This is a genomic window from Nocardia neocaledoniensis (assembly GCF_003182135.1).
Taxonomy (GTDB): domain Bacteria; phylum Actinomycetota; class Actinomycetes; order Mycobacteriales; family Mycobacteriaceae; genus Nocardia; species Nocardia neocaledoniensis.
In genome coordinates this window covers 169712-225556 of the sequence record NZ_QGTL01000002.1, presented here as the reverse complement: position 1 = coordinate 225556, position 55845 = coordinate 169712, and the positions used below count along the sequence as shown (strand labels likewise).

At 69.6% G+C, this 55845-nt stretch carries 57 protein-coding genes, 1 tRNA gene and 1 other RNA gene (2 of these 59 only partly in view); 36 read left to right on the top strand and 23 right to left on the bottom strand.

Annotated elements, in window-relative coordinates:
* From recQ to DFR69_RS05360, 6 genes are all read left to right on the top strand, one after another.
* Positions 1–1478 carry the 3' portion of a DNA helicase RecQ gene (recQ, locus tag DFR69_RS05385; RefSeq protein ID WP_222596500.1) on the top strand. Its footprint begins 514 nt before the window's first position, so only the last 1478 of its 1992 coding nucleotides appear in the window; its start codon lies off the left edge, out of view; it ends in the stop codon at positions 1476–1478.
* Positions 1479–1541: 63 nt separating this feature from the next.
* Positions 1542–1769: a WLR motif membrane protein gene (locus tag DFR69_RS05380; protein WP_110036324.1), complete on the top strand. Its 228-nt coding sequence runs from the start codon at positions 1542–1544 to the stop codon at positions 1767–1769.
* A 198-nt stretch (positions 1770–1967) separates the two neighbouring features.
* Positions 1968–2585, top strand: coding sequence for a YdcF family protein (locus tag DFR69_RS05375; protein ID WP_110036323.1), 618 nt, complete (start codon positions 1968–1970; stop codon positions 2583–2585).
* 117 nt (positions 2586–2702) lie between these two features.
* Positions 2703–3647 (top strand): acyl-ACP desaturase, encoded by a 945-nt coding sequence (locus DFR69_RS05370; RefSeq protein ID WP_110036322.1) that lies wholly within the window; start codon positions 2703–2705, stop codon positions 3645–3647.
* Between the two features lie 55 nt (positions 3648–3702).
* Entirely contained in the window at positions 3703–4176 is a 474-nt protein-coding gene (gene smpB / locus DFR69_RS05365) for an SsrA-binding protein SmpB (protein ID WP_110036321.1), read from the top strand.
* Positions 4173–5036 (top strand): DMT family transporter, encoded by an 864-nt coding sequence (locus DFR69_RS05360; RefSeq protein WP_186817451.1) that lies wholly within the window; start codon positions 4173–4175, stop codon positions 5034–5036. The genes smpB and DFR69_RS05360 overlap by 4 nt, the downstream gene beginning before the upstream one ends.
* A 1-nt stretch (position 5037) precedes the next feature.
* On the opposite strand, the gene DFR69_RS05355 is transcribed toward DFR69_RS05360, so the two are convergent.
* Entirely contained in the window at positions 5038–6330 is a 1293-nt protein-coding gene (locus DFR69_RS05355; protein WP_244198103.1) for an ABC transporter substrate-binding protein, read from the bottom strand.
* 228 nt (positions 6331–6558) lie between these two features.
* Between DFR69_RS05355 and ssrA the strand changes: the two genes are divergently transcribed.
* Positions 6559–6930: a transfer-messenger RNA gene (gene ssrA, locus DFR69_RS05350) on the top strand.
* A 57-nt stretch (positions 6931–6987) separates the two neighbouring features.
* Here ssrA and DFR69_RS05345 read toward each other — a convergent pair.
* The 3 genes from DFR69_RS05345 to DFR69_RS34335 are packed head-to-tail and all read right to left on the bottom strand — an operon-like array spanning position 6988 to position 9826.
* Positions 6988–7626 carry an LppA family lipoprotein gene (locus DFR69_RS05345; protein WP_110036320.1) on the bottom strand — a complete coding sequence of 213 codons (639 nt, stop codon included), beginning with the start codon at positions 7624–7626 and terminating at the stop codon, positions 6988–6990.
* A gap of 5 nt (positions 7627–7631) precedes the next feature.
* Positions 7632–9509: an alpha/beta hydrolase gene (locus tag DFR69_RS05340; RefSeq protein ID WP_167456159.1), complete on the bottom strand. Its 1878-nt coding sequence runs from the start codon at positions 9507–9509 to the stop codon at positions 7632–7634.
* Complete coding sequence (locus DFR69_RS34335) at positions 9506–9826, bottom strand: WXG100 family type VII secretion target (protein WP_167456158.1); 321 nt, start codon at positions 9824–9826, stop codon at positions 9506–9508. The genes DFR69_RS05340 and DFR69_RS34335 overlap by 4 nt, the downstream gene beginning before the upstream one ends.
* Before the next feature lie 111 nt (positions 9827–9937).
* Here DFR69_RS34335 and DFR69_RS33825 point away from each other — a divergent pair, with 111 nt between their 5' ends.
* Positions 9938–10477 (top strand): hypothetical protein, encoded by a 540-nt coding sequence (locus tag DFR69_RS33825; RefSeq protein WP_146229197.1) that lies wholly within the window; start codon positions 9938–9940, stop codon positions 10475–10477.
* A gap of 149 nt (positions 10478–10626) precedes the next feature.
* Here DFR69_RS33825 and DFR69_RS05335 read toward each other — a convergent pair whose 3' ends face one another.
* From DFR69_RS05335 to DFR69_RS05325, 3 genes are read right to left on the bottom strand one after another with little or no spacing between them, the layout of a single operon-like run.
* Complete coding sequence (locus tag DFR69_RS05335) at positions 10627–10824, bottom strand: hypothetical protein (protein ID WP_110036318.1); 198 nt, start codon at positions 10822–10824, stop codon at positions 10627–10629.
* Positions 10825–10876: 52 nt separating this feature from the next.
* Positions 10877–11080, bottom strand: a complete 204-nt coding sequence (locus tag DFR69_RS05330; RefSeq protein WP_110036317.1) for a DUF5302 domain-containing protein — start codon at positions 11078–11080, stop codon at positions 10877–10879.
* Between the two features lie 36 nt (positions 11081–11116).
* A complete protein-coding gene (locus DFR69_RS05325; protein WP_110036316.1) occupies positions 11117–12253 on the bottom strand; it encodes a serine hydrolase domain-containing protein in 1137 nt (378 codons plus the stop codon).
* Between the two features lie 147 nt (positions 12254–12400).
* Here DFR69_RS05325 and DFR69_RS05320 point away from each other — a divergent pair, with 147 nt between their 5' ends.
* Entirely contained in the window at positions 12401–13282 is an 882-nt protein-coding gene (locus DFR69_RS05320; RefSeq protein WP_146229196.1) for a hypothetical protein, read from the top strand.
* Here the strand turns inward: DFR69_RS05320 and DFR69_RS05315 are convergent.
* From DFR69_RS05315 to DFR69_RS05305, 3 genes are read right to left on the bottom strand one after another with little or no spacing between them, the layout of a single operon-like run.
* Positions 13260–14117: a DUF1266 domain-containing protein gene (locus DFR69_RS05315; protein WP_110036314.1), complete on the bottom strand. Its 858-nt coding sequence runs from the start codon at positions 14115–14117 to the stop codon at positions 13260–13262. The two genes, DFR69_RS05320 and DFR69_RS05315, sit on opposite strands and share 23 nt — an antisense overlap.
* 55 nt (positions 14118–14172) lie before the next feature.
* Positions 14173–14511 carry a YnfA family protein gene (locus DFR69_RS05310; RefSeq protein WP_110036313.1) on the bottom strand — a complete coding sequence of 113 codons (339 nt, stop codon included), beginning with the start codon at positions 14509–14511 and terminating at the stop codon, positions 14173–14175.
* A gap of 17 nt (positions 14512–14528) precedes the next feature.
* Positions 14529–14990 carry a YiiD C-terminal domain-containing protein gene (locus DFR69_RS05305; RefSeq protein WP_110036312.1) on the bottom strand — a complete coding sequence of 154 codons (462 nt, stop codon included), beginning with the start codon at positions 14988–14990 and terminating at the stop codon, positions 14529–14531.
* A gap of 116 nt (positions 14991–15106) precedes the next feature.
* On the opposite strand from DFR69_RS05305, the gene DFR69_RS05300 reads away from it, so the two are divergent.
* Together DFR69_RS05300 and DFR69_RS05295 are read left to right on the top strand one after the other, a co-directional pair.
* A complete protein-coding gene (locus DFR69_RS05300) occupies positions 15107–15802 on the top strand; it encodes a helix-turn-helix domain-containing protein (protein WP_110036311.1) in 696 nt (231 codons plus the stop codon).
* A gap of 118 nt (positions 15803–15920) precedes the next feature.
* Positions 15921–16409 (top strand): NUDIX hydrolase, encoded by a 489-nt coding sequence (locus DFR69_RS05295; RefSeq protein ID WP_110036310.1) that lies wholly within the window; start codon positions 15921–15923, stop codon positions 16407–16409.
* Here the strand turns inward: DFR69_RS05295 and DFR69_RS05290 are convergent.
* The 4 genes from DFR69_RS05290 to DFR69_RS05275 form a co-directional block, all read right to left on the bottom strand.
* Positions 16385–16783, bottom strand: a complete 399-nt coding sequence (locus DFR69_RS05290) for a VOC family protein (RefSeq protein ID WP_186817421.1) — start codon at positions 16781–16783, stop codon at positions 16385–16387. The genes DFR69_RS05295 and DFR69_RS05290 overlap by 25 nt on opposite strands.
* Positions 16784–16833: 50 nt before the next feature.
* Positions 16834–17247: an arsenate reductase ArsC gene (locus DFR69_RS05285; protein ID WP_110036309.1), complete on the bottom strand. Its 414-nt coding sequence runs from the start codon at positions 17245–17247 to the stop codon at positions 16834–16836.
* A 165-nt stretch (positions 17248–17412) separates the two neighbouring features.
* Positions 17413–18714 carry a D-arabinono-1,4-lactone oxidase gene (locus DFR69_RS05280; protein ID WP_110036308.1) on the bottom strand — a complete coding sequence of 434 codons (1302 nt, stop codon included), beginning with the start codon at positions 18712–18714 and terminating at the stop codon, positions 17413–17415.
* Between the two features lie 60 nt (positions 18715–18774).
* Entirely contained in the window at positions 18775–19452 is a 678-nt protein-coding gene (locus tag DFR69_RS05275; RefSeq protein WP_110036307.1) for a TetR/AcrR family transcriptional regulator, read from the bottom strand.
* A gap of 131 nt (positions 19453–19583) precedes the next feature.
* On the opposite strand from DFR69_RS05275, the gene DFR69_RS05270 reads away from it, so the two are divergent.
* The 13 genes from DFR69_RS05270 (at position 19584) to DFR69_RS05215 (ending at position 32685) form a co-directional block, all read left to right on the top strand.
* Positions 19584–21086: an MFS transporter gene (locus DFR69_RS05270; protein WP_110036306.1), complete on the top strand. Its 1503-nt coding sequence runs from the start codon at positions 19584–19586 to the stop codon at positions 21084–21086.
* Positions 21087–21253: 167 nt separating this feature from the next.
* Entirely contained in the window at positions 21254–21676 is a 423-nt protein-coding gene (crcB, locus tag DFR69_RS05265) for a fluoride efflux transporter CrcB (protein WP_110036305.1), read from the top strand.
* Positions 21677–21725: 49 nt separating this feature from the next.
* The gene (locus DFR69_RS05260; RefSeq protein ID WP_110036304.1) at positions 21726–22088 is read left to right on the top strand and encodes a fluoride efflux transporter FluC; all 363 of its coding nucleotides are present in this window, start codon (positions 21726–21728) and stop codon (positions 22086–22088) included.
* Positions 22089–22135: 47 nt separating this feature from the next.
* Positions 22136–23773, top strand: coding sequence for a phosphoglucomutase (alpha-D-glucose-1,6-bisphosphate-dependent) (pgm, locus tag DFR69_RS05255; protein WP_110036303.1), 1638 nt, complete (start codon positions 22136–22138; stop codon positions 23771–23773).
* Positions 23770–25098 carry an MFS transporter gene (locus DFR69_RS05250; RefSeq protein WP_110036302.1) on the top strand — a complete coding sequence of 443 codons (1329 nt, stop codon included), beginning with the start codon at positions 23770–23772 and terminating at the stop codon, positions 25096–25098. Before pgm ends, DFR69_RS05250 begins: the two co-directional genes overlap by 4 nt.
* Positions 25099–25168: 70 nt before the next feature.
* On the top strand, positions 25169–25909 hold the full coding sequence (locus DFR69_RS05245; protein ID WP_110036301.1) for a DsbA family protein: 741 nt from the start codon (positions 25169–25171) through the stop codon (positions 25907–25909).
* Positions 25910–26077: 168 nt separating this feature from the next.
* Positions 26078–26150 (top strand) — tRNA-Ala (locus DFR69_RS05240).
* Between the two features lie 139 nt (positions 26151–26289).
* Complete coding sequence (locus DFR69_RS05235) at positions 26290–26856, top strand: Uma2 family endonuclease (protein WP_244198102.1); 567 nt, start codon at positions 26290–26292, stop codon at positions 26854–26856.
* A gap of 45 nt (positions 26857–26901) precedes the next feature.
* Positions 26902–27033, top strand: coding sequence for a hypothetical protein (locus DFR69_RS35490; RefSeq protein ID WP_261774590.1), 132 nt, complete (start codon positions 26902–26904; stop codon positions 27031–27033).
* A 107-nt stretch (positions 27034–27140) separates the two neighbouring features.
* A complete protein-coding gene (locus tag DFR69_RS05230; RefSeq protein WP_110036299.1) occupies positions 27141–27881 on the top strand; it encodes an SDR family oxidoreductase in 741 nt (246 codons plus the stop codon).
* Between the two features lie 62 nt (positions 27882–27943).
* Positions 27944–29677, top strand: a complete 1734-nt coding sequence (locus DFR69_RS05225; protein ID WP_110036298.1) for an L-aspartate oxidase — start codon at positions 27944–27946, stop codon at positions 29675–29677.
* Positions 29674–30765, top strand: a complete 1092-nt coding sequence (locus DFR69_RS05220; protein ID WP_244198101.1) for a sigma-70 family RNA polymerase sigma factor — start codon at positions 29674–29676, stop codon at positions 30763–30765. Before DFR69_RS05225 ends, DFR69_RS05220 begins: the two co-directional genes overlap by 4 nt.
* A 1203-nt stretch (positions 30766–31968) precedes the next feature.
* Positions 31969–32685, top strand: a complete 717-nt coding sequence (locus tag DFR69_RS05215; RefSeq protein WP_110036296.1) for a histidine phosphatase family protein — start codon at positions 31969–31971, stop codon at positions 32683–32685.
* A gap of 116 nt (positions 32686–32801) precedes the next feature.
* On the opposite strand, the gene DFR69_RS05210 is transcribed toward DFR69_RS05215, so the two are convergent.
* Positions 32802–33776 (bottom strand): GlxA family transcriptional regulator, encoded by a 975-nt coding sequence (locus DFR69_RS05210; RefSeq protein WP_110036295.1) that lies wholly within the window; start codon positions 33774–33776, stop codon positions 32802–32804.
* A gap of 395 nt (positions 33777–34171) precedes the next feature.
* On the opposite strand from DFR69_RS05210, the gene DFR69_RS05205 reads away from it, so the two are divergent.
* Positions 34172–34849 (top strand): class I SAM-dependent methyltransferase, encoded by a 678-nt coding sequence (locus DFR69_RS05205; RefSeq protein WP_244198100.1) that lies wholly within the window; start codon positions 34172–34174, stop codon positions 34847–34849.
* Between the two features lie 22 nt (positions 34850–34871).
* Here DFR69_RS05205 and DFR69_RS05200 read toward each other — a convergent pair whose 3' ends face one another.
* Complete coding sequence (locus tag DFR69_RS05200; RefSeq protein WP_110036294.1) at positions 34872–35606, bottom strand: SDR family NAD(P)-dependent oxidoreductase; 735 nt, start codon at positions 35604–35606, stop codon at positions 34872–34874.
* 187 nt (positions 35607–35793) lie between these two features.
* On the opposite strand from DFR69_RS05200, the gene DFR69_RS05195 reads away from it, so the two are divergent.
* The 3 genes from DFR69_RS05195 (at position 35794) to DFR69_RS05185 (ending at position 38869) form a co-directional block, all read left to right on the top strand.
* The gene (locus tag DFR69_RS05195; protein ID WP_244198154.1) at positions 35794–37338 is read left to right on the top strand and encodes an MFS transporter; all 1545 of its coding nucleotides are present in this window, start codon (positions 35794–35796) and stop codon (positions 37336–37338) included.
* Positions 37339–37396: 58 nt separating this feature from the next.
* The gene (locus tag DFR69_RS05190) at positions 37397–38416 is read left to right on the top strand and encodes a fatty acid desaturase family protein (protein WP_167456157.1); all 1020 of its coding nucleotides are present in this window, start codon (positions 37397–37399) and stop codon (positions 38414–38416) included.
* A 69-nt stretch (positions 38417–38485) separates the two neighbouring features.
* Complete coding sequence (locus DFR69_RS05185; RefSeq protein ID WP_110036292.1) at positions 38486–38869, top strand: DUF1304 domain-containing protein; 384 nt, start codon at positions 38486–38488, stop codon at positions 38867–38869.
* Here the strand turns inward: DFR69_RS05185 and DFR69_RS05180 are convergent, their stop codons facing one another.
* The gene (locus tag DFR69_RS05180) at positions 38870–40216 is read right to left on the bottom strand and encodes a permease prefix domain 1-containing protein (protein WP_110036825.1); all 1347 of its coding nucleotides are present in this window, start codon (positions 40214–40216) and stop codon (positions 38870–38872) included.
* Positions 40216–40578: a PadR family transcriptional regulator gene (locus DFR69_RS05175; protein ID WP_110036291.1), complete on the bottom strand. Its 363-nt coding sequence runs from the start codon at positions 40576–40578 to the stop codon at positions 40216–40218. The genes DFR69_RS05180 and DFR69_RS05175 overlap by 1 nt, the downstream gene beginning before the upstream one ends.
* 142 nt (positions 40579–40720) lie before the next feature.
* Between DFR69_RS05175 and DFR69_RS05170 the strand changes: the two genes are divergently transcribed.
* From DFR69_RS05170 to DFR69_RS05160, 4 genes are all read left to right on the top strand, one after another.
* Complete coding sequence (locus DFR69_RS05170; RefSeq protein WP_146229195.1) at positions 40721–41191, top strand: hypothetical protein; 471 nt, start codon at positions 40721–40723, stop codon at positions 41189–41191.
* A gap of 225 nt (positions 41192–41416) precedes the next feature.
* On the top strand, positions 41417–42139 hold the full coding sequence (locus DFR69_RS05165; RefSeq protein WP_146229194.1) for an LppP/LprE family lipoprotein: 723 nt from the start codon (positions 41417–41419) through the stop codon (positions 42137–42139).
* A 24-nt stretch (positions 42140–42163) separates the two neighbouring features.
* Positions 42164–42307, top strand: coding sequence for a hypothetical protein (locus DFR69_RS34330; protein WP_167456156.1), 144 nt, complete (start codon positions 42164–42166; stop codon positions 42305–42307).
* On the top strand, positions 42304–43173 hold the full coding sequence (locus tag DFR69_RS05160) for a hypothetical protein (RefSeq protein WP_110036288.1): 870 nt from the start codon (positions 42304–42306) through the stop codon (positions 43171–43173). Before DFR69_RS34330 ends, DFR69_RS05160 begins: the two co-directional genes overlap by 4 nt.
* 9 nt (positions 43174–43182) lie before the next feature.
* On the opposite strand, the gene DFR69_RS05155 is transcribed toward DFR69_RS05160, so the two are convergent.
* Positions 43183–44292 (bottom strand): metallophosphoesterase, encoded by a 1110-nt coding sequence (locus DFR69_RS05155; protein WP_373867066.1) that lies wholly within the window; start codon positions 44290–44292, stop codon positions 43183–43185.
* Between the two features lie 225 nt (positions 44293–44517).
* Between DFR69_RS05155 and DFR69_RS05150 the strand changes: the two genes are divergently transcribed.
* Entirely contained in the window at positions 44518–46149 is a 1632-nt protein-coding gene (locus tag DFR69_RS05150) for a serine/threonine-protein kinase (protein WP_110036286.1), read from the top strand.
* A 169-nt stretch (positions 46150–46318) separates the two neighbouring features.
* Positions 46319–47458 carry an alpha/beta hydrolase gene (locus DFR69_RS05145; protein ID WP_110036285.1) on the top strand — a complete coding sequence of 380 codons (1140 nt, stop codon included), beginning with the start codon at positions 46319–46321 and terminating at the stop codon, positions 47456–47458.
* Between the two features lie 235 nt (positions 47459–47693).
* Here DFR69_RS05145 and DFR69_RS05140 read toward each other — a convergent pair whose 3' ends face one another.
* From DFR69_RS05140 to DFR69_RS05130, 3 genes are read right to left on the bottom strand one after another with little or no spacing between them, the layout of a single operon-like run.
* On the bottom strand, positions 47694–51920 hold the full coding sequence (locus DFR69_RS05140; protein ID WP_146229193.1) for an arabinosyltransferase domain-containing protein: 4227 nt from the start codon (positions 51918–51920) through the stop codon (positions 47694–47696).
* 39 nt (positions 51921–51959) lie between these two features.
* A complete protein-coding gene (locus DFR69_RS05135) occupies positions 51960–52850 on the bottom strand; it encodes a serine hydrolase (protein ID WP_110036283.1) in 891 nt (296 codons plus the stop codon).
* Positions 52847–53722, bottom strand: coding sequence for a LysR family transcriptional regulator (locus tag DFR69_RS05130; RefSeq protein ID WP_208643912.1), 876 nt, complete (start codon positions 53720–53722; stop codon positions 52847–52849). Before DFR69_RS05130 ends, DFR69_RS05135 begins: the two co-directional genes overlap by 4 nt.
* A 157-nt stretch (positions 53723–53879) precedes the next feature.
* Here DFR69_RS05130 and bla point away from each other — a divergent pair, with 157 nt between their 5' ends.
* On the top strand, positions 53880–54791 hold the full coding sequence (bla, locus tag DFR69_RS05125) for a class A beta-lactamase (protein ID WP_110036282.1): 912 nt from the start codon (positions 53880–53882) through the stop codon (positions 54789–54791).
* On the opposite strand, the gene DFR69_RS05120 is transcribed toward bla, so the two are convergent.
* Positions 54784–55392, bottom strand: a complete 609-nt coding sequence (locus tag DFR69_RS05120) for a TetR/AcrR family transcriptional regulator (protein ID WP_110036281.1) — start codon at positions 55390–55392, stop codon at positions 54784–54786. The two genes, bla and DFR69_RS05120, sit on opposite strands and share 8 nt — an antisense overlap.
* A gap of 62 nt (positions 55393–55454) precedes the next feature.
* Between DFR69_RS05120 and DFR69_RS05115 the strand changes: the two genes are divergently transcribed.
* Positions 55455–55845, top strand: partial view of a RidA family protein gene (locus DFR69_RS05115; protein ID WP_110036280.1) — the 5' portion only. 17 nt of this gene lie beyond the right edge of the window; the window shows 391 of its 408 coding nt (coding positions 1–391); its start codon is at positions 55455–55457; its stop codon lies beyond the right edge, outside the window.

The window sequence follows — 55845 nt, the reverse complement described above, 5'->3', positions numbered from 1 at the left end:
ACCTCGCGCCGGAACGCCTGCGCCTGGAATCGACGCTGCGCCTGCTCGACCGCGGCACGGTGGCGCTGTTCGCGATCGACGAGGCGCACTGTGTGTCGCAGTGGGGCCACGACTTCCGGCCCGACTACCTCGCGCTGTCGCTGCTGCACGAGCGCTGGCCCGAGGTCCCGCGCATCGCGCTCACCGCCACCGCCACCGAGAAGACGCGCGCGGAGATCGTCGAACGGCTCGATCTGGGTACGGCGAAGCAGTTCGTGTCCAGCTTCGACCGCCCGAACATCCAGTACCGCATCGAATCCAAGAACCGGGCCGACCGCCAGCTGCTCGACTTCATCCGCGCCGAACACCCGGGCGACGCGGGCATCGTCTACTGCCTGTCGCGCAATTCGGTGGAGAAGACCGCCGCGATGCTCAACGAGAACGGCGTGCGCGCGGTGCCGTATCACGCGGGCCTGGACAACCGGACCCGCGCGGAGAACCAGGCCAGGTTCCTGCGCGAGGACGGCCTGATCGTGGTGGCCACCATCGCCTTCGGCATGGGCATCGACAAGCCCGATGTACGTTTCGTCGCCCACCTCGACCTGCCCAAGTCGGTGGAGGGCTATTACCAGGAGACCGGTCGCGCCGGTCGCGACGGCCTGCCGTCGACGGCGTGGATGGTCTACGGCCTCAACGACGTTGTCCAGCAGCGGAAGATGATCGACTCGAGCGAAGGCGACGCCGCGCACCGCCGCCAGCTCCAGCTGCACCTGGACGCGATGCTCGCCCTCTGCGAGACGGTCGGCTGCCGCCGCGTCCAGCTGCTGAACTACTTCGGTCAGCCCGGGCAGGCGTGCGGCAACTGCGATGTGTGCCTGAACCCCCCGCAGACCTGGGACGGCACCGTGCCCGCGCAGAAGCTCCTCTCGGCCGTCCTGCGGCTCAAACGGGAACGGGGACAAGCCTTCGGCGCGGGTCACGTCGTCGACATCCTGCTCGGCAAGTCCAACCCGAAGATCACCCAGCACCGGCACAACGAACTGTCGGTGTTCGGGATCGGCACCGATCTGCGCGACACCGAATGGCGCGGCGTGGTCCGCCAACTGCTCGCCGGCGGACTGCTCGCGGTACAGGGCGAATACGGCGTGCTCGCGCTGACCGAGGCAGGCAACGAGGTGTTGTTCGAGGGCAGGAAGGTGCCGATGCGCCGCGAACCCGAGCGCGCGACGCGCCCGGCCCGCGGCGCCAAGACCGCCAAGGCGGCCGTCGACCTGCCCGCCACCGACCTGCCGCTGTTCGAGCGGTTGCGGGCGTGGCGCGCGGCCACGGCGAAGGAACAGGGCGTGCCGGCCTACGTGGTGTTCCACGACGCGACCCTGCGGGAAATCGTTGCGCGCAAACCCGGTTCGCTGGCCGAACTCGGCTCCGTCGGCGGCGTGGGAGAGAACAAACTCGCCAAGTACGGCGAGGGGGTGCTGGCCGCCCTGGCCGAGGAGTAGCGGCGGGCGTGGGCGAAAAGGAACCCGCGACGGATCGAGGGGTCGCGCGTTAGTGTCGGTCCCATGGCGAACGGTGAAGGCTCTGACAGTGAACCGTCGGGCGGCGCGAGTTCGGGCGGCGCCGATGCTCCGCTGCCTCCGATGCCGCATCGGCACGCCGATCCCTCCGTCGCCCCTTCCCTGCTCGGCAGCCACCAGGCGGTGACCCATCGCGGCCGTCCCCGCTGGTCGACGATCGCGCTGGTCCTCATCTTCGCCTCGGCCCTCGTGCTGTACCTGGCGCTGCGCTAGGTACGACACGAGCGTCGTGATCCGGTACCTGCGCGGTTCCGGAATGTTTGCGATGCCGCGCCCCAGCATCTGACGGCCGTCCCATGTGACCTGTGGTAACCGCAGGTCGAAGCCCTTCCCGCACTGTGTTTCCCGGCGCACTCTTGGCCTCCTCCGACCGATCGAGCCGATCGGTCCCGGTCCGAGGAGGCGACGGGAATGGTGTGGGTGAACTGGGTGACGCGTGGGGTGTGCGCGGTCTTGACGGCGGCCGGATTCGTCTGTGCCGCACCACAAACCGGCATCGCGGACCCCTCGGTGCCGACCGCGGTCCGCGATCTGCAGCGGGTGCTCACACCCGGCCTGCCCGCCACCTACGGTGGGGAGACCGCGGTGGTGATCCTCGGCTACGGGCTGACCCCGGAGGGCACGATGCGCGCTGAACTGGTCCGCCGGCTCCGCGCCGGGTTCGTGCAGGCGATGTTCGCGCCGTGGTCGCCGATCATCGTCACCGGCGGCAATCCCCGGGCCGGCCTCAGTGAGGCCGACGCGATGGCCGACTGGCTGGTCTCGGCGGGCATCGACCCGGCCCGCATTCTGCGCGAGCCGCACGCCGAGTCGACGGTGGCCAACGCGCGCAACACGGCCGTGCTGATGGCCGAGCACGACCTGCGCTCGGCGGTGCTGGTCACCTCGAGCGATCACGTCGACCGGGCCAGGGCGGCCTTCGACGCCGCCGGCGTCAGCGTTGTCGGCCAGCTGACCCCGGACCTGACGCCGTGGCCGAGCCTGCCGTTGCGGATCGATCAGTTCGGTCCCGCACTCCCGCCTGCCTAGCCGGAACGGTGCGGTCCTGTGACCGCACACAAGGTTTCGTCATGTGCGGTCCCGAAGCCGCGACCAGCGCCCATGGTTGGCACAGGGGACCCGTCCGCAACACCGAGGTGACAATTCATGACGCTGCAGCTGACCGACCGCGACATCCTGGCCGAGCTCGAACCGACCGCCGAAGCCAACCTCAACGACCACCTGGCCAAGGCCAAGGACTGGCACCCGCACGACTACGTGCCGTGGGACGAGGGCCGCAACTTCGCCGCGATGGGCGGGATCGACTGGGATCCCGAGCAGTCCCGGCTCAGCGACGTCGCCAAGGCGGCGATGATCACCAATCTGCTCACCGAGGACAACCTGCCCTCCTACCACCGCGAACTGGCCGACACCTTCGGCTTCGACAACGCGTGGGGCACCTGGGTCGGCCGTTGGACCGCCGAGGAGAACCGGCACGGCATCGTCATGCGCGACTACCTCGTCGTCACCCGCGCGGTCGACCCGGTCGCGCTGGAGGAAGCCAGGATGGCCCACATGACCGCGGGCATCGCCAAGCCGGAGAAGGGTTCGCAGTTCCTCAAGGGCGTCGCCTACGTCACCTTCCAGGAACTGGCCACCCGGATCAGTCACCGCAACACCGGACGCGTGTGCGACGACCCGATCGCCGACCGCATGCTCGCCCGCATCGCGACCGACGAGAACCTGCACATGATCTTCTATCGCAAGCTCTGCGCCGCCGCGCTCGACCTCACCCCCGACGCGAGCATGCGCGCGATCACCGACGTGGTCTTGCAGTTCCAGATGCCCGGGCTCAATCAGCCCAATTTCCGCCGCAACGCCGTGCTGCTGGCCAAGCACGGCATCTACGACCTGCGCCAGCACCTCGATGTGGTGCTCGCGCCCGTGCTGCGCACCTGGCGGGTCTTCGAACGCTCCGACTTCGGCGCCGAGGGCGAACGTGCCCGCGACGAACTGCACACCTACCTGCTCGACTTGGAGATCAAGGCAGCCCGCTTCGAGGAACAGCGCGACCGCGCACTGGCCCGCGCCGCCGAACGCGCGGCGAGCTGAGGGTGCGCCGGTCCTCGGAATAAACGAGTGGCGCGGTCACTTAGAGTTGACCGTTATGAAGGAAAAGGGCAGGAAGGTCATCGCGACCAACCGCCGCGCGCGGCACAACTACACGATCCTCGACACCTATGAGGCGGGGATCGCGCTGGTCGGCACCGAGGTGAAGAGCCTGCGCGAGGGCAAGGCGTCGCTGGTCGACGCCTTCGCGACCGTCGACAACGGCGAGGTGTGGCTGCGCGGCCTGCACATTCCGGAGTTCAGCCACGGCACCTGGACCAACCACTCGCCGCGGCGCACCCGCAAGCTGCTGCTGCACAAGCGCGAGATCGAGCACCTGGTCGGCAAGTCCAGGGAGGGCAACCAGACGCTGGTGCCGCTGTCGATGTACTTCTCCGACGGCAAGGTGAAGGTGGAACTCGCCCTCGCCAAGGGCAAGCAGGACTACGACAAGCGCCAGGACCTCGCCCGCAGGCAGGCCGAGCGTGAGGTCACGCGCGAGATCGGTCGGCGGGTCAAAGGCATGCGTTGATCTCGGTCCTGCTCGCCCTGGTGGCGGCGACGGGATACGGGGTCAGCGATTTCTTCGGCGGGATCGCCGCGCGACGGGTCACCGCGTTGCGGGTGGTCGTCGTCTCGTATCCGTTCTCGGTGCTGCTTGTCCTGCTGATCGCGCCGCTGGTCGGCGGCCACGCCGACCCGGCGTCGATGCTGTGGGGTCTGGCCGCCGGCGTGGCGAGCGGGCTGGCGGTGTGGTGGTTCTACGCCGCGCTCGCCGACGGGCCGATGGCGGTGGTGTCGCCGGTGACGGCGGTGCTGGTCGCCGGGATTCCGGTGATCGCGGGGTTCTTCCTCGGCGAGCGGCCGGGCCCGCTGGCCGTCATCGGGATCGCGTTGGCGCTGGTCGCGGTCGTGCTGGTCAGCCGGGAGGCGCCCGACGAGACGACCGAGGAGATCATCGGCGGCCGTGAGCTGCGCTTCAGCCGCCGGGTCGCGCTGCTCACCATCGGTTCCGGTGCGGCCTTCGGTTTCGCGTTCTACTTCCTGCACGAGACCAGCCCCGACGCCGGCCTGTGGCCGCTGGTCGGCCAGCGCGCCGCGGCCACCGCGGTGGTGTGGACCTCGGCGCTGGCCGCCGGCCAGTTCCGCGGCCTGCACGGGGAACCGCTGCGGCTCGCGCTGGCCATCGGCGTGCTCGACGTGATCGCCAACGCGGCCCTGCTCTACGCCTTCCACGGCTCGATGCTGTCGGTGGTCAGTGTGATCGGCTCGCTGTATCCGGCGGCGACCGTGCTGCTGGCGATGGTGCTGCTCGGCGAGCGGATCGGGCCCACCCAGAAGGTGGGCATGGTGCTCGCGCTCGCGGCGGTCGGCATGATCGCCGCGAACTGAGCTACAGCCGCGTGCAGGGCTCGTGCAGGCTGAGCTTGCCCAGCGTGGCGCCCTGATAGCCGACCTCGACCGCCCGCGCGCCCATCGGCGCCTGCTTGTCCGGTTCGAACACCGAGGACCACTCCAGATCCAGATCGGGCCCGGCCGCGCCCGCGGGATGGATCGCGACCATGCCCTCGCCGTCGGGACGCAGGTCCGTGATCGTGCGCCGCAGCCCGGCGCGGGTCAGCTCGCCCTCGTTCGCGGCGGCTTTGAGCAGGGCTTTCAGCGGATAGGAGATGGCCCACCCGAGCGAGTAGCCGAAGTTCGACGGTTCGTTCTCGACCGCCGCGCGCGCGTGCTGGGCGCCGAGACTGGTGCCGCTCCAGCTGTCGACCGGGGTCGTGTAGTTGTAGAGCGCGGTCAGCGCGGGCGCCGCCGGCGTCTGCAGCAGGGCAGCGTTCCAGGTGGGCAGCGAACCGAGGAAGCGGCCGGTGTAGCCGGACTTCACCAGCTTGCCCACGATCTCGGCGGTCTCGGCCGGACCGGTCGCGAGCATCACCAGATCCGGTGCGGCGGCCAGGATCTCCTCGACCGGACCGTCCTGGTTGCCGACCTCGCCGTTGGGTCCGGTGTCGATTCGGTCAGCGATGGTCGCGCCGTTGGCGATGGCCCACTTCAGCGCGCCGCTGGCGTAGTCGCCGCCGTAGTTGCCGCGGTAGGCGACGACGGCGATGTTGCGCGGCGCGTAGTGGGCCCGGGTGAACCAGTCCAGTCCGGTCACCGCTTCGGTGCAATAGGAGTAGCCGGCGCTGAGCACCAGGTTGCGGTCGGCGCTGCGGTAGTTCCAGCCCGACCACTGGGTGGCGGCCACGCTGACCATGTCGTCGGCGTCCATCTGGTTGAGCATCGCGATGGTCTGGCCGGTGCCGAAGCTCATCGCCAGCGCCAGCACATGCGGCTCGATCTCGGTGTAGGCGGTGCGGTGGGTGCGCGGGTCGAGCGAGGTGTTGCGGGTGTAGGTGGTGATGTCGATGTCGTAGCCGCCGATGCCGCCCGCCTCGTTCACCGTGTTCCAGAACGCCAGCTGGCCCTCGTTCATCGACGCGCCCAGCGCCGTGAACGGCCCGTTCGCCAGGTCGGAGAGGACGCCGAGATAGATACAGCCCCGGTCCTTGTGCACCGAGCCGGGGCAGGGGGCGCTGGTCACGCCGGGTTCGGTGCCCGAGTCGCCCGAGGAGCAGGCCGCGGTGAGAACCAAGCCGGCCGCGACGGGAATCGCCGCGGCGCGCCGCAACCGACTGCTGAATGCCATGAGGTAACTCCTTGTTCCAGCCGCCCACGGGATCACGCTCGTCCCGAACCGGCCGATCGAGAACAGTACCCCTCCGCACCGGCGCGTCTGCCGTGATCTCACAACTCCGCGCGGTGTGGTTCGCTGCGGTGTCACAACGCGGACACCGCCCACTGGCACGAAAATAACGGGAAGAATCCGGCCAGGGGGAGTGTTATCATGACTAGCCCGCAGGGTGCGGGCACGTACGGGGCTGAACGGTTTCGACTGCGTACGTTGATTCAGGGGAAGCGTGTCGGTGCAGGCAAGAGACCACCGTAAGCGTCGTTGCAACCAATTAAGCGCCGATTCCAATCAGCGCGAGTACGCCCTCGCTGCCTAAGTAGCAGGTCGTCTCTGTCAGACCGGGTTCGTCCCTCGACCCGGACCCTGGCATCAGCTAGAGGGAATCACCGTCCGGCTCGGTCACGGAGTCGGATGGGACATCAAACAGTGACTGGGATCGTCATCCGAGCTTGTTCGCGAGACCCGGAGATCCGAGCAGAGACATAGCGAACTGCACACGGAGAAGCCCTGAAGACGCGGCGGAGGACCCGGGTTCGATTCCCGGCAGCTCCACTCGAGGCCCTCTACCTGTCACGACAGGTAGAGGGCTTTTTCATGCCTCGTCCGACTCGGTCAGCGCGTTGGCTCGACCGATGGATCCAGCTTGTCGGCGGGCAGGTGGCAGGTGATTTCCATCGCGATGACCACTTTCCCACCGTCCGGATCATCGACGGGCGTGTTGAAGACGGTGAAAGTAGCACCGTCGCTCGGTATTCCGAGAACGACCTGATTCGAGGCCGGGCCCAGTGTGGATCCGCGATCGACCAGCTCGATGCCGATCTCCCGGGCAGCGGCTATGGCCTGATCGCGAAAGGCGGGCCATCGCTGCGCCAGCCGGTGATTGCCGTCGTAGGAGCGATACTTCAGTTCCCGTCCGCCGGCCGCGCCGTCTGCCCCACCACAGTCCTCGATCCGGGCACTCTGGGAAGGCAGAAATCGCATGCTGGGGTCGAGCGTGCTCATCACGGTCTGTAGCTGGGCGACAACGGTCTCGCCCTTGGCTTGCGCTTCCTCCAGTGAACCGCGGGTACGCAGCTCGGCGTCGGCTCGAGCGACGGCCTCAGGGCTGGGCGCTGACGGGCTTTCACCACTGTCGCGCGCCGCCCAGCCCCACACCAGCACTACCGCGATCCACATCGCAACCACGGTCCCCAGCCCGATCACAACCGTCAGGACCAGAACTTTCGCAGCTGACGCTCCCTTCCTACCCATCTACGTCACCTGACCGTTTTGGGATCGGTTGCATTTTCGGGCAATCCAGCGACGATCGCGGCGAGGTTGTATCCGGAGCGATGCAGTTGGCCGGTTGTGCCGTCGGTGCGGCCGTACTCCGAGTGACCCGTGGCTCCGGAGAAGGTCATTGGCTTGCCGGTAGCGGGGTCCGTGACCGTGATCGGGTCGGTGCTGAGGTGGGTGACCCACGGCATGGAATTCGGGCTTCTCCCGAAGGCGTCAAGATTCGCGACGGGATCCCGGTCCTCGCTCATCTCGTACACGTGGCCGTTGCGCAAGCCCAGGTCACCGGCATTCTCCACCGCGTCGTTCCACCCGAGGTTCGTGATCGGCGACCCGGCCCCGCTGATTCCGGGCAGCCCGGGCACCTCCGCGCCCAGACCAGGGGAACCATAGAACACCACGTCGTCTACAACACCGGACTGCTCTTGCAGGGCAAGGCTGGTCGCCAAGGAGCCGTAGGAGTGCCCGAGCGCGGTGATATGCGGGTCGTTCTTCTCACTGGCGACGTCGAGGCCGTCGTAGAACGACGACAACGGCGCGGCGGCTTCCTGTGCGCGTCCCTCATTGGTCACGTTGATCATGTCCGGTTCGACAGCCTCGAGGCTCATACCACCCTGCGGCGGGTCGTAGCCGAACCAGGCGATCGCGGCGACATTTTCATCGCCCCGTCCGGCGTTGCCCAGCTGCGTCTCCGATGTTCTGATGAGTTGCTCGGCTTCGCCGATCATTCCGCCGTGCAGGTTGCCGGTTCCGCCCCCGAGCAGGGTTTCGTCGAGGTCCGAACCGAGACCAGGTGTTGTCACCGAGATGTGGTCAGCAGTGTCGGGGTTGCCGACAGCGACTGCGGCTCGACCTTGCCGACCGGATTGCATGTCCAGCGCCATCAGATAGCGTGGCGGGTTCGTCGCGGCAGCACTGTCCCCGACTGCGGCACGTACCGCTTCGAGATCTTTGATCTTCTGATTGGTCCTGTCCAAGCCCGTCTGCGCTTCGGCGACTCCCGCCATGTCGCCGGTGGCGCCAGCGGTCACCACGGCGTCCTCGAACCGGGCTTTGTCCGCGACGAGACGGTCGTATTCGGGCTGGATCATCGCGCGGTTCGCTTTGTCTCGGACCTCAGCGGGTAACCCATCGAGGTTGCCGACAGAGCCCGGCGAGCTGGACAGAATCTCGTTCTTCTGTGTTGTGGTCAGCGAGTCCCACCACTTGCGATTGTCCTCCGCTGTGCCGTTGACGGGCGGCTGCGGCGCCGCAGCCGCCGGTGTCGTCGCGTTGCCGAACGACTCCGGCGTCGGGAGGTTCTCGAACGCCGCTTCGATAGCGGTCTTCGCTGCTGTGTCGGCATTCATCGCACCGGTCAGCGCTGCCTTCACCGCGGCGGTGTGGGTGTTCGCGTCGACCTGTAAAGCGGCCATGCCTGTCGTGTACTTCTCCGCGACAACGGTCGGATCGGTGGATTGACTCGCGATCGACGAGTACAGACGCTGCTTGGCGGTCTCGGTGATCACACAGGTGCCATCGTCGCGCACCTCGAAGCTCTTCGCGACGGCGTCAGCCTTCTTCGCCGCAAGAAACCCTTGCGCGGATCCAACCGTCCACTGTGCCGATGTGGCGGCGTCCTTGCCGCGGTCGAGAGCATCGGCGATGAGCAACGCCTTCGTCCGCACCTGGTCGAACCTCGCGCGCATGGCGTCGCCGGTTTTCCGGCGGAATGTCTCGCGCGACCCGTCGACCGCGCGATATTGCGTGTCGATGGCGTTGCGCAGCTCAGCGGCTTGGCGGGTGAACTCGGCGGCCTGCGCACCGAACGCGGCGGGTTTCCACGACTCCACCTGTGGGACGGTCAGATGCTGGCTCATCGCGGTGCCACCCCGCCGAGCGCACCGGCGAACGCTTCGTCCTGCTGCTCGAAGGTGATCACCGCGCCGACTGTCTGGCCGCTGAGCTCCGTGAGTGCGGTCCCCACCGCTCCCATGGCCTTGTCCGCACGACGGGCGGCGAGCTGATACGCCTGCGGGGCATCGCCGTTCGGCATGCATTCGAAGACCCCATCGGCCAACGCCCCGCCCTTGCCGATGACCTGGACTGCTTGACCCGCCGTCCCCATCCCGGCCGCGAGCGCGCGTACCGCGTCGGGATCGAGATCGAACTGTTCGGCACTCGGCGTCGGACTCATCGGTTTCCCTCCCCACAGGGCACGTCAACGACGTGCTCCCCACCGCGATCGACTCCGGCCCACTATAGACTCCCTGAGCACCGCCAGGATGATCGATAGGGGATCAACATCATGACCGGCGCTCTCGACCCACTCCACGTCAACACCGGGCAACTCCACGCCGGTCTTACCTTGCCCGCCTCGGCTTCAGCGGCTGGGAACATCGCAACGGTCCAGGTCAGCGCCGATGGTGCGCTGGAAGCGATCCATCTCACCGACGCCGCACGACGCCTCGATCCCGACTCCCTCGTCGCCATGATCATCCGCCTGCACGCCACGGCACTGTCCGAATCCCGTGCCGCAGTTGCCGCAGCGGTTGCCCAACTCGACAGTGATCCTCGGTTGCAAGCCCAGCGCGAACGGTACGTCGACGCACTCCAGCAAGCGCTCCCCGTGCCACCACTACCACTGCCCGCTCAGCAACCGGTTCCGCAGGATCAGCAGCACCAGCCGATGACACCCCGACCGTCTGCGTCGCAGCCGTGGCACGATCAGCAGCCTGGCTGGAACCCGACAGCGACTTTCCCGGCTGCCTCGGCACGTCGGGAGCCCACGCCCGAAGACGACGAAGCCGACGACGCTTACTTCCAGCGTTCGTCCTGGCTCGAGTAGCGCACCGAAAAGGACGACCACAGCTACCTCGTCGGTTGGGCGTAATGCGGTCCGACGCAGACGGAGTGGTGCTCGTTGCGGTTCGGCCGTTTGGATCTGCGCCGGGCAGTGGGCCCTCCAGCTGGGAGCGCCCACTGCGTCTCATGTGCCTACTGTGCGGACAGGCTCTCGATTGCCTCGCGGATGAAGCAGAGGGGACAGATCGGGTCGAAGGGTGGGGTCGGCTGGCCACCGATGACGGGGTCGGCCGACGGGGCTGGTGGTGCGGCGGTGGCTACGGTGGGGACCGTGCCGATCGCCAGGATGATCGCGGCGGTGGCAACGGTTCTGGACAGGATTCGGGTCATCGTCTCTCCTGGCTCGATTGCGGTACCTGATCGTCGTGGGAGGGTGGCCCGGTCAGCCGCCGGCCTTGCGGCGGAAGGTCCGCTTGCCGCCGGCCGCCGACTGCGTTCCCCGCACCTTCGCGGAGTCGCGCGAGGCCGCAACACCTTTCGCGTTCGCGCCCTTGCGCTCCAGCGCCTCCCGGAACTTGCGCTTCGTCGCCTCTTCCGGCGACTCGGTCACCGCGTTCTCGGCGGCGCTTTCCTGTTGATCGGCCATTCCTACAGCCTGCCATCTCCGCGGCTTCCGCGTGGTTCAGCCGGTCGGAACGGCTGGGGGGCGGTCGGGGACGAGGTGGGTGGCGATGGCGGTGCCGAGGGGGATGGCGGTGTTGTCGGCGGGGGAGGTGGGGCCGAGGGTGGTGTAGGCGATGACGGTGGTGTCGGTGCGGTTGTCGTGGAGGACGACGCCGTCGTAGCCGCCGTAGGACGGGTTCATGTACAGCCAGTCGGCGAGGTGGACCACGCCGAAGGCGAAGTACTTCTCGGTGGTGAAGGGGCCGAGGCCCGCGGTGGAGGGGCCCATCATCTGGTGGAACTGGTCGGTGGTGAGGCGTTCGCCGGTCGCGAGGGCACGGACCCAGCGGGCGATGTCGGTGACGGGGGCGTTCATGTTGCCGCTGTGCAGGAAGGCGGTGGGGTTCCAGAAGGTGGAGTCCTCGAAGAACTTTCGTTCGTTGGTGTAGCCGTGCAGGTAGGGCGCGTCGATGGCGGGATCGAGGACCACCTTGCTGTTGTGCATGCCCAGGGGAGTGAGGATGTGTTCGGCGATCAACTCGCCGAGGGGCTTTCCGGTCGCGTTCTGCAGCACCTCGCCGAGGACGACGAGATCGCTGTGCGCGTAACCGAAGTCGGTGCCCGGCGCGAACACGGGCGGTCGCGCGTTGGCGCGTTCGAGGAGTTGGCTCGCCGTCCACTCGCGGATCGGGTTCTCGCCGAAGATCTTCAGGAATTCCGGCTCGGTGACGTAGTCGGCGATGCCGGAGGTGCTGTTGGCGAGCATGCGCGGGGTGATGGTGTCGGCGCGGGGGAATCCGGGGAGCCAGCGTGCGATCGGTTCGTCGATCTTCAGTACGCCCTCGCCGTCGAGGCGCCACAGCACCGTCGACAGCATGGGTTCCATCGGCTGCCCCACCCGCACCTTCATCTCCGGCCGCGCGGGCACGCCGAGCGGTGAGCCGCCGAGCGCGCCGAGTGCGATTCGCTCCTCGCCCCGCCACACGCCGTACACCGCGGAACTGAGGTCGAGGTCAGCCATCTTCGTCCGCACGATCTCGGTGATCGGACCGACCTCCGGACTCTCGGACGGGGCGGATTCGGTGTCGGAGCCGCACGCCGTGGTCAGGGCGAGCGCCAGCGCGAGCACCACCCCGAGCCGACGCGACACGCTCATGACGGCGATCCCTTCCTGGGGAGAAACGCACCCGAGCAGCGCAGACGAATCTACGCCGAGTGCGCCACCGGCGACAGCCCCGTCTTTCCCGGCCCGCGGTGGGCGTCAGTAGGATCCTGCGCAGCGGGGGCTGGCCAGGAGGTGGCTGTGATCGAGGTGTGGGGTACGCGGGTCGCTGTGCGATACGCGGACGGGCGGTTGGTGACGACGCCGTTGCGGGCCGACAACGAGGCGGCGCTCGACATCGCGGTGGCCGAGCTGTCCAAGATCGCGCTCGCGACCACCGACGACGATCAGCTGGCGCTGCTGCTGTTCTTCCGGTCCGCGCGGATCGGGGCGGACGGGACGGCGGCGGATCGGCATCCGGTGCCGGTGTTCCTCGAGACCGGGGTGCGGGTGCAGGCGCAGGTGCTGGTCCGGGCGGTGGAACGCGAGCTGGTCGGGTTGCGCAGGGTGTTTCCGCCGCGACCGGATCTCACGCCGCCGCCGGTCGTCCCCGGCCCGCGCGGCGCGCGGCGCGCCGATGTGTCGGCCGCGGCGGCGCGCATGCGCAACGCGGGCAATTCGGTGCGCGAGATCGAGATCCTGCACGGCTGCGTCCGGCCCGACGAGTACGTGCTCGAGCTGGCCCAGGCCGGACACGAGGGCGCGCCGGGACTGGTCGCGATCACCACGCTGCGCCTGCTGTTCGTCTCGGCGTGGGCGGTGTACGAGCTGCCGGTCGCGGTGGTCACCGGCGCCGAGGTGCGCACGGCGCCGGGCCAGGTGGTGACGCTGCGGATCTCCGGGGCGGGCACCGAACTGGACTTCCTCGACTGGGAGCCCGACGATTTCGGCCGCGTCACCGAAGCGCTGCGGCTGGCCTGCGAGATCGAGCACGTCGACGGGTCGATCGCCGCGTCGCTGCCGTCCTCGGCGGACCTGTTCGGCGAATGGCAACTGCTGGTCGAGCGGCGCAAGCTGGGCATGGTCGCCGACGAGCCGTTCCGGCGTCAGGCGGTCGGCATCATGCTGGCGATGCCGGGCTGAACACCGGCGCCCCCGGATGCAGCGCCACCCGACGCCACGGGCTGGACGGGCGCAGGTGCAACCCCGCGAGCATGCGCCTGCGTTCGGCGATCTGGGTCCTGGCCGAGGACAGGTCCTGGGTGGCCGCCCAGAAGATGGCGCCGGTGAGGAAACCGTCGCCGAGCTGACGCCAGTTGCGGTAGTGCTGCCTGGCGCGGTCCAGGCCGCCGAGCATGTGCTCCCACGCCTCGTCCTCGGTGAGGTATCCGGCCGTGTGGGCGGCGCGGGCGATGAACACCAGGCGGGCCAGATCCCACGCGGTCGCATCGGTCTGCAGCGGCGTCGGCAGGCTGTCGGTGATGCCGAGTTTGATGGCCTGCAGCCACGCGTCGTAGTCGCGGTCGATGCCGGCGGGCCCGCGATAGCCGCGGAAACCGGAGAGGGTGTGCAGGAATTCGCGGTGCTCGTCGGCCAGGCCGGAGCGGTCGACGCGGCCCTGCTCGGTCGCCGCGGCGACGGCCAGCGGATGGACCAGTTCGAACAGCGGCGCGTGCATGCCGACGAGCAGCCTGCGAATGGTGTCGCGCGCGTCCTCGGCGTTGTCGACGCCCCACGACTCGTGCAACCCCTCGATCGCGGTCTCGCGCCGGGTCGCGGTGCTGTCGTCCTCCTCGGGCAGGAACGCGACGCCGTCGCAGAACGCGCCCCAGCTGCGCCCGTAGTAGGCGCCGACGGCCAGCGCCCTGATCCGGTCGTCGTCGACGGCCGCGCCCGACCAGACATCGGGTTCGTCGTCGATGTCGGGACCGGGAAAGCCCGCGACGCGCGGACGCTGCGCCGAACCTGCCGGTTGCATGGAGCCACCCCTCCGCCGAGCCGAAATGTCGTGGCCGGATCTTACGACTGCCGCGTCAGCCAACGGCGCGCGGTGCGTACATGATGATGCCGACGCCGACCAGGCACACCACCGCGCCGAGCACGTCCCAGCGGTCGGGCCGGAATCCGTCGAGCGCCATGCCCCACAGCAGCGACCCGGCGATGAAGACCCCGCCGTACGCGGCGAGGATGCGCCCGAAATGCGCGTCGGGCTGCAGCGTCGCGACGAATCCGTAGACACCGAGCGCCACGACACCCGCTCCCGCCCAGACCATGCCGCGGTGCTCGCGCACACCTTGCCAGATCAGCCAGGCGCCGCCGATCTCGGCGACGGCGGCGAGCAGGAACAGCACAGCGGAGCGCACCACGGACATGGCCCGACCCTAGAACCTCAGCGCCCGAACGCCCGCAGCTGGTAGAGCCCACGGCTGGTGGCGACGGTGGTGCCCTCGGTATCGGTGACCACCGCCTCGAGCGTGAAATCGGACTTGCCGTGCTCGGCCGCCTCGGCGGCGACCCGCGCGATCTCGTCCTCGGTGAGCGAGGCCTCGGCGGTCAGATCGGTGCGCGCCATCTTCCGGAAGGAGATGTCGAAGGACTTCACCAGCGGGTAGAAGGCCGCCGTGTCGAAACTGCCCGCGGTGATCGCGCCGCCGAGAACCTCCGCGACCGTGAACTGCACGCCGGCGTAGATGGCGCCGAAGTGGTTGCCGTTTCCCTCGACCGGCACGGTGGTGCGCGCGTAACCGCGCCGCACCTCGAGCGCGCGGACCCCCATCTTCGCGGCGGCGGGAATGGTGAGGGCGATGGCGCCGTTCACGGTCTCGACCAGCGAAGTGTCCTCGTCGGGCATGGGAGACGTCCTTTCGATCCACCGTCCGGGCGGACGGTGAGCCCAGGGTAGCGGCGGGCCGAGCGCTCCCGGGCCGCTTCGGCGCACTGTCGGTGGGGCGGTCTACCGTCGAGAACGTGGCGGACTACCGGGAACGCGCGGCACGGCTCGACCGAGCCGTCGTCTGGTCGCGCACGGTCGCGCCGGACGCGGGTCCGGTGACCGTGTTCCCCGACGGCTGCATGGACCTGATCTGGACCGAGGGCGCGCTCATGGTGGCGGGCCCGGACAGTCGTGCCTTCCACGCGGCCGCGCCGCGGGCCGCGGAATTCGTCGGCATCCGGTTCGCGCCGGGCACCGCGCCGACCCTGCTCGGCGTCCCGGCCACGGAACTGCTCGACCAACGGGTGCCGCTGGCGCAGCTGCTCCCCGAACGCCGGGCGCGCGAACTCGTCGAACGGATCGACGACGCGCCCGACCGCGCCACCGCGCTGGAATCGATCGCGCGCGAATTCGCGGCAACGAGCGGACCCGCCGATCCGCGGCTCACCGCGATCGCCGACACCTTGGGCGCCGGCGCCTCGGTGGCGGAAACCGCTGCGCGCGTGGGGATGTCGGCTCGGCTGCTGCACCGGCGGTCGCTGACGGCGTTCGGCTACGGCCCCAAGATGTTGGCCAGGATTCTGCGTTTCCAGCGTGCGCTCGCCGAGTTGCGCGCGGGCGTCCCGGCGGCTGAGACCGCGGCCGTCACCGGGTTCGCCGACCAGGCGCATCTGTCCAGGGAGTTCCGTGACCTGGGCGGATGCTCGATTCGAGCGCTCCGACCCGGCTGAGCGGCCGGTCGGCGCCCGGAAAGTCTCATTCGGCAACGCCGCGCCGGAAAGTTATGCTCTCTGTGCACGCCCCGTCGCAGCAGGCAAGCCCGAACACCGACGAGAGGATGTGACCCCCATGATCGACGTATCGCTGTACTCCACGCTCCGCATCGAGGCCGAACGAGACGAGGTCCGTCGACTTGTGGTCGGCGCCGTCATCGTCCGGCACAACCGGGTCCTCATCCTGCGCCGTCGACGATCCGATTCGCTGAGTGGGCTGTGGGAACTGCCGAGCGGCGTCGTCGAGCCCGGCGAGGCACTCGACGACGCGGTGGTCCGCGAGGTGGCCGAGGAGACCGGACTCGAGGTCACTGGCATCGGCGACTATCTGGGCGAGTTCGACTACCTGTCCGGCGGCGGCGCCCGTACCCGGCAGTTCACCTTCGCCGTCGAGGTGGCCGCGCCGGGCCCGGTGACGCTCACCGAGCACGACACCCACCTGTGGGCCAGGCTGGACGGCGAACCGCCGGTCAGCGACGAGGTCGGCGAGATGCTGGGCCGATATCAGCGGCGGCAGCGCGATCCGCGCGGCTGGTCGGCCTACTCGTTCGGCAACGGCGCGTAGAGGTCGATGCCCTGGCCGTCGGGGTCGGCGAGCGTGGCGTAGCGCTGGCCCCAGACGGCGTCCCACGGCGCGAGGTCACCGTGGTATCCGGCGTCGACGAGCTCGTGCCAGAGTTTGTCGACCTCGGTCGCGTCGGCGCAGCGGAACGCGATGCCGCTGCGCCCGTGGCCGGTCGGCGGCTGCCAGCCGGGGGAGAAGGAGGCCACGACCTGCTCGGTGTCCAGGAGGAACCGCAGGCCGCCGGCCAGTTGGGCCTCCGCGTGGCCTTCGTTCTCCGCGCCCTCGGGGAACACGAGCCCGAGCTTGCGGTAGAAGGCGATCGAGGCGGCCATATCGGAGACGACGACGGAGATCGCATCAAGCTGTGGAGTCATATCCGCAGCGTAGGCGGGCCGCGGTGCGGTCGTCTTGAAGAAATCGGACCTCAGCGGGCCGGCACGGGCACCAGTTCGGCGATGAGGTTGCCGATCAGGATCCGCAGGTGGTCGCGCACACCGCGAACCACCTCGATCGGCTGTCCGGCCGGGTCGGCGAGGACCCAGTCGCGGTAGCTGATGCCGGGGAAGTAGGGGCACACCTCGCCGCACCCCATGGTGACGACCACGTCGGAGAGCCCGACCGCGTCGTCGGTGAGTGGTTTCGGCTTCTCGCCGGAGATGTCGATGCCGATCTCGGCCATCGCGGCGACGGCGGCGGGATTCAGCTCGGGCGCCGGTTCGCTGCCCGCGGTGCGCACCTCGATCCGGTCACCGGCCATCGCCCGGAGGAATCCCGCAGCCATCTGCGATCTACCCGCATTGTGGACGCAGACGAACAACACGCTGGGAGTGTGGGCCATGGTCGCCCTTTCGGTGCGGGAGCGAAGTGCTTGTGGCGCTTCGGGTTATCGCCACCATCATTCCATCCGTACCGCCACCCGCGCGGGCGGTGCGGAACAACCGGCGACACAATTGTCCGGCGATGTCCGCACCACGCCCGCCGCCGAGCACGTACGCGGGACGGGTCAGTCGAGGGTGCCGAGGACGCGACGCACGTAGTCGTTGGCGAACACTCCGGTGGGGTCGAAGCGGCGGCGGACCTCGGTGAAGCGGTCCCACTCGGGGTACCGGGCACGCAGGGTCTCGGCGGTCTGGAAGTGCCGCTTGCCCCAGTGCGGGCGGCCGGCGTACCGGTCGAACACCGCCTCGCAGGCGCGGAAATACGGCTCCCACTCCATGCCCTGGTATTGGTGCACGGCGATGTAGCAGGTGTCGCGCCCGCCCGCGGGCGAGAGGAACGCGTCGTCGGGGGCCACCCAGCGCACCTCGATCGGCATCGGCGTGCCGAAACCCTTGGTGAGCTCCACGATCTCGCCGATCGCGGCGACCGCGTGCTCGCGCGGGATCGCGTATTCCATCTCGGTGAACTTCACCAGCCGCGGTGACGCGAAGACCCGATAGGACCGGTCGACCTTGCGGTTGTGGCTGCCCGCCTGCGTGGCGATCCGGTGGATCGTGGGGATGGCGGCGGGAATCAGTTTGCCCGCCTTGCACATTCCGTCGAACACGTGATTCGACAGCAACACGTCGTTGAGCCAGGCCGTGAGTTGCCCGCGCGGCTGCTCGAGCTCGTCGGTGCGGTTGCCCGCCTTGGTCATCGCCACGCCGCTGTGCGCGAAGATGAAGAACTCGAAATGGTCGTTGCCGTCGACGTGTTCGTCGAGTTCGGCGAGGACGTCCGCGAGCGGGACCGGCCGCTCCACGAGGTCGAGCACGAACGAGGGCTCCAGCTGCAGGGTCACCGCGGTGACCACACCCAGCGCGCCGATGCTGACGCGTGCGGCCCGCCAGCCGTCGGGATCGGTCTGCTCGTCGAGTTCGACGCGGGTGCCGTCGGCGCGCATCACCTCCACCGCGTGCAGCGCCGCGGAGATGTTGCGCAGCCGGGCGCCGGTGCCGTGCGTTCCGGTGGCGGTCGCGCCCGCGATGGACTGGGTGTCGATGTCGCCCAGGTTGGGGAAGGCCAGGCCGTGCGAGTGCAGCAGCGGGCTGGCCGCGTGCAGGGTGAGACCCGCTTCGACCCGGACCCGGCCGGTCGCGGTGTCGACGTCGAGCACGCGGTCGAGACCGCCCAGGTTGATCAGGGTGCCGTCGGTGAGGACCGCATCGGTGAACGAATGGCCCGATCCCGCGACACGCACCGTGCGGCCCCCGGCGGCGGACGCGGTGACGATCTCGGCCAGTTCCTCGACGTCGCGCGGGGCGGCGACGACGGCGGGTGCGCAGCGCTGCTCGCCTGCCCAGTTCACCCAGGTGTTCTTGGTCATGCGTCCAACTGTAGAGGATCAGTTGTGACGCGCGCTACTGAACCGGGGGAGAAGTGCTGCTCAGCGCCGTCGGCCGAGGCAGCCCGCGGCCTTGGCCTGTTCGACCTCGACATCGGTCAGCGGGTCGACGAGCAGGGGCCTGCGCGGGACCGAATCGGTGCGCACGCCGTTGAGCGTGATGGCCATATAGCGCTGCCACACTTGGGAATTCACCGGCGCGGAGAATTCCGCGAACGCGGCGACCATGTGGATCAGCGCGAAGAAGTCGGTGGTCGTGATGTCGGGATGCACCGCACCGGCCGCGCGGGCGCGCTCGACGATCCCGGTGACGGCGGGCCGGATCCGGTCGCGGATCTCGGCGAAGCGGGCCGGGTCCTCCTCGAGCTCGAGCATCACCTCGCCGAACCCGCGATTGGTCGCCAAGTGCTGGCAGGCGTGCTCGAAGAACTCGACCAGGCCGAGCCACGGGTCCGGATTGCCCATCGCCGTGTCGGCCGCGTCGGCGAAGTCGACCATGTGCTGGTCGAAGACCTCGGCGATCAGTTCCTTCTTGTTCGCGAACCGGCGGTAGACGGTGCCGACACCGACCCCGGCCCGCTCGGCGACATCGTCGAGGGTGATCTCCAGCCCGTGATCGGCGAAGAGCTCGCGGGCGGCCGCGACGATGCGCGCCTGATTGCGGGCGGCGTCGGCGCGCAGTCGGCGGGGTGGTGTGGCAGTCGTCGTGGCGTGATTCACAAGTACATCCTATCAATCCGGGGATTAAGTGGAGGTGGTTTCTCCGTTACTCTGGTAGCTTCGGTGGAAGCGGAGGGGATACCTCCGATTGTGCCACCACTTCGACCACCAGCCTTCTCACAAGGGGAGTTATGACCACCACACTCGACACCGGGACGAAGAGTCCCGCGGCCGCGGACACGGGCCGCCGCGGGTCCCACGCCCTGCGCTGGTGGGTGCTTGCCGTGCTCGGCATCGCCCAGCTGATGGTCGTGCTCGACGCGACGATCGTGAACATCGCCCTGCCCGCGGCCCAGGCCGACCTCGGCTTCGGTGACGCCGACCGGCAATGGGTCATCACGGGCTACGCGCTGGCCTTCGGCAGCCTGCTGCTGCTCGGCGGCAGGCTCAGCGACCTGTTCGGTCGCCGCAACACCTTCATCATCGGCCTGGTCGGCTTCGCGGTGGCCTCCGCCGTCGGCGGCGCGGCCACGACTTTCGAGATGCTCGTCGCGGCCCGCGTCGGCCAGGGCGTCTTCGGCGCGCTGCTCGCGCCCGCCGCGCTCTCGCTGCTCACGGTCACCTTCACCGAACCCGGCGAACGCGCCAAGGCCTTCGGCATCTTCGGCGCCGTCGCCGGCGCCGGTGGCGCGATCGGCCTGCTGCTCGGCGGCGCGCTCACCGAATGGGCCTCGTGGCGCTGGGCGATGTACGTCAACCTGATCTTCGCCGCCGTCGCGCTCGTCGGCGCGGTGCTGCTGCTGGCCAAGCACACCACCTCGGCCGCACGGCCCAAGCTGGACTGGCCGGGCACCATCACCGTCACCGCCGCGTTGTTCGGCATCGTCTACGGCTTCTCGCAGGCCGAGACCGAGGGCTGGACCGCGCCGTCCACCCTGGCGTTCCTGATCGGTGGCGCCGTGCTGCTCGCGGCCTTCGGCTGGATCGAGACCAGGGTCGCGCACCCGCTGCTGCCGCTGCGCATCATCACCGACCGCACCCGCGGTGCCGCCTACCTGACCGTGTTCATCATGGGCATCGGGATGTTCGCGATCTTCCTGTTCCTCACCTACTACATGCAGCTGACCCTGGAGTACACGCCGATCATCACCGGCGTCGCGTTCCTGCCGATGGTCGCCGGCATGGTGGTCTCCTCCACCACCGCGCCGTCGCTGCTGCTGCCGAAGGTCGGTCCCAAGGTCGTCATCAGCGGTGGCTTCCTCGTCGCCGCGGCGGGCATGCTCTGGCTGACCCGCATCGGTCTGGACACCAGCTACGTCACGCACATCCTGCCCGCGCTGGTGCTGCTCGGCCTCGGTCTCGGTGGCGCCATGTCGGTGGCCTTCCAGGGCTCGACCGCCGGTGTGCAGCACGAGGACGCCGGTGTCGCCTCGGCGATGGTCAACACCAGCCAGCAGGTCGGCGGTTCCATCGGCACCGCGCTGCTGAGCACGATCGCGGCCTCGGCGATGACCGACTACGTGTCCTCGCACCAGCCGGGCCCGCTGACCATGGCCCAGGGCGCCATCGAGAGCTACACCACCAGCTTCTGGTGGGCGACAGCCACATTCGTCCTCGGCGCGATCGTGATCGGCGTGCTCATGCCGAACACGGTGCCCGCCCCGGCCGAAGGGGAGCCGGTGCTCGCGCACTGACGAACGAGCCGATGGCCCGGACCGGAACTCGGTCCGGGCCATCGGCGTCTGCGGGGCGCTCGCCGCGCGGCGCCAAGTGCTGAAGGTTTGCCTGGGTCCCCGGTTGTCGGTGCGTCTCGATACCATGAGCAACGACCATCATCGGATCGGCAGGGGAGGGCAGCGCCATGACATCGCGGCCCGCGACGCTCGATCCGGCGGTCCTCGCGGCGATCTCGGTGGGCGGCGGGGTAGGCGCCTGCGCCCGCTTCGGCGTGGGGCACTGGTGGCCGGTGCGCCCCGGCGCGATCCCGTGGTCCACCCTCACGATCAACGTCACAGGCTGCTTCGCGATCGGCGTGCTGATGGTGGCGGTCACCGAACTGTGGCAGGCGCCGAAGCTGGTGCGCCCGTTCCTGGGAGTCGGTGTGCTGGGCGGGTTCACGACTTTCTCCACCTACAGTCTCGAGCTTCGTACACTGTTCGATACCGGTGCGACGGCCTCGGCGCTGACCTATCTCGGCCTGTCGGTTCTGGCCGGGCTGGGTGCCGTGGTCGTGGCGGTGAGCGCGACCAGATGGGCGGCGGGCGCGCGACGGCGGCGGACATGAATCCGAGGACGGAAGGGTGCCATCCGATGGTCGAGAGGGGAGACTGCCGATGACGACCGCGCTGGTGGTGGCGGGCGGAATGCTCGGCGCTCCCGCCCGATACCTGCTCGACCGGGCCGTGTCCGCCCGGTTTCCGGCGGGGCTGCCGTGGGGCACGCTTGCCGTTAATATTGTCGGTTCGGCGTTGCTCGGCGGTCTGATCGGCGCGAGCGCGGGCAGTTCGCTGCTGGCGTTCGCCGGCATCGGCTTCTGCGGTGCGCTGACCACGTTCAGCACGTTCGGTTACGAGACATTTCGTCTGGTGACCGAGGGCGCCTCTGTGTATGCCGTGGGCAACGTCGTGATCAGTGTCGCGGCGAGCCTGGCCGCGGTGTACGCCGCGGCGTCCCTCACCCAGTGGTTGTGCGCATGATCCTCATGACCAGCCGCGCGCAGCCGACACGGAAGGGAACTCCCACCATGGCCCACGATCGCGCCGGACGGCCAGCACGCCCGACCGACCTGGTGGACATCGCTCACCTGGTCACCGCGTACTACAGCCACGTCCCCGATCCGGCCGAACCGGCGCAGCGGGTGGTCTTCGGCACCTCGGGCCATCGCGGCTCCAGCGAGGATTGCGCCTTCAACGAGGCCCACATCATGGCGATCACCCAGGCGATCGTCGAATACCGCGCCACCCGCGGCATCACCGGCCCGGTCTACCTCGCGCGCGACACCCATGCCCTGTCCGAGCCCGCGTGGACCACCGCGCTCGAGGTGCTCGCGGGCAACGACGTCACCGCGGTGATCGACGCCCGCGACCGCTACACCCCCACGCCCGCGCTGAGTCATGCTGTGCTGCGCCACAATCGGGGCGGCACCAAGCATCAGGCCGACGGCATCGTGGTCACCCCCTCGCACAACCCGCCGCGCGACGGCGGCTTCAAATACAACCCACCGCACGGCGGCCCCGCCGACACCAAGGCCACCGACGCGATCGCGGCCAGGGCCAACGAGTTGCTGGTCGGTGGCTTGGCGGCGGTGAAGCGGGTCTCGCTGACGCAGGCGCTGAGCACTCACGTCGAGCGCTACGACTACCTCGACCACTACGTCGCCGACCTGCCGAACGCCTTGAACCTGGACGCGATTCGCGGCGCGGGCATCCGCATGGGCGCCGACCCCATGGGCGGGGCGAGCGTGGACTACTGGGAGGAGATCGGCCAGCGCTTCGACCTCGAGCTCGAGGTGGTCAACCCGTTCGTCGACCCGACCTGGCGTTTCATGACGCTCGACAGCGACGGCAAGATCCGGATGGACCCGTCCTCGCGCCACGCCATGGCGGCCCTGGTCGGCATCAAGGACGACTACGACATCTCCACCGGTAACGACGCCGACGCCGACCGGCACGGCATCGTCACCCCCGACGGCGGGCTGCTCAATCCCAACCACTTCCTCGCGGTAGCGATCGAATACCTGGTCGCGAACCGGATGTGGTGGGACGCGCTCACCAAGATCGGCAAGACGGTGGTCAGCTCGTCGATGATCGACCGGGTCGTGAACGTGCTGGGCCGCGACGTCTACGAGGTGCCGGTGGGTTTCAAGTGGTTCGTCCCCGGATTGTTCAGCGGCAGCCTGGCATTCGGCGGCGAGGAGAGCGCGGGAGCGTCGTTCCTGCGTATGGACGGCACCGTGTGGACCACCGACAAGGACGGCATCCTGCTTGCCCTGCTCGCCGCCGAGATCGCCGCCGTCACCGGGCAGACCCCGTCGGCTCGCTACGGCGAACTGGAGCGTCAGTACGGCAGCCCGGCCTACGCGCGCGTCGACGCCGCCGCCACCAGCGCGCAGAAGGCCAAGCTCGCGGCGCTGACCCCCGACGCCATCACCGGCACCGAGATCGCCGGCGAGGAGATCACCGGCATTCTCACCACCGCGCGCGGCAACGGTGCGGCGCTGGGCGGATTGAAGGTCACGACGGAGAACGCCTGGTTCGCCGCGCGCCCGTCCGGCACCGAGGACAAGTACAAGATCTACGCCGAATCGTTCCTGGGCCCCGAGCACCTCACCCAGGTGCAGGCCGCGGCCGAGGAGATGGTGAACCAGGCGTTGAGCGAGTGAGCGCTCCGGCGAAGGTCCGGCTACCCGCCGAGATCTGGGTCCTGATCGCGGCGGCCTTCGTCATCGCGCTGGGCTTCGGTCTCGTCGCTCCGGTTCTGCCGCAGTACGCCCGCGAGTTCGGGGTCGGCATCGCGGCGGCCTCGGCGATCGTCAGCGCCTTCGCGTTGATGCGGTTGCTCTTCGCGCCCGCCAGCGGCAGGCTCGTGCAGAAGCTGGGCGAGCGCCGGGTGTATCTGGCGGGCATCCTGATCGTCGCGCTCTCGACCGGCGCGTGCGCACTCGCGCAGACGTATTGGCAACTGCTGGTGTTGCGTTCGCTCGGCGGCGTCGGGTCGACCATGTTCACGGTCTCGTCGATGGCGCTGATCATCCGGGTGTCCCCGCCCGCCGCGCGCGGACGCGTCTCGGGGATCTACTCGACCAGCTTCCTCATCGGTTCGCTGCTCGGCCCACTGGTCGGCGGTGGTCTGGCCGGACTCGGCTTGCGCGCGCCCTTCCTCATCTACGCCGCGGCGCTGCTGATCGTGTGCGTGATCGTGTTCGCCGGGCTGCGCGAATCACCGGTGCTGCGGGTCGAGGAGGGCTCGGCCGCACCGGTGTTCACGTTCCGCCAGGCCTGGTCCGAACCCGCGTACCGCGCGGTGCTGCTGTCCAGTTTCGCCGGCGGCGCCGCCGTGTTCGGTGTGCGCATGGCGTTCGTCCCGTTGCTGGTGGTGGAGATCCTGAAACAGGAATCCGGCATGGCGGGCGTGGCGCTGACGGTGTTCGCCGCGGGCAACGCCGCCGTGCTGTTCGTCTCGGGCCGGCTCTCGGACCGGTTCGGCCGCAAACCGTTCCTCATCGCCGGGTCGGCGATCTGCGCGATCGGCACCGGCGTGCTCGGCTTCGCGCCCTCGCTGCCCTGGTTCCTGCTCGCCTCGTTCGTGGCCGGGCTCGGCTCGGGCATGTTCAGCCCCGCCCAGCAGGCCGCGCTGGCCGACGTGATCGGCGCGCGCGCCCGCGGCGGGCCGGTGCTCGCGGCCTTCCAGATGGCCGCCGATCTGGGCACCGTCCTCGGTCCCATCGTGATCGGCTGGATCGCCGAACGCACCTCGTTCGGCGTCGGCATGGCCGTCACCGGCGGCGTGCTCGCGGTGTCGGCGGCCCTGTGGTTGGTGACGCCCGAACCGTCGCGGATCAGACACCCCGAGGACCCCGAGCATCCCGATCACGCCGGTGACGGCATCGACCCGCAGTGCACCGGCGACGGCTGTCCCGACGGCGTGCCGGTGGTGCGCAACGGACTGGCCCCGCGGCCCGTCGACTTCGACACACCGAAACGGTAGATCCCCAGGTCAGCACCGGTTTCTGCGGGCCAGGCGACACGGCGTCGTCATCTCGAGGCAAAGTGGACGGGTGAGCAGCGCCGGTTCCCAGCACAATCCCCGTCCCGTTTCGAGCAACACCACCTACGCCCTGGCCGCGGTGGCTGTCGTCGTGATCGGGCTCCTCGTGTTCGCCGCGTTCAAGTGGAACAAGCCGACTCCGACCGAGGTGCGCAACGACGGCTACGGCCCGGTGCGCGAGGCCGCGGTGCAGGTCACGACCACGCCCGAGGGCGTCATCCGCCTCGGCCGTCCCGACGCCGCCAAGACCGTCGACATCTTCGAAGACCCGCTCTGCCCTGCCTGCGGCGCGATGGAGACCACTTTCGGCCAGGAACTCGCGCAGAAGATCGACGAGGGCAAACTGGCGGTGAACTACCACTTCGTCGCGTTCCTCGACGAGCAGTCCAAGAGCAAGGACTACTCCACCCGCGCCATCGCCGCGAATCTCTGTTTCGCCCAGACCGGTTCGGGCCCCACCTTCGGCAAGTTCCACGAGGCCCTGTTCACCACTAAGCAGCCCGACGAGGGCGGCGCCGACCTGAGCAACCCCGCCCTGGCGACCCTCGCCACCGAATCCGGCGCCCCCGAATCCGTCGCCTCCTGCATCACCGGCGGCGCCCAGCTGGACGCGGCCCGCACCGCCGCGGGCAAGAACCTGGCCGACCTCGACGCCCGCACCGGCAACAAGTCCGCCACCCCCGCCATCTACGACGGCACCACCGCCATCGACTGGCGCGACGACACCTGGGTCACCACCCTCGCCCCCTGACCCCGCGTGAGGTTCGGCACATTCTAGTCCGCCCCCACCTCTCCCGCCCGCCCCACCCGCCTCTCCAAACCCCACTTTTTCGCCCTCTACCAGCCGATTTGTAGTCGCCGAGAACCATGGTGTAACTTCATTCAGGCAGCAGCGAGAGCGGCTGAAACAAAAGAACACGGGGCTATGGCGCAGCTGGTAGCGCACCACACTGGCAGTGTGGGGGTCAGGGGTTCGAGTCCCCTTAGCTCCACTTCAAAAGGGTCCGGCTTTCGAGCCGGACCCTTTCTCGTTCCATTGCTATTCACGTGGGCCGCTGGTTGATGGTCCACCGGGTGCGATCCTGCAATGATGTGCGTATGAGCACCCCGGACCAGCGTCGCGAGCAGCGGATGACCGCCGAGGAATTCCTGGACGGCGCGGCGGACGGATTCGGGGACATCGAGATCGTCGACGGTCGTGTCCTACGAATGATGGCGCAGAGCCCGTTGCACAGCCGGGTCGTCCGGAGACTGGCCGGCCTGCTCGAGGCGGGACGACGGCCGGGCGGGCCTTGCATGATCGTGGATTCCGATGTCGCGGCGCGGTTTCCGGACAGCGAATCCACTGTGGCCGATCGGCGGTTGAACATCCGCTATCCCGATGTCTGGATCCGCGATTGCGAGCCGTACGACGTGAACTCGGTTCGAGACCATCTGCTGCTGGTCGTCGAGGTGACTTCGGAATCAACAATCGACGCGGATATCACCGACAAGCGGATTCAGTATGCGGCAGCAGGAATTCCGCGCTATCTCATCGTGCGCCTCGACCAGAAGGAAGAGCGCATCGAGGAGATCGAGGAATATCGCCTCGACTGGTCGGGACGTCGCTACCGAGTGCACACAGTCCACCGCCGAGTACTCCTCCTCGACGAACCGGTCGAAGTGACGATCCCCTTCGACGTGCTCGAGCACGCCTGACAAGGGGATGCGGGCCCGAACACCTTCAACGGAAACCTGTCGCAGATGCGAGAGGCGATGGGGACGATGTACGCGTTGAAGTCCCAGGCCCGAGCGCTCATGCAGATGCCAAGCGGTGACGGCCGCACCACCGCGGGGCCCACCTTCGAGTACGTCGCGCCGCAGGATCGAGGGTAGTCGAACGGTCTCGGTACGAGCACTGTCACAGAATCTCCGCCTGCCCTGTCCTTGGTACAGCGGAGTTTCGCTGGCCCCGCGCAAACGTCCGAAGGAAAGGAATGAGCATGAAGATCGTCGTCATCGGCGGCACCGGCCTGATCGGTTCCAAGCTCGTCGCACGACTCGGTGAGCACGGCCACCAAGCGGTTGCGGCCGCACCCAATACCGGCGTGAACTCCGTCACCGGCGAGGGAGTCAAAGAAGTTCTGCAAGACGCGAACGTCGTGGTCGACGTTTCCAATTCGCCGTCGTTCGCCGACGACGACGTGCTGGATTTCTTCCGGACCAGCACAACGAACCTGCTCGAGGCCGCCGCCGCGGCCGGTGTCGGGCATTACGTCGCGCTGTCGGTGGTGGGTTCGGAACGGTTGCCGGACTCCGGGTACCTGCGCGCGAAGGTGGCGCAGGAGGAGCTGATCGAGGGCTCGGGCCTGCCGTTCTCGATCGTGCGCGCCACGCAGTTCTTCGAATTCGCGGGCGGCATCGCGGATTCCGCGACCGTTGACGGTCAGGTTCGGCTCCCGGGTTCCAGTATGCAGCCGATGGCCGCGGACGATGTGGCTGCCGCTGTCGGACGTACCGCCGCGGGCGAGCCGAAGAACGGAACCATCGAGGTGGGCGGCCCCGAGGTCATCGCTCTCGACGAATGGATCCGCACCGTGCTGAGCGCGCGGTCGGATGCGCGCCGAGTGGTCACCGATCCCGAGGCCCGGTATTTCGGGGCGGTGCCGCAGCGTGAGCTGCTGCCCGGCAGCGATGCGCAACTGGCGCGGACGCGGCTGTCGGAGTGGCTGACCAGCAACTGAACTGTTCGCGCGGGCGGCATCGGCTCGCCCGCGCGAACTGCCCCTTCGAAGGGAACGAAGCGATGCTCACATCCGACGAACGTCAGATCGCGACGTCGGTGCTCGTCGTCGGTACCGGCGGATCCGGCCTCCGTGCGGCGATCGAACTGGCCGAGCGAGGCGTCGACGTCCTGGTGGTGGGAAAGCGGCCGAAGGCGGACGCGCACACCACCCTCGCCGCCGGCGGCATCAACGCCGCACTGTCGACCATGGACGTCGAGGACAGCTGGCAGCAGCACGCGGCGGACACGATCACCGAAAGCTATCTGCTGGCGCGGCCGGATACCGCCCAAGTGGTCGCCGAGAACGCCGCGCGCGGAATCGAGGATCTCGAGCGTTGGGGGATGCCGTTCGCTCGCGAATCCGATGGCAGGATCTCGCTGCGATTCTTCGGCGCGCACACCTACCGGCGCACCGCGTTCGCTGGTGACTACACCGGCCTCGAGATCCAGCGGACCCTGGTGAACCGGGCCGCGCAGCTCGGCATCCAGATCGTCGATACCTGCTATGTGACCCGAATCCTGGTGCGTGACAACGTGGTTTTCGGCGCGTACGGCTTCGATCTCGACAGTGGCGAGCGCTACGTGTTCCGCGCCGACGCCGTGATCCTGGCCGCCGGTGGACATACCCGCATCTGGCGCCGCACCTCGTCCCGGCGTGATGAGAACACCGGTGATCCGTTCCGGCTCGCCGTACTCGCCGGTGGCCGCATCCGTGACCCGGAGCTGGTGCAGTTCCACCCGTCCGGGCTCATCGAACCAGAGAACGCGGCTGGAACACTGGTATCGGAAGCCGCACGGGGAGAAGGTGGCATTCTTCGCAACGCGGCGGGCGAGCGGTTCATGCGACGCTACGACGCGGAACGCATGGAGCTCTCGACTCGCGACCGGGTCGCGCTGGCCGCCTATACCGAGATCAAAGAGGGTCGAGGAACTCCGAATGGGGCGGTCTGGCTCGATGTTTCGCACCTGCCTCGCGAAACGATCATGCGGCGACTGCCGCGCGTTTACCAGACGATGTTGGAGCTGCAAATGCTCGACATCACTCGCGACCCGATCGAAATCGCGCCGACGGCACACTATTCCATGGGCGGGGTATGGGTTCGCTCCGAAGATCACGGCACCGGCGTCGAGGGCCTCTATGCGATCGGCGAAGCATCGAGCGGTCTGCACGGTGCCAACCGGCTCGGCGGCAACTCACTGATCGAATTGCTCGTCTACGGCCGGATCGTCGGTGAAGCGGCAGCGCGGTACTCGGCCGAGCTGGAATCGCAGCGTCGCTCGCCGGGTGCGCTCGTCGAGGCCAGGTCCGAGATCGATGAGCTGCTGGCGATCGACGGGCAGGAGAACGTACGGGCCCTGCAACGCGCCGTGCGTGACACCATGACCGAGCACGCGGGCGTGGTGCGCGACGAGACCGGGATTCGGGCAGGCCTGGCCGAACTCGACGAGGTCGAGGGCCGCATGACGAAGATCGGCGTGCACCCCGACGCCGCCGGGTTTCAGGATCTGGCGCACGCCTTCGATCTGAAGTCCTCGGTGCTCGCCGCACGTGCCACCTTGGAAGCCGCGCTGGAGCGCCGCGAAACTCGTGGCTGCCACAATCGGTCCGACTACCCCGATCTGGATCCGGCGCTGCGGGTGAACCTCGTGTGGTCCGGTCCCGGCAAGCTGGAACGCGAGGAGATTCCGGCGATTCCCGACGATATCGCCCGGCTCATGCGAGATGTGTCGACGGAAGGCAAATTGGTCGAATGACGTCGTCCGGGCGCTGCGAGACCGGTGTTCGCTGGTCGCTCAGCGTGGTTGCCATGTGCGCCGCACGCTCGCGGCCGGCGCGCGTAATGTCGTGGCAGATGGCGTCCGAGTCGAGGCGGGAATATGAACCATTCGATCGCCGGCAGCGGCGGAACGACCGCGCGATGAGTGGACCCGCGGGTACCGACCTGGACAAAGCAGTCCACGATTTCTCCGCGCAGAAGGGACGGCTGTTCGGCATCGCCTACCGCATGCTCGGCACCGTCGCCGACGCCGAGGACATCGTCCAGGACGTCTGGGTGAAGTGGCAGTCCTACGCCGGCCGCGATTCCGTGCGTGATGTGGAGGCGTTTCTCGTCACCATGACCACCCGGCAGGCGATCAATGCCACGCAGACGGCGCGGGTCCGCCGGGAAACCTATATCGGCCCGTGGCTGCCCGAGCCGGTGGACACCAGTGCTGATCCCTCGCTCGGCGCGGAGCGTGCCGCCGCGTTGGAGACCGCCGTGCTGGTCGTCCTGGAGAAGATGACGCCGACCGAGCGGGCAGCGTTCGTCCTGCGGGAAGCCTTCGACTACCCCTACAGCCGGATCGCCGAAGTGCTCGAAATAAAGGAACCGGCCACTCGGAAGCTGGTGAGCCGGGCACGCCAGGCCATCGAGTCCGACCGGCGCGTATCGGTCGACACCGCGCATCAGCGGCGTCTGCTCGCGGCCTTCCTGAATGCCGCGCGCGCCGGTGAATTCGATGAACTCGAGGCGCTTTTCGCCACCGAGGTCGCCAGCTACTCCGACGGCGGTGGCGCGGTGCGCAATGCTTCGCGCATTCCGGTGTTCGGACGCACGCGCGTGGCGAAGTACGTGGCCGCGTTCGCCTCACACTTCTGGACGGGGGTCGCCATCGACTGGGTCGACGCCAACGGTCGCGCGTCGGTGGTGATCAGCCGCGACGGAGCCCCCATCGCTTGGCTCGGGGTCGGCGCGGCCGATGACGAGACGATCGACCGTCTCTACTGGGTGTTCAACCCCGCGAAGCTCGGTCATATCGCCCATGCCGTCGCCGTACCGAGGGAGTCCGCCGGGCCGTGAAGACTCGAGCGGGGCCGGATACCGCGCCCAGCGGACGATGCGCCAGAACTTCTTGCGAAGCCGCCAGCCGTGGGCGGCGGAACCATCGGGGTCCAAGGCCGACAGGTGACGGATGAGATCCGAGCGCTCGAGGGCGGAGATCTGCGGGTGCACGAGGGCGCAGGCGACGGCGTCGTGGGCGCAGTAGGGGCGTCCGGTGTCGTAGGCGTGCCGAGCCGCGTCGAGTACCTCGGCGGGGGGATAGTGCGCCATGGACGACAGGCACAGGCGGGCGAGTTTCGTGAGGGGGCTGGGGAACAGGCCGTGCGCGACGGTGTCGCCCGGCAGGCCGTCGGCGAGTGCGCGCAGACCGATGAGCAACCGTGGATCGTCCGGGGCGGGAATGTCGGCGGTCGGCGGAAAATCACTGGCCAAGTAGGACAGAACGGCCCACGCCTCGTCGGTGGAGTCGAATACCGCGTGCACCGCGGCGAGCAGGTCGGGCCGCGGCAGGCGCGCCACACACAGCAGTCGCGCTTCGGGGAGGTCGGCCAGAACAAGGCTCAGCCGTTGCGGATCGGCAACCGACATGTTCTCCAGTGCGGCGAGAGCGAAAGTGGCCGCGGTGAATTCGACGCTGCGAGGATCCAATGTGGAGAACACGGTGCGGATGACGGAATCGTGCAGCCACTCCATCGGAAGCGGGCCGAAGATCGCGACCAGCCGGATGACGGCTTCGTCGAGGGGAAGTCGGCCCGCCGGCTCACTCGGGAGTCGGCCGAGGGCGTCACGCACAGCGGCGGTGAGCCGGGATCGTGAAGCGTCAGGCAGTATTTCGGGGATCATGTACCGGTACCCGTGGGCATGCGGCGAGTGGAGATGACGGCTGACGCCCAGCACGTCGGCGACCAGCTGTTCATGGTCGATGTGGCCATCGCTCAGCAGCTGTCGCCATATCAGGTATGAGGCGAAACGCCGCCGTTCGATGGAATACGGCGGGCGGGGATCCCGGCGAAAGAGTTCGGCGCCGAATTCTGGTTGGCCGGTCATGACCATGGAGGATAAGCGAGCGCCTCCCGAGAGCGCGCTGCTCGATGTCCGGCCGTTCCACTCGGGTAGCAGGAGATGGAAGGCGTCCCGATCACTGGGAGAGCGGCGGGGGGAGTCGGTGGGGCGGCCTTAGTGTCCCGGATCACACGAATTGGCACTAAGGAGTTTCCCCCGATGCGTCTCATGAAGTCTCGCCTGTCCGCGATCGCCGGTGCGGTCGTCTCGGTGGCCGCGCTCGTCGCGGCCGGTAGCGGAGGTGCGGTCGCCGAGCCGCAGACCGGTGAAATGTTCCTCACCTTCGTCCGGCACGCTCAGTCGGCGGGCAATGCCTCCGGGCTGATCGACACATCGGTCCCGGGGCCCAGCCTGACCGACCTCGGTCGTCAGCAGGCCGCGTCGGTCGCGGAGTTCCTGGGCGACTGCAAGTTCGACGGTGTGTACGCCTCGACGATGGTCCGGACCCAGCAGACCGCGGAGCCGACCTCGGCGCGGTGCGGGGAGTCCACCATCGTGGAGGAGGGCTTCCACGAGATCGAGGCGGGCGACTACGAGGGCACCCCGGAAGCGGACGCGACCAAGGGCTATCTCGCCGCGCCGATCCAGTGGCTGCGGGGCAACCTCGACGCCCGGATCCCCGGTTCGCTGAACGGCCACGAGTTCAAGAAGCGCGTCGACGACTCCATCCAGGATGTCCAGGACCGCGGCGACAAGCGCGCGGTGATCTTCTCCCACGGCGGCACGATCATGATCTGGGCGCTCATGTCGGTCGAGAACCCGGATATGAGCAAGCTGCAGTCCGATCCGCTGCACAACACCGGCCGTGTGGTCGTGAAGGGCAGCCCCGCGAAGGGCTGGAAGCTCGTCTCCTGGGACGGCCACGCCGTCTCCTGAGGCCTGGTAGGCGTCATTCGCCGGGCATCGGTGCTCTGTTTCTCGACACCGGTGCCCGGCGAAGTCTGTGGCGCAAGGGTTTCGGAGCCGGTGGATTGCCGGCAAGCCGAGGCCGATCACGGTCGGCGGGCTGGTTCAGCGCCTGCGGTGAAGCGGGTTCGGTAGCGGTGGGGGGAGATTCCGAGTTCCTGGGTGAAGGCGGCGCGGAAGGTGACGGGGGAGCCGAAGCCGACTTCGGTGGCGATGTGGTCGATCTGGTGGTCGGTCGTTTCGAGGAGTTCCCTTGCTGCGGCGAGGCGTTCGGTGGTGACCCAGCGCATGGGGGTGGTGCCGACGTCGCGGGCGAACTGGCGCGCCAGGGTGCGGGGAGACGTGTGGGCGGCGGTGGCCAGGTCGGCGAGGGTGACGGGGTGGGGGAGGCGCTCGCGCAGCCAGGCGCGCAGGTCGTCGAGCCAGGAGGCGGCGTCGGTGAGGGGATCGGCGTGCACGTATTGGGCCTGGTCGCCGTCGCGGTGGGCGGCGATGACGAGGTTGCGGGCGATGGTGTTGGCGGCGCGTTCGCCGTGGTCGCGGCGGATGAGATGCAGGCATAAGTCGAGGCCCGCGGCGGAACCGGCGCTGGTGAAGATGTCGTCGTCCTCGATGTAGATCGCGCGGGAATCCACCTCGATCTCCGGGTACATCCGCGCGAGCAGCGGTGCGTGGCGCCAGTGGGTGGTGGCGCGGCGGCCGTCGAGCAGGCCCGCCTCGGCGAGGGCGAACGCGCCGGTGCAGAGGGCGGCGACGCGGGCGCCACGGGCGGCGGCGCGACGCAGTTCTCGCAGCAGCGGGGCGCCGACCGGGCGTCCCGGTGGGACAGCGGGCACCAGGATCGTGTCGGCGGCGGCGAGCGCGCGCAGCGACTTCTGGGGGTGCAGGCGGGCGCCGGTGTGGGTGCGGACGCCGCGCAGGTCACCGCACAGCGTCACGTCGTAGAGCGGGGGCGCGCCCGGATCCCAGTCGTAGCCGAGCGCTTCGAGCGGCATGCCGATCTCGAACAGAGTCATCCCGTCGACCAGCGGAACCGCGATGGTCGGTCGATGCTGAGCCATGGCAAGATCCAATCGGTTTCTGTCGATCCTGCCACTCCCGCTGACAGTCGTCCACTGCGATCGTGGAGTCATGCCAGTCATCACAGAAACCCCGCGCCCCGGATTCGCCGACTCGCTCCGCGCCACCGTCCGCCACATCGCCGGCGGCATCGACGCGTTCGCCCGCGTCCGCCACGGCACCCCCGTCCCGCCCGACCACCCCGCCCGCGAACGGCACCAGGCCGACACTGCCATGCGGAGTAGCGGCACGCCGAGAACTGCGTCCGCGCGAATTTCCTGCCGCCGACTCTCAGCCCGTTGAGCGCGCCACCAGGTGCCGATCGGCCTCCGGTCGGCGACCGGTCGGCGTGATCCGGCGACTGGCCGCGCTCCCTGGCCGCGACCAGAATGGTCGGGTGCCCGAACTCCTCGATGACACCACCCTCGAACGCTCCGCCGTGGTGGCGAACAACGCGATGAACCGGGAGCGCGGGCTCGCCGGCGTCAACAGCTACGCCCGTGAACTCGGCTTCGATCCGTACGAGCGGCTGACCGAACGATTGCGGCACGATCCGACGGCCACGGTCACCTGGATCGATGTGTGCTGTGGCTCGGGCCGGGCACTGCTCGAGGCCGAAACACGTGTAGCCCAGGAGTTTCCGGACGCGGACGTCACGCTGATCGGCATCGATCTTGTCGACTACTTCGCCGCCGGGCCACGCACACCGCGCCTGCGTCTGATCGCGGCCTCCGCCACGACGTGGACCCCCGAGCGCCCGGCCGATCTGGTGACCTGCGTGCACGGACTGCACTACCTCGGCGACAAGCTCGCCATGATCGGCGTCATGGCGGAGTGGACCGCGCCGAGCGGGTTCCTCGCCGCCGATTTCGACCTCGACGAGGTCCGCGGTATCGAGCACACCACCGTCCTCGACGAACTGCGTGCCTGCGGTCTGACCTATGACCGGCGCGCCCATCGGCTCCACGGAGCGGGTCCGCGGACACCACGCTTCTCGGCGACCTACCTCGGTGCCGACGACACCGAGGGACCCGGCTATACCGGGCAACCCTCGGTCCGCTCGTACTACCGCTGAACCCGGCGCAACCTCCGCCAGGTCACCAGGCGACGGTGCCGTTGGCGTCGAAGAACGAACCCGACGGCGCGTCGGCGGGCAGGGTCGCGGCCCGCACGACCACCGCGGCGGCCTCGGTGGCGGTGAGCGGCGCCTGGTCGCGGTTGATGGGGGTGAGGTCGGTCTGGACGAAGCCGGGGCACACCGAGGTTACCTTGGTCGTGGTGTCGGCGAGCTTCTTGGACAGGGCGATCGTCACGGCGTTGAGCGCCGCCTTGGAGCTCTGGTACGCGGGCAGCACCATGCCGTAGTACGGGGACTCCGGATTCAGCTGTTCGGCGAGCGAACCCATCGTGGTCGACACGTTGACGATGCGGCCCGCGGCGCTCGTGCCCAGCATCGGCAGCAGCGCCTCGATCATGGCTACCGCGCCGAACACGTTGGTGTCGAAGGATTCCCGGAACAGCGGCAGCGAGGCGAACTCGTGCTCCTCGGCGTCGGTGGCCTCCGGCAGGATGCCCGCGTTGTTGACCAGGATGTCGAGGGTGCCGAAGTTCTGGCGTACCCACTCGGCCGCGCGGGCGACGCTGTCGGCGTCGGTGACGTCCAGCTCGATCCCGTGCGCCTCGTACCCCCGCGCGGTCAGCGTCGCCGCGGCGTCCTTCGCGTCGGCCTCGCGGCGCGAGGTGAGCAGGACGCGGGTGCCCGCGGCGGCCAGCGCCTCGGCGGTCGCGAAGCCGAGTCCACGGTTGCTTCCGGTGATCACTGCGGTCGACATGTTCTGTGCCCCTTCACTGTTCGGACGCCGAACCCTCGGCGTCGGGAGCGATGTCTGCCGCTCCTCACCCGGTAGACGTCGCCGCCGGCGAATTCGTGAGATGTCGTCGAGAGAAACTTCTGACGACGGGCTCCGGTTCGGCCGACGGCGCGGACGCCGCGGCAAGTAGCCTGTGGCGGTGAGACCGATGGACACGGCGCCGGGGGCGCCCGCACGGCCAGGAGTCGCCCTGGCGGCGGTTGTCGCCGTGGTTTTCGTGACCTTTCTCGACACCACCGTGGTCAGCGTCGCGCTCGGCGCGATCCGGCGCGAGATGAGTGCGGATGTCACGCTGCTGCAGTGGGTGGTCAACTCCTACACCGTGGTTTTCGCCGGATTGATGCTGGCGGGTGGCTCGCTCGGCGACCGCTGGGGTCGCAAGAAGGTGATGATCGTCGGGCTGGTGATCTTCTGCGCGGGCTCGGTGGTCTCGGCGCTGGCGAGCAGTGTCGCGTTGATCATCGCCGGTCGCGCGATCATGGGTCTCGGGGCCGCGGCCTCGGAACCGGGCACCCTGTCGGTGCTGCGGCACATCTTCCCCGGTGAGCGGTCCAGGGCGAAAGCCGTCGGAGTCTGGGCGGCGGTCTCGGGGCTGGCGCTGGCGGCGGGCCCGGTGCTCGGCGGCGTGCTGGTCGACACCTGGGGCTGGCGCTCGATCTTCTGGCTCAACCTGGTGATCGGCGCGGTGGCGCTGGTCGTCGCACTCTGGGCGGTGCCGGAGAGCGCCGACCCGCGCCACGAGCCGGTCGACTGGGCCGGAGCGCTGTTGGGGGCGTTGGCCTTCGGTTCGCTGATCTACGCCGCGACGGTCGGTCAGGACGAGGGCTACACCTCGCCCACCGTGCTCGGGCTGTTCGCGGTCGGCGGGCTAGCGCTGGTGGCGTTCGTGTTCGTGGAGAAGCGCGCACGGGCGCCGATGCTCGAATTCGCCTATCTGCGGCTGCGCGTGGTGCGTGGGGCGCTGGTGGTGTCGTTCGCCGTGTACTTCGGCATCTTCTCGATCTTCTTCTTCACCGCGATGTATCTGCAAGTGATGCAGTCTTATTCGGCGGCGCGCACGGCGGCGGTCTTCACGCCGATGGCCGTCACCATCGTGCTCGGCTCGTTGGTGGCCGGGTACTGGGTGGCGCGGCGCGGGGCGCGGATACCGATGATCCTCGGCTGTGTCGTCGGCGCGATCGGCATTCTGCTCACCCGCCAGGCGCTGTCGGGCACCCTGCACGATCCGTGGCTGGCGGCCGCGATGGCCGTCGCCGGCGTCGGGTTCGGTATCGCGGTGGTGCCGTTGACCTCGGCCGTGATGTCGGGTGTCCCCGCCGAGCATTCGGGGATGGCGGCCGCGGTGACCAATACGATGCGCCAGGTCGGGGCGGCCTTCGGCGTCGCGGTGCTCGGCGCCGTGGTGAGCTCGTTCCTCACCGGGGACCTGAAGGCCAGGATGACCGAGCTGGGTCTGCCCGCCTCCCTGCAGCCCGACGCCATCCAGGCGGTGGAGCGGGGCCGCATCCCGGAGGGGGTCGACATCGGCCCGTACCTGCAGTACCTGTCGAAAGTGAACGAGGTGCTCGCCACCGGCAAGGTCGCCTTCCATCACGGTCTCGACGTGGCCCTGGTGGTGTCGGCGATGATGATTCTGGCCGCCGCCGCGTTCACGGCCCTGGACAGCGAACGACCACGCGCGAAGGCGGGATAGCCACCGGAGGACGGACCGAGTTCACCTCGTGGTGGTCTCCGTACGCCATGCTGGACGCGTGACTGTGTCTGATGTCGCCCCGGTGCGCGGCAGTGAGTATTCGATTCTGTTGCGCCGGATCAGGGCGGCGGGTCTGCTGGATCGGCGAGTGCCGTACTACGCGTGGAAGAGCGCGCTCACCGCGGCGGCGTTCGTCGCCGGGTGGGCGGCGTTCGCGGTGCTCGGTGATTCGTGGTGGCAGCTCGTGGTCGCGGCGTTTCTCGCGGTGGTGTTCGCGCAGTGCGCCTTCCTCGGCCACGACGCCGGGCACAAGCAGATCTTCGCGTCGCGGCGGGCCAACTACCTCTACGGCCTGATCGCGGGCAATCTGGCCATCGGGCTCAGCATCGGTTGGTGGACCAGCAATCACAACCGCCACCACGCGCACCCCAACACCGAGGGCGCCGACCCCGACGCCATGGGCGTGCTGGCCTTCTCCGGGGACCGCGCCGCGGCGGGCCGGGGCTGGCGCCGCTTCGTCTTCCGGTACCAGGCCTGGCTGTTCTTTCCGATGCTCCTGCTCGAGGGCGGCAGCCTGCACCGCTCCAGCGTGCGCGCGGTGTTGCGCTGGCCCATCCCCAACCGGGTCCTGGAAGGCACGCTGCTCGCCGCGCACGCCGTGCTGATCCTCGGTGCCCCGGTCCTCGTTCTCTCGCCGGGAAAAGCGTTGGCGTTCATCGCCGTTCAGCAGGGGCTGTTCGGCTTCTACATGGGCTGCACCTTCGCGCCGAACCACAAGGGCATGGAGGTGCTGCCGGCGGGCGACAACACCGACTTCCTGCGCAGGCAGGTGCTCACCTCCCGCAATGTCCGCGGCGGCCTGCTCGTCGACACCGCCCTCGGCGGCCTCAACTACCAGATCGAACACCACCTGTTCCCGTCCATGCCGCGCGCCAACCTGGGCAAGGCGCAGCCGATCGTCGCGGAGTTCTGCCGCGAGATCGGTGTGCCCTACTGCGAGACGGGCCTGTTCGAGTCCTACGCCCAGGCGCTCGCCCACCTCGACGAGGTGGGCCGCCACGCCGCCGCACCGCGCTGATCACCGGCCCGCGCCAGGTGATAATCGCCGGGATGCCCGGTGCCGGCCGGGCCGGTGGAAGGTGGAGCGATGACGGTTGTCGGGCTGATCTTCGTCGGGGTGGCCGTGCTGCTGCACGGCTACATCTTCGTCATGGAATCGCTGCGCTGGACCCAGCCGCGCACGCGGGCGACGTTCGGGATCTCCGCCGCGGAGGCCGAGGCGACCCGGGAGATGGCGTTCAACCAGGGTTTCTACAACCTCTTCCTGGCGATCGTCGCCGCGGTGGGCATGGGCTTCACGGTGTTCGGTGACGCCGGGGTCGGTCTCGCGCTCGTGCTGGCCGGGGCGGGCTCGATGGTGGCGGCGGGCGTGGTGCTGCTCGCCTCATCGCCCGCCAAGGCCCGCCCCGCGCTCATCCAGCTCGTTCCGCCGCTGATCGGCTGTGCCGCACTGGTTCTCGCGTACCTCTGATCAGGCGAACGAGAACAGCGGCGGGATGGCGATGACCACGGCGGCGGCCCAGCTGCCGTAGACCGGGACGTAGCGGGTCTGCCAGCGTTCGAGGTCGGCGAACCGGTGCGTGCCGCGCAGGAATCCGAGCGTCAGGCGCATCGACCAGACGAGATTGACCAGCAGCACCACGTTCATGCCGAGGGCGACGACCTTGTTCGGCGTCGAACCGAATTCGGCGATGCGGGTGAGCATGGCGGCCAGCATCACCACGTCGACGGCCAGTGCGCTCACCACCAGGACCAGCTGGACCCGGTCGAAGAAGCCGGGCGGGGCCAGCGGGTCGCGGGCCGAGATCGTGTAGAGCAGCAAGCCCAGGACCAGCACCAGGATCAGGTCCATGAGGATCAGCAGTTCCCGGTCGACGTCGAGCACGCTGCGGGTGGTCGCGAAGGCCACCAGCAGCGCCAGCAGCATGAGGATCGTCAACGGGGTGAACACCCTGGTCAGGACCGGGGCGATGTTCTCGACCACATTCTGCTTCGCCTCGACCAGCCACGCCGCGACGACGACCGCGCCCGCCGTGCCGAACGGCAACAGCCAGTCCTCGAGCACCGGCTCGATATCGATGTCGATGGCGCCGAACGCGCCGGCCGTCAACCCGATCAGCACCCCGCCACCCAGGGCGAGCAGGGTGAGGTAGACGAACCATTCGCCGGTGAACCGGATGAAATCCATCCGCCGGCGATCCGAACGCCAGTCACCGCCCACGTAGGCGAGACCCACGGCGAACCACAGCGCGATCGGCGCGTGGATCGCGGCGATCACCTCGGTGGCGCTGTCGCGCTCGAAGGGATAGAGATTGAGCACCAAGGCGGCGAGCGCGAACGGAACGATCAGCGCCGCCGCGACTTTCGCGCTCACCTGCCGCTTCCACGCGAAGTACGCGGCCAGGAACGGCAGGATCAGCAGACTCACGTTCAGGCCGATCGCGGACTCCGACAGCAGCGCGAAGCCCGCCTTCACCGCCAGACCCGCACCGACGGCCAGCGCGAGCACGACGGCCAGTTCGCGATTGCCTTGCCGCTCAGCCTCTTCGGATTCGGTGGGCACGAGAACGAGCTGCTTCCAGAGGCGTTCGGAATGCTCGCGGGCGAACTCGCGGGAGATGGCGTCGAGGCTGCCCATCCGCTTGACGGCCACCAGGAAGGCCTCGTCGTCGGTGAGGCCGCCGCGCTGGAGGGTCGAGACCTGTTCGCGCAGATGGTCTTCCATCTCGTCGACGTCGGCGACCGAGATCGCCCGGTGTCGCTGGACGTAGCCGCGCCACTGATCGATGTGGGCCTGCAGTTCCGGTTCGGTGTCCATCACGCCCATCCCTTCGCCACGGTCGGCGGCAGCACCGTGCTGCGCCACACCTGATCCAGCGCCTCGGCGACCACGGCCCATTGCGCGCGGCGCTCGGCGAGGGCCGCGCGGCCGGAGTCGGTGATCAGATAGTGCTTACGCCGCCTGCCGCTCTCGGACGTGCGCCAGGCCGAGGTGACGTGGCCGAGCCGCTCGAGCCGGTGCAGCAGGGGATAGAGCATGCCGTCGGTCCACTGCATCCGTCCGCGCGAGAGTGCGTTGACCTGCTCGAGAATCGCGTACCCGTACGACTCGCCCTCGGCGAGGATGCCGAGCACCAGCGGCGTCGCCGAGGCCGCTACGAGATCTTTGTCTATCCGCATCGGACTCCTATACCTAGAACCTCTAGGTCATAACCTAGCAGATCTAGGTATGGAGACGGACGATGCTTGTGTTCAGTAACGACCCGGGGGTGCTGGATCGATACGGGAGGTGGGTATTTCACCACCAGTGGAAGGAACGGGAATGGCTCTACTGACGAGGTCGAAGATCGCCGGGATGGCGGCCGCGCTGGCCGCGGCGGCGGGGACGATGGTCGCGGGAGCGGGCGCCGCGAACGCTCTGCCCAGCAGCCTGGTGGGCATCAACTGCATGGGGATCAGCCCCAATATCGTCGACGTGCCGTACAGCAACCAGGTGATCGTCTCCTACATCCGCGACGTGTCGGGGCTGCCGACCTTCACCGTGCACTCGGGGGCCAGCATCTGGGGCTACCAGACCCACCCCACGCTCACCTGGACGAACCTGGCGACCGGGGCTTCGGGTTCGCTGACCGGGCACACCAACATCTCCTCGATGTTCGGCACCGGCGGCACCGTGTACTTCGCCGATGTGCCCACGGGCACCGGCCCGGTGCGCCTCGATCTGTCGATCGTGAACACCGGCCTGGTTCCGGTCCCGCCGGTCAACTGCTCGGGGACCACCGACATCCTCTGAGCGAGCGTGCCGTTGTCCGGCCGAGGTCGCCCGTGCCGCGGGCGGCCTCGGCCGTTCGCGTTGTATTGCCAAGGGGTGCAACAGTTCTCGCTGTCACGTGGACGAGGGTGATGGTTTCTCACCCTAGGGTGCGGATCGTCGAAAACGGCCTAACAGGGCTTCGAGGAGTCCCGATGGAGTCAGCAGAACGCGCGATCGGCGCGGCGACACGGAATCGAGGACGTCATGAAGAACGCAGTACGGATGAGCGCGCTGATCGTCGTGGCCGCGGCGGCGGTCGCGGGTTGCGCCGGTGACGGTGGTTCGACGGGTTCGGCTCCGACCTCGGCGAAAACCACTGTCATGGAGGGGACTCCGGCGCCGAGCGGTGCGTCGCAGCCGACCGGGGGACAGGACTCGTCCGGTGGCCAGGGTTCGACCGGCGGGCAGGGCTCGACGGGAGGAGGTTCGACGGGCGGCCAGGGTTCCTCGGGCGGGCAGAACGGTGGCGCGACGCCGGACACGACGCAGGTGTCCCAGCCCCCGGCCGGTGACGACATCAGCGGGCCGGGCAAATGCATCGACATCACCTCGACCGGCGTGCGCAACGCGCTGGCCCGGCTGGGTGACGGCTGGCACGCCCAGCGCGGCTCCAACGACATTCCCGGTCAGTGCGCCGACCTGCTCTGGGTGCAGGCGGTCGGTGGCAACTCCGCGGGCGCGCCGATCCATGTGCTGTTCTTCCACGACGGACAGTGGTTGGGTACCGCCACCTCCGAGCCGTACGCGTTCACCTCGGTGGTCGGTTACACCACGAATGTCGTCACCGTGGAATACAAGTGGCTCGCGGGCGACGAGCCCTTCGCCACGCCGCAGGGCGGCCCGGTCGCCATCCACTACACCTGGAACGGCTCGAATGTCGTGATGAGCGGCCCACTTCCGAGCGAAGTGACCCAGCCGCACCGCTAGGCGACCGGTGGCAGGATGGGCGCCATGCGCTTCACCCTGCCTGCCGTCGTGGCGCTGACGGCGGCCCTGCTGACCGGTTGCTCGCTCTACGCGGAGGGGCCCGATCAGGACGAGCGGGACAGGTGGTCGCGGGTGATCGAGTCGGCCATCGAGGACTTCCCGGGGTGACCGACGCGGCGCACACGTTCCGGTACCACCCCTACGGCCCGAACTCGTACTACACCTCCCGCCTCGAGGTGCGGCTCGAGGACGGCGCCACGCCTGCCGAGTCGGCGGCTGTCGTGCGGGTGATGGGCGATCGGCAACTGCCGCCGCACTATCGAGGTGACTCGACCACGGTCGAGATCCGCCGGTCGGCCGACTCCTACTCCGGAGGCTGGCTGTTCGGGCGGGACGTGGAACGGGAATCGAGCGCCGCGGCCACGTGGACCCGGGTCTCCGCGGCCGAGGTCGGTGCGCAGATCCACTGGGTCGCCCACGGCACCGGGGCCATCGGTGACGCGGCTGTCAGTGTGCGCGCGGGGTCGGAGACCGAACCCCAGCGGGCCACCGCGGCGATGCGCCGGATCATCCAGGCCTTCCCGGAGCTGGCGACCAATGATTGGACGGTCTCGCCCCCGCACGGGGAGGGGATGCTCGAGCAGTACTCGAGGCTCGCGCCCAGCGTGACCGACACCGACCGCCACGCCCGCTTCCCGACCGACGACGAACTCGCCCTGTGGGAGTGGTTCCTGACCGATCAACCCATCTCGGCGATCGTCGAAGTGGCGGTGTCCGACCCGCCCGGCACGGCGGGCCACGCCTTCGGTGTCACGGTGTTCCCGCCCGTCGGCGAGAAATTCGACGCCGCGCAGGCGACCCGGCTCGCCGACCGGCACCTCCGGTACCTGGCCGAGCGCGGCGGCGTGGTCGACTACCGGATCGTCACGCGCGCGGGCCTCGGGTTCGCCGTCCTCGTCGGTGGTTGCCCGGAAAGGCGGGAGTCGGTCGCCCCGGAGTCGGAGCCGTTCACGCGGCAGTACGAACGCTGCTGAGGCCGAGCGTCAGGCCGGGCGCAGGATCAGCACGGTGATCTCGCTCGGCGCGAACACGCGCAGCGGCGGGCCCCAGAAGCCGGTGCCGCGGCTGGTGTAGAGCTGGGTGTCGTTCGCGTGCCTGCTCAGACCGGCGACGACCGGCTGATCCAGGCGCACGAGATAGTGGAACGGCCAGATCTGGCCGCCGTGGGTGTGTCCCGAGATCTGCAGGGCCACCCCGGCCGCCGCGCTGTCGACGATCTGCTTGGGCTGATGCGCCAGCAGGACGACCGGCAGCGCCGGGTCGGCGCCGGCGAGCGCGGCGGGCAGATCGGGACCGTGGCCGGGGAGTCCGGTGCCGGTCGGGTCGTCGATGCCCGCGATCACCAGCCGGTCGTTGTCGCGCTCGACGACGCGGTGTTCGTTGCGCAGCGGCTGCCAGCCGAGTCCGCGCATGTGGTCGATCCAGCCCGGCGCGTCACCGAAGTACTCGTGGTTGCCGGTGATGTAGAAGCGGCCGAGCGGGGCTTGCACGCCGGCGAGCGGGTCGACCTGGGCGCGCCGCTTCGCCACCGATCCGTCGGCGAGATCACCGGCGTGGCAGGCGATATCGGGCCGCTGGGCATTGACCACCTCGACGATCCGCTCCGACCAGCGCCGGCGGTCCAGTGCCGCGAAGTGGGTGTCGGTGACCACGACGACGCGCAGGCCGTCGAGACCGGGGGCCAGGCCGCGCAGGGCGACGTCGACGGTGCGGACCCGGGGCACCCGCCGCGCCTCGTACCCACCCCACGCGATCAACGCGACCGAGACGATCAATACCCCGACAGCCACGGCCCTGGCTGCGACGACGCCGTCCAGGCCCGCGACGGCCAGCGCCCCGCGCGCGAACAGGCCGAGCACCGACCACGAGAACAGCACCCACAGCGCGCCGAGCGAGATGTCACCGACGATCACCGCAGGGTCGGACTGGGCGGGTCCGTGCCCGAAGTACATCGCCGCGGGCAGGCACAGGTAGACGAGCAGGCACACGGCGGAGCCGATCCAGAACAGCGCGCCCGTCCCGCCCGACGGCGCGGCGACCAGGGTCCACCAGGGCAGCGCGACCAGGATCGCCGGAATGAGCAGGATCAAGATCAGACGTACAGCGAATCTCACGGGGTCCCGTTCTGCGCAGTGGGCCGCCCGCCGAGGTCGCGGCCAGGAATAGAGCATCCAGCCTAGCGCCGCGCGGGCGAGCGGCCACGAGACTCCCGTCACCGCGGTGAGCGGGCGAACCGGCACAGGGGAATCCGGGTCGCGACAGGGCCGCGCGACGGCGGATAGCCTGAGGGCACTCACGGGGAGTGCGAAGGAGTGACGATGGAGTTCGAGCCAGGGGCGATCCTTGCGGGATACCGCATCGAACGCAGGCTCGGCGGTGGGGGAATGGGCGCGGTGTACCTCGCGGCGCATCCGCGGCTGCCGCGCCGGGACGCGGTGAAGGTGCTCGACGCGCGGCTCGCGGTGGAACCGACGTTCCGGGCCCGCTTCGAGCGGGAGGCCGATCTGGCCGCCCGGCTGCGGCATCCCAATGTCGTGCAGATCTTCGACCGTGGCGTCGACGGCGACCGGTTGTGGATCGCGATGCAGTTCATCGACGGTGTCGACGCCGCCCACCTGTTGCGGCAGGGGTTGTCGGTGCTCACGCCGGCGCGCGCGGTGCGTATCGTCGCCGAAGCGGCCAAGGGACTGGACTACGCGCACCGGCAGGGCCTGCTGCACCGCGACATCAAACCGGCCAACCTGCTGATCGCACGCGCCGACGACGGCGCCGACGAGGTGCTGGTCACCGACTTCGGGATCGCCCGCAGCATGGGCGAGACCACCAGCCTCACCTCGGCGGGCTCGGTGCTCGGCACCCTCGCCTACGCGGCGCCCGAACAGCTCGAAGGCGCGCCGCTGGACGAGCGCACCGATGTCTACGCCCTGGGCGGCACCCTCTACGAGCTGCTCACCGGGTTCGTCCCGTTCCAGCGGGAGACGCCGGGCGCGATGATCAGCGCGCACCTGCTCGAACCGCCGCCGCGGCCCTCGGCGGGCAACCCCGCCCTGCCGGTCGCGCTGGACGCCGTGATCGCGCGCGCCATGGCCAAGAACCCCGACGATCGGTACGCCAGCTGCGGTGAACTGGCCGACGCGGCCGTCGCGGCGCTGTCGGGCCGGACCGTCAGCGGGGACACCGCGGTACTGTCTCGTCCCGCTTCGGCAGGCGCGCCGCGCTCGTCGCGGACCCGGAAGTTCCTGCTGCTCGCCGGCGCGGCCGCCGCGGTCGCGGGGGTCACCGCGGCCGGGGTGCTCGCCGCGGTCAAGGGTGGGACCGCGGGTGACGGCAGCCCCGCTCCGGCCACCCAGATCGGCGCGGTGCCCGGCAGCCCGACCGCCGCGACGGTCCTCGGACCCTGGTTCGAGGATGTCCGCGACGGCGACCTGGCGGAACTCACCCGTAAGTGCTGGACCCAACCACCCGCCGAGATCTCCACGATGTACGGTGATGCCGCCCGGATCGCCGACGCGCTGCGCAAGCCGGGGAAGACAGAAGTGGCCGGACCGTTCTGGGAGAGCGGCGCGATTCGGATCACCCTGCCGCCCAGCGAATTACGGTCCGTCTACGGCTGCCCTTTCGTCACCGAACCCGGGGGACGGATCCTCTCCGACGAACAGGCCCGCTACACCGCCGAGCGGTACCTCAGCCGGGTGGTCGGCGATCCGGTGAACCCGGCCGACGTGGAACCGGACTATCCGCTGGTGTGCCCGGGCTCCCAGCTCGGAACCGCGCTGTCGGGGATCCGCCGATTCGAGGACAAGGCGCTGGAAGTCAGCCGTGGATCGGTGGTGCGTGCGACCGTCAACGTGCCGGTGACCGCCGCGGACGGAGCCGCCCGCGAGGTCGCGCTGACCCTCGACGACGGCGTGAACGGATTCTGCGTCAGCGGGGTCGCGGCGGTGCGCTGACCAAGCGAATTGCCCCGCATCGGTTTTCGAGAGTGTCCCGGCCGGGCCGGGCACGCTATGCTGCCCGGCAGGACCCGCGCGTCGGCTGTGCCGCGTTCGGGTGGAGTGGGGAAGCGGCGGGCGCCGCACAACGGGAAAGGCCTGAACAGCGATCATGCGTGGCGTAACCATGGGAGGGGCGCTGCGGCGCCGACACGGCTCGCGCGGGCTCCGGCGCGGGGTGGCGGTGGCCGTGGCCGCGGCGGTCTTGCCGCTCGGCGCGTCGGTGGCGCCGGCGACGGCCGACGCCGACCCGTCCGCGATCGACTTCCCCGTCGAGTCGTCGATGGGCACCATCAACACCCGCATCGTGCGCGCGGCCGACGGCAACACCGACCGGGTGGTCTACCTGCTCGACGGTGAACGGGCCGAGAACGACCTCAACGGCTGGGAGAAGCACACCGACATCCCCGCCAAGATCGCGAAGTTCAACATCAACGTGGTGATGCCGGTCGGCGGGCAGTCCAGCTTCTACGCCGACTGGGACCAGCCGAGCAGCTTCAACGGCGTCAACCCGGACGGCTCGGCGCTGCCGAGCGCCGATTCCGGGTCGGCCATCGGTGGCTGGGAGGACACCCAGGGCAAGGTCAACACCTATCAGTGGGAAACCTTCATCACCGAGACCCTGCCCGATGCGCTGCAGTCCCGGCTCGGGTTCAGCGCGACCCGCAACGGCGTGGTGGGGTTGTCCAGCGGTGGCGGGGCGGCGCTGATGATGGCGGCCTACCACCCCGAGCAGTTCACCTACGCCGGTTCGCTGTCGGGCTATCTGCACATGACCATGCCGGGGATGCGCGAGGCGCTCGGCGCGGCGATGATCGCCAGCGGCGGCTACAACATCGAGGCGATGGCGCCCGCGGGGAGCGAGAAGTGGAAGCGGATGGACCCGTACGGGTTCGCCGAGAAGCTGATCGCCAACAACACCCGCCTCTACATCTCCGCCGGTAGTGCCAAGCCCGCCGACCAGGACCTGTCCTCGGTCGACGCGATCACCCAGGGCATGCCGCTCGAGGCGATCGCGCTGGCCAACACCCGCTCCTTCGAAAAGCGCCTCACCGCACTGGGTTACACCAACGTCAGCTACGACTTCCCCGACATCGGCATCCACAACTGGGGCACCTGGGAGCAGGTCGCCATCCGCCTGATGCCGGACATGGCCCGCAACATCGGCAAGCCGCTCCCCGCGGGCGCCACCCCGCCCGGCGGCGGTGAGCCCCCGGCGGGCGCGCCGGGTGAGCCGCCTGCCGGTGGGCAGCCGCCCGCGAAGTAGGACCGCCACCGAAGACCGCCGTTCCCATCCTGGGCGGCGGTCTTCTGCTGTCCGGGGGCGCGTTGCGCCGGAACTCCGTGTCTGGCGGGGTGCCGACCTCCGGGGCACGGCCGTCGAGGCCATCTGCGCCTGGATGTCGGACGAGCGGACCGCGGTGTAGGTGGTCCACCGGATCAGCCGTCGCCGCTGACCCGCCGAGCCGTGGACGGCAGGGTCAGCGGTGTGGGCGGGCGAATCAGCCTGTCCTGATGGGGCTCTCGTCGGACCAGCCCCAGGTGTTCGCCGTGCGGACGGTGAGTTCCGCTGGTGGGGCGGCGATCAGGCGGGTGAGGCGTTGGATTTCGCCCCAGTCCCTGGTCCAGTCGTCGGCGAGGTAGGCGGGGATGGTGCGCGACTGCATGAGCAGACCGGTCCAGCCGAGTGGGCCGCCGCCGGTCTCGCCCTGCCAGGTCTCGGAGACCTGCGCGTTGAGCTTGTCGGGCTGGATCCGCCACAGCGGCATCTCCGCGACTCCGCCGCGGTGGTCGAACGGGCGCTGGCACGGGAAGGCCAGTCCCACATGCCAATCCGCGAGTACGGGATCGGTGCTGCCGACCACGGTGTTCAGTGGCGACAGCTTCGGCAGACGCGGGGGAGTGACGGCCAGCCACCGCATCGGATCGGGTTCGCCCGACTCGGCGACCAGCCGCACCGCCGTGGTTCCGGCCGGCACGGTGTCCAACCCGATCGGCAGATTCCGCCATCCCGGCGCGCCGCCGACCGTCGGCGGCGCCAGTTCGCCCAGCGGCGTGACGGTGCCGTCGTCGGCCCGCCGCGCGAACTCCACCCGCAACCGCTGCCCCGGCATCGACGAACCATCCGGCGCCGTCGACTCGATCCGCCCCGCCACGGTGAGCACCAGCACTCGATGCGCCGAATCCCGCTGCGCGGCGGCCAGATCCAGGCGATACCACTGCGTGGTCAACCGACTGCGTTGCGGCGCGCCGGTCGAGTAGCTCCCGAGCACCGGCGTCCGCTCCGGCACCAGCCCGAAGGGGAGCGCCACAGTGCTCCCGTTGACGCCGGCCACCCCTTGTGGCCCGGCACCGGGACCCGAGGCCGACCCACCACTCGGTGCGCCACCGCCCGCGCCCGGTGCGGTGCCGCCTGAGGTGTTGCCGCCGGGCGCACTCGTGGAGCCGCCACTCGAGCCAGGACCACCCTGCCCACTCGGAGGTGCTGCGGGCCCGGACGGGTTCGAGCCGCCCGGAGCGGTCGGCGAGCCGGCGCCCTGTCCGGAGCCGCTGGGACCGCTCGGGGCTGAGCCGCCGGGGCTGGTCGACGAGGGGCCGCTGGTGCTGCCAGGTCCGTTCGGGCTTGTTCCGGGTCCGCTGGGAGAGGCGCCCATGGGCGCGCTCGCGCCGCCTTGACCGGTGGGAGGCGCGCCGCCCGGGCCGCCGGGGGCCGGGCCGGAACCCGAAGGGGGAGCGGAGGATTGGCCGGGGCCCGGGTCCGGGGCGAGGCTGCCGACGCCGTTGGGGGTGAAGCCGGTGTTCTCCGCGGCGAGGCCGTCGGCCGCCGTGCCCGCGTACGGCGTGAGAAGGGAATCCGCCGTGTTGGTTTCGACGAGCACGTCATCGGCCATCGCGCAGCGGTCACCCGTCAGGGTGCGCAAGTTGGACAGCCCGACGGAATAGGCCGGGTACTGCGAGATCGCCGCGGTGGCCAACGAGCCCACTTCGAACAGCACCATCGCCGCCGCGGCGACGGTCAGCGGGGCCACGACCGGCAGCCTGGCCCAACGGTGGTCCCGTTCGCTCGTTTCCGGAACGGCCGAGCCGGGTGCGCCGTGGGCAGTGCCGGCCGTCGACGTCTCGTTGGCACCTGGCGTCGATTCAGGGGCACTGTCGGTCGAGGAGTGAGCGCCGGTCACCGGTGACACGGTGCCCGCGGCCTCGTTTTGCCCGGCGGCGGCCTCGACGGCAGACCCGCTGCTGTGCGGTGTGTCCGACCCTGCGGCCGATTCGGTGCCGATGTGCGCGGTGCCCGCGTGGTCGACGGCCGCGCTGTCTTCCTGGTCCGTCGCGTGCGAGGACTGCTCCCGCTGCGCGCTGGGCACAGCGGAATTCGCGATGCCGGGGGCGCTCGCGTACGCCTGGACGGCGCCATCGGTGCGGGTCGGGCCGTCGGATCGGTAGTACTGGCGCAGTGCGACCAGCAGGGTCAGGCCCGTTGCGAGGAGGAAGAGGGTGGAGACTTCGACGCCGGCGAGGCTGGGGGCGCGGTCGGGCCAGGGGACGCCGTAGCCGGAGACGTACCAGTAGCCGTTGGAGCCTGTTGTGCTGATGGCCAGCAGGAAGAGGACCGCGGCGGCGAAGAGCGTGCGAACGTGGCCGGCGCGGATCACGTTGCGGCTCAAGGCCATCGCAGTGACGGCGGCCAGAGCGGCGGCGAGGCCGGCGTAGACGCCGAAGTGGTGGGTCCACTTGGTGGGGGTGAACATCATCAGTAGCAGAGCCATGAAGGTCACCGCCAGCACGCGGGCGACCGGGCCGCGGGCGGTGGCGGGGATGCGACCGCCGTGGCGCACCGCCGTCAGGACACCGACGACCAGGCACAGGAGCATGGCGAGGACGCCGAAACGGCGGGTCAGTGAACCGTCGGGGTTCACCGACAGCAGCGAATCCCAGCGGGTGCGCTCCTCGAACCAGGACAGGTCGGGGCCGACGAGCTGACGGACCCGGGTCGCCTCCAGCACCGTCGAGAACGTCTGGTCGGCGAAGACCACGATCAGGACGAGGGTGCCCGCGGCGGCGATCGGCGCCAGTACCGCGGCGTACCGGAGGAACGCCGGTCCCGAGCCGGTCGCGGCGCGGCGCGCGATGGTGCGGAGCACGGGCCGCGCACCGGCGAGAAGTGCTGCGACACAGATCAATCCGGTCGGCCCGGCGGCCAGGGAGAACGCGGCGATCAGCACGGCGACGGCGGCGGGCAGCAGGCGCCGGGTGGCGATGGCGCGCTCCATGGAGCACCAGGTGAGCAGGGCGCCGACCGCGATCAGCGGTTCCGGGCGCAGGCCGTTGTTGTAGGGCAGCCAGAGCGAGAGGAACACCAGGGCCGCGGTCCAGCGGGCCGGCTTGCTCGACGCGACGCGGGAACCCAGGCGCGGCAGCACCTCCCGGCTGAGGACCAGCCAGCACACCAGACCGGCGAGCAGCGCGGGCAACCGCATCCACAGGCCCGCCTCGCTGACGCGGGTCAGCTGCGCCAGCACCTCGTAGGGCCAGCCGAACGGCGCCTCCGCGACCTGGAACCACCGGTAGTAGTTGGCCGTGTACCCGGCCTCACGCGAGGCCCGCGCCATGGTGAGGATGTAGCCGTCGTCGGAGCTGTTCGCGCCGATCACATGCCAGACCACGAGCGTCCCGGTGACGGTCGCGTCGAGACCGGTGGGTCGCCACCACCGGGCGGGCAGCACGCGACGCGCGCGCCGGCCGTCCCGAATGTCGCCGCGATGCAAGCAGATCAGGGCGAGCAGGGTGCACAGCACCGCACCGAGCATCGCCGCGAGCTTCCACCCGCTCGGGCTCGACGAGAACCGCGCATCGATCTCGGCGTGCAGCCGCGCATCGCCCATCCGCGCCCGATCGAGTTCGGTGTAGACGCCGACGACCTGTGGCCGTACATCGGCGTCGACGGTCGTCCGCATGGGTGTCCCGTCGGCGCGGGTCAGCCCGGTGATCTCGGCTGTGGTGCCGGTCGCCGTCGACGTGATCGTCAGCGCCACACAGGCTGCGGCGGTGGCGGTTTCCCCTGTGCCGCCGTGATTTTCCGGTGAGCCGGCGGGATTTCCGCTGGTCGGGGCGCCCGACGGTGGTGCGCCAGGCCCCGCAGAGGTGTTGTTGTTCGGTGGCGCCCCCGTCGGCGCCGGCCCGTTGGGAGCGTTTTCCGGACCGGGCCGTGCAGTTCCCGACGGCGCCGTTCCACCGGGCGGCGGGGTTCCACGCGGCGGATCGGTTGCCGCCGGCGCGCCCTCGGGAGGCCCGCCGGGGAGATTCGTGGCGGCGCCCGGTGGGGTAGCGACGGATCCCGTGGTGCCCGCGATCTCGGCGACCGGCACGCTCAGCAGCAGCCGATCGCGCAGGACGACGGCAAGCGTGCGGCCGCTGTCCGGGCGTTCTTCGATGCGGGCGACCAGGCCCTTCGACCCGGCGCGCGGCGCCTGCGGCGGCACCGTCGACAGCACGGTGGCGCCGGTCATGTCCCGCAGCGCGGTGCACGGCACGCTCAGGTCCAGCGACAACGGCACGTAGTCCACCAGCGGCGCGCTCAGTTGCAGCGACTGCGGCTGCGGCCAGTCCAGGCTCACCCGTTCCTGCCGGACCGGCAGGAACGGCGCCGCCACCGCCAGCACGAATCCGAGGACCCCCGCCACCACACCGATCACACGCACCCGGCCGAAACCGGAAGAATCTCCACCCACGAGCACCGATGCTAGCCACCGCCGCCCGATTCGGGTGGGTCAGTGCGGGCGGCGCAGTTCGGTGACGGCGATCCGCGCGGCCTCCCCGATGGCCGCGTCGACCACAGGCAGCGTGGGATCGGCGCGGGCCGCACGCGTGAACACCGCGACGGCGACCGGGGTTTCGCCGGGGAACTCCACCACCGCCACCTCGTTGCGGATCACCCCGATGGTGCCGGTCTTGCCGGCGACCAGCACGTCGCGGTGCGGGAACGCGGCGGCGATCCGGTGCGGCCAGATCTGCCTGCCCAGCACCGTGCGCGCGAAGGCCGTGTGCTCGGCGGGCAGGAGCCGGCCGGTCCACAGCAGACGGAGGAAGCGGGTCATCTCCTCGGGGGTGGTGGCGCTGGCGTAGGAGGGGTCGTAGGCCGAGATGGTCCAGGCCTCGTCGTTGTCGGCCAGCGCGGCGAAGGCCTCCGCGGTGGTGTGGGTGTCGGTGTCGCGGACCAGGCTGCGGTGCTGATCGGCGGTGCCGCCGACGACCCTGGTCTCGGTGAGGCCGACCTCGGCGGCGAGCTCGGTCACCGCGGCCAGGCCGATCTCGCCGAGCAGGACGTCGGCGGCGGCGTTGTCGGAGACCGTCATCATGGAGGTCGCCAGATCGCGGCGGCTCAGCGTCACCGGATCATGCAGTGCGGCAAGGCCGGTCGGGCCCGGCGTGCACTCGGCCGGGTCGACGGTGATCCGGGCCCGCGGGTCGATGCGACCACCGGCGACCTCCCGGCAGAACGCCACGAACAACAGCAGCTTGTACACCGACGCGATGACCACGCGTTCGCTCCCGCCGACGCACACCTCGTCGCCGGAGTCGTCGCAGCGACGCGCGTGCAGCCATCCGGTGCAGCCCGCGTCGGCGAAGACCGCGCGGATCCGCTCGGCCGCCGTGCTCATCGCAGGCGCTCCCGGTACAGCACCCGGTCCAGCGCGCTCGCGTGGTCGGCGGCGTCGGGGCGGCGAATGATCCTGACCCGCAGGGCGACCGACTGCGGCGCGAGGGTCAGCCAGGCGACGCCGGGCGTCGGCGTCGGCGGGGTGGTGGTCAGGCCGAAGCTCGTCCCCGCCGCGACGGCGGCCAGCACGGCGCGGTCGTCCGGGGCAGGCAGCGGCGGTGCGTCGAGGCCGCGTTCCCGGAGCAGGTCGCGCACGGTGTCGAAGGCGGGCGGATTGGCCGCGCGCGCCGGATGCGCGAAGTGCAGGCCGGTCAGCATGGGGAAGGTGGGGCGTTCGGTGGTGGTGGTCCGATGCTCGGCGGGCACGACCAGCCAGCGCGGCACCTTCACGATCGGCCCCGCCTCGACGCCGTCGACCAGCGCCGGATGCTCGACGACCGCCACGTCGCACACCCCGGCGCGCACCTGTGCCACCGCGTCGACGGTGGAGCCGAGCGTGGTCGACACCGTGGCGCCCGACGCGCGCAGCGCGGTCACGCACGCGGCGACCAGCCGGTCGGGCAGCGCCGCGGTGGCCGCGAACCGCACGGTCCCGCTGCGCTGGGCGATGCGCCGCGCTTCGGCGCGCAGCCGGTCGGCGTCGTCGACGAGCAGCCGGGCGCGGGGGAGCAGCTCCTTGCCCGCGGCGGTGAGCAACGCGCCCTGACTGGTGCGGTGGATGAGCTCGAGGTCGAGATACTGCTCGAGCCGCCGCAGCCCCTGCGACAGCGGTGGTTGGGTCATCTCCAGCGCCGCGGCGGCGCGCCCGAAGTGGCCCTCGTCGGCGACCGCGACGAAGAACCGGAGATGACGCAGCAGATCCATGCCGGTCATTGAACCAGCGCGTGCGAGGTCAGATCCCCGGTCTGCGGGGACCGAGCCGCCGAACAGCGGTTCGTATCGGCTCGACCTGCGCCGATATCGATGCCGACTCGGACCCGCCGAGGCCTGGTATTGGCCCGGCCACCACCGTCGGTGATGTCCTGCAGCGGTGACTTCCTCCGTGATTCCCCTGCGCAGGCGCCTGGCCGCCGCGGTACTGGCACTGTCCGTCGTCGCCTTCACCGCCTGTTCGAGCGAGACGCCGGCCACCGCCCCCGAGACCTCGACGACCGCGCCCGCCACTGTCTCGTTCGCCGACCTGGAGTCGAAATATGGTGCGCGCCTCGGCCTGATGGTCATCGACACCGGTAGCGGCCGCACCGTCGGCTACCGCGAGGGCGAACTGTTCCCGATGGCCTCGACGTTCAAGGGCCTGGCGTGCGGCGTCCTGCTCCAGGCACACCCGCTCGACACCGGCTACTTCGACCAGGTCGTCCACTACACCGCTGCCGACATCGTCGCGAACTCCCCGGAGACGGAGAAACACGTCGACAGCGGCATGACCGTCGCCGCGCTGTGCGACGCCGCGATCACCCAGTCCGACAACACCGCGGGCAACATGCTGCTCCGATTGCTGGGTGGCCCAGCCGGTTTCACCGATTCGCTGCGCCGGCTGGGTGACCCCGTCTCCCGGCTGGACCGCTGGGAGACCGAACTCAACACCGCCATCCCCGGCGACGTGCGCGACACCACCACCGCCGCCGCGCTGGCCGCCGACTACCGCGCGCTCGTCCTCGGTGACGCCCTGCGCGAACCCGAGCGCGCACGGCTGGCCACCTGGCTGAAGGCCAGCCGGACCGGCGCCAAGCGCATCAAGGCGGGCCTGCCCGCGGACTGGACCGTCGGCGACAAGACCGGCACCCCGGCCTACGGCTCCGCCCTCGACGTGGCCATCGCCTGGCCTCCGAACCGCGCCCCCCTCGTCCTCGCGGTCCTCACCACGAAGCCGGACCAGAACGCCGAACCGTCCAACGAACTCGTCGCCGAGGCGACGAAAGCGGCGCTGGCCCAGCTCAACTGAGCCGCCAGCCCGCCGCCACCGACCGCGCACAGCGCGCCGGATCGTCGCCTGCTGCCACGAACAACGCTGTGAGCAGCGGGATTCCGTGGTCGAGCGTGGTCGGTGGCAGTGGTCCGGTCGCGACCAGGGCAGCCAATCCGTGCCCGATGGTCCAGCTCTGGGTGGCCAGCTCGAGCGGATCGATCTCGGCACGGAACCGTCCCGCCGCCCTGGCCGCGTCCGCGGCGCGCACCAGCCGCTCCAATGTGGCGTCGGCGGCCCGCGCGTCCTCGAGGTCGAACTCCGCGTCGAACATCACCCGGTAGAGATCGGGGTTGGCCATGGCGTTGGCCAGGTAGGCGGCGCCGAGCGCGGCCAGATCGCGCACCGGGTCGGTGGTGTCGGGCACGTCGGCCAGCCGCGCCGCCAGCCGGGTGAACCCCTCCTGCCGGACCGCCCGCCACAGCCCGTCCATCCCGTCGAAGTAGGTGTAGACCGCCATCGTCGACACCTCGGTGCCGCGGACGAGCCCGCGCAGCGTCACCGGCTCGCGCTCGCGCAGCAGCAGCGCCGCCCGCTCGATGAGCATCGACCGCACCGCGGGGTTCTTCGTCCTCGCCATGGCGCAAGAATACATATCGCTGTTATGTTATCGACGAAACACCTCGACGATGGGAGCGGCGCATGGCTGTGGAACTGATCAATCCCGACGGACTGCCCAAGCCGGAGGTGTATCGGCAGATGGCGGTGGCGACCGGATCGCGCATGGTGTTCCTGGCCGGGCAGGTCGCGCGCGACGCCGACGGAAACCCGGTCGGCGCGGGCGATTTCGCGGCGCAGGTGGAGCAGGCGTACCTCAATGTCGGGACCGCGCTGGCCGCGGTCGGCGGTTCGTTCGACGACGTCGCGAAGCTGACCATCTACGTCGTCGACTGGAGCGCCGACAAATTCCCCCTGCTCGGCGAGGGCGTGGCCAGGGCCGCGGCGAAGCTCGGCGTCGATCCGGTCAAGCCGATCACCCTGCTCGGTGTCGCCGCGCTGGGTGAACCGGATCTGCTCGTCGAGGTCGAGGCGA

Coding starts and splice junctions, on each gene's coding strand:
- DFR69_RS05225 (WP_110036298.1), top strand. CDS start 27,944: ATGCTCACATCCGACGAACGTCAGATCGCGACGTCGGTGCTCGTCGTC.
- DFR69_RS05220 (WP_244198101.1), top strand. CDS start 29,674: ATGACGTCGTCCGGGCGCTGCGAGACCGGTGTTCGCTGGTCGCTCAGC.
- smpB (WP_110036321.1), top strand. CDS start 3,703: ATGAAGGAAAAGGGCAGGAAGGTCATCGCGACCAACCGCCGCGCGCGG.
- DFR69_RS05330 (WP_110036317.1), bottom strand. CDS start 11,080: ATGGCCGATCAACAGGAAAGCGCCGCCGAGAACGCGGTGACCGAGTCG.
- DFR69_RS05235 (WP_244198102.1), top strand. CDS start 26,290: ATGACCGCCGAGGAATTCCTGGACGGCGCGGCGGACGGATTCGGGGAC.
- DFR69_RS05270 (WP_110036306.1), top strand. CDS start 19,584: ATGACCACCACACTCGACACCGGGACGAAGAGTCCCGCGGCCGCGGAC.
- DFR69_RS05375 (WP_110036323.1), top strand. CDS start 1,968: ATGGTGTGGGTGAACTGGGTGACGCGTGGGGTGTGCGCGGTCTTGACG.
- DFR69_RS05165 (WP_146229194.1), top strand. CDS start 41,417: ATGAAGAACGCAGTACGGATGAGCGCGCTGATCGTCGTGGCCGCGGCG.
- DFR69_RS05380 (WP_110036324.1), top strand. CDS start 1,542: ATGGCGAACGGTGAAGGCTCTGACAGTGAACCGTCGGGCGGCGCGAGT.
- DFR69_RS05305 (WP_110036312.1), bottom strand. CDS start 14,990: ATGCCCGACGAGGACACTTCGCTGGTCGAGACCGTGAACGGCGCCATC.
- DFR69_RS05370 (WP_110036322.1), top strand. CDS start 2,703: ATGACGCTGCAGCTGACCGACCGCGACATCCTGGCCGAGCTCGAACCG.
- DFR69_RS05135 (WP_110036283.1), bottom strand. CDS start 52,850: ATGAGCACGGCGGCCGAGCGGATCCGCGCGGTCTTCGCCGACGCGGGC.
- DFR69_RS05260 (WP_110036304.1), top strand. CDS start 21,726: ATGACGACCGCGCTGGTGGTGGCGGGCGGAATGCTCGGCGCTCCCGCC.
- DFR69_RS05315 (WP_110036314.1), bottom strand. CDS start 14,117: ATGCAACCGGCAGGTTCGGCGCAGCGTCCGCGCGTCGCGGGCTTTCCC.
- DFR69_RS05130 (WP_208643912.1), bottom strand. CDS start 53,722: ATGACCGGCATGGATCTGCTGCGTCATCTCCGGTTCTTCGTCGCGGTC.
- DFR69_RS05210 (WP_110036295.1), bottom strand. CDS start 33,776: ATGGCTCAGCATCGACCGACCATCGCGGTTCCGCTGGTCGACGGGATG.
- DFR69_RS05200 (WP_110036294.1), bottom strand. CDS start 35,606: ATGTCGACCGCAGTGATCACCGGAAGCAACCGTGGACTCGGCTTCGCG.
- DFR69_RS05285 (WP_110036309.1), bottom strand. CDS start 17,247: ATGGCCCACACTCCCAGCGTGTTGTTCGTCTGCGTCCACAATGCGGGT.
- DFR69_RS05325 (WP_110036316.1), bottom strand. CDS start 12,253: ATGAGCGTGTCGCGTCGGCTCGGGGTGGTGCTCGCGCTGGCGCTCGCC.
- DFR69_RS05345 (WP_110036320.1), bottom strand. CDS start 7,626: ATGGGTAGGAAGGGAGCGTCAGCTGCGAAAGTTCTGGTCCTGACGGTT.
- DFR69_RS05150 (WP_110036286.1), top strand. CDS start 44,518: ATGGAGTTCGAGCCAGGGGCGATCCTTGCGGGATACCGCATCGAACGC.
- DFR69_RS05230 (WP_110036299.1), top strand. CDS start 27,141: ATGAAGATCGTCGTCATCGGCGGCACCGGCCTGATCGGTTCCAAGCTC.
- DFR69_RS05120 (WP_110036281.1), bottom strand. CDS start 55,392: ATGGCGAGGACGAAGAACCCCGCGGTGCGGTCGATGCTCATCGAGCGG.
- DFR69_RS05180 (WP_110036825.1), bottom strand. CDS start 40,216: ATGGACACCGAACCGGAACTGCAGGCCCACATCGATCAGTGGCGCGGC.
- DFR69_RS05170 (WP_146229195.1), top strand. CDS start 40,721: ATGGCTCTACTGACGAGGTCGAAGATCGCCGGGATGGCGGCCGCGCTG.
- DFR69_RS05340 (WP_167456159.1), bottom strand. CDS start 9,509: ATGAGCCAGCATCTGACCGTCCCACAGGTGGAGTCGTGGAAACCCGCC.
- DFR69_RS05185 (WP_110036292.1), top strand. CDS start 38,486: ATGACGGTTGTCGGGCTGATCTTCGTCGGGGTGGCCGTGCTGCTGCAC.
- DFR69_RS05290 (WP_186817421.1), bottom strand. CDS start 16,783: ATGACTCCACAGCTTGATGCGATCTCCGTCGTCGTCTCCGATATGGCC.
- DFR69_RS05335 (WP_110036318.1), bottom strand. CDS start 10,824: ATGACCCGAATCCTGTCCAGAACCGTTGCCACCGCCGCGATCATCCTG.
- DFR69_RS05355 (WP_244198103.1), bottom strand. CDS start 6,330: ATGGCATTCAGCAGTCGGTTGCGGCGCGCCGCGGCGATTCCCGTCGCG.
- DFR69_RS05295 (WP_110036310.1), top strand. CDS start 15,921: ATGATCGACGTATCGCTGTACTCCACGCTCCGCATCGAGGCCGAACGA.
- DFR69_RS05215 (WP_110036296.1), top strand. CDS start 31,969: ATGCGTCTCATGAAGTCTCGCCTGTCCGCGATCGCCGGTGCGGTCGTC.
- pgm (WP_110036303.1), top strand. CDS start 22,136: ATGGCCCACGATCGCGCCGGACGGCCAGCACGCCCGACCGACCTGGTG.
- DFR69_RS05280 (WP_110036308.1), bottom strand. CDS start 18,714: ATGACCAAGAACACCTGGGTGAACTGGGCAGGCGAGCAGCGCTGCGCA.
- DFR69_RS34330 (WP_167456156.1), top strand. CDS start 42,164: ATGCGCTTCACCCTGCCTGCCGTCGTGGCGCTGACGGCGGCCCTGCTG.
- DFR69_RS05145 (WP_110036285.1), top strand. CDS start 46,319: ATGGGAGGGGCGCTGCGGCGCCGACACGGCTCGCGCGGGCTCCGGCGC.
- DFR69_RS05175 (WP_110036291.1), bottom strand. CDS start 40,578: ATGCGGATAGACAAAGATCTCGTAGCGGCCTCGGCGACGCCGCTGGTG.
- DFR69_RS05310 (WP_110036313.1), bottom strand. CDS start 14,511: ATGTCCGTGGTGCGCTCCGCTGTGCTGTTCCTGCTCGCCGCCGTCGCC.
- crcB (WP_110036305.1), top strand. CDS start 21,254: ATGACATCGCGGCCCGCGACGCTCGATCCGGCGGTCCTCGCGGCGATC.
- DFR69_RS34335 (WP_167456158.1), bottom strand. CDS start 9,826: ATGAGTCCGACGCCGAGTGCCGAACAGTTCGATCTCGATCCCGACGCG.
- DFR69_RS33825 (WP_146229197.1), top strand. CDS start 9,938: ATGACCGGCGCTCTCGACCCACTCCACGTCAACACCGGGCAACTCCAC.
- DFR69_RS35490 (WP_261774590.1), top strand. CDS start 26,902: ATGCGAGAGGCGATGGGGACGATGTACGCGTTGAAGTCCCAGGCCCGA.
- DFR69_RS05195 (WP_244198154.1), top strand. CDS start 35,794: ATGGACACGGCGCCGGGGGCGCCCGCACGGCCAGGAGTCGCCCTGGCG.